The 56389-nt window shown below is 72.5% G+C and carries 50 protein-coding genes (1 of these 50 cut by a window edge); 32 read left to right on the top strand and 18 right to left on the bottom strand.

Annotated features, from left to right (window positions below; all coding sequences use genetic code 11):
- A protein-coding gene (locus ACFW5B_RS20225; protein ID WP_386441057.1) for a peptidoglycan DD-metalloendopeptidase family protein crosses the window boundary here: on the bottom strand, positions 1 to 35 show its 5' portion. 1690 nt of this gene lie to the left of the window's left edge; only the first 35 of its 1725 coding nucleotides appear in the window; its start codon is at positions 33 to 35; its stop codon lies off the left edge, out of view.
- Between the two features lie 244 nt (positions 36 to 279).
- Positions 280 to 1221, bottom strand: a complete 942-nt coding sequence (locus ACFW5B_RS20220) for an alpha/beta fold hydrolase (RefSeq protein WP_386441054.1) — start codon at positions 1219 to 1221, stop codon at positions 280 to 282.
- 378 nt (positions 1222 to 1599) lie between these two features.
- Here ACFW5B_RS20220 and ACFW5B_RS20215 point away from each other — a divergent pair, with 378 nt between their 5' ends.
- Positions 1600 to 2058 carry a cobalamin B12-binding domain-containing protein gene (locus tag ACFW5B_RS20215; protein WP_208681384.1) on the top strand — a complete coding sequence of 153 codons (459 nt, stop codon included), beginning with the start codon at positions 1600 to 1602 and terminating at the stop codon, positions 2056 to 2058.
- A 149-nt stretch (positions 2059 to 2207) separates the two neighbouring features.
- On the opposite strand, the gene ACFW5B_RS20210 is transcribed toward ACFW5B_RS20215, so the two are convergent.
- Both ACFW5B_RS20210 and ACFW5B_RS20205 read right to left on the bottom strand, forming a co-directional pair.
- Positions 2208 to 3998, bottom strand: a complete 1791-nt coding sequence (locus ACFW5B_RS20210) for a DUF5691 domain-containing protein (protein ID WP_386441050.1) — start codon at positions 3996 to 3998, stop codon at positions 2208 to 2210.
- Positions 3999 to 4065: 67 nt separating this feature from the next.
- On the bottom strand, positions 4066 to 5430 hold the full coding sequence (locus ACFW5B_RS20205; protein WP_386441047.1) for an SWIM zinc finger family protein: 1365 nt from the start codon (positions 5428 to 5430) through the stop codon (positions 4066 to 4068).
- 167 nt (positions 5431 to 5597) lie between these two features.
- On the opposite strand from ACFW5B_RS20205, the gene ACFW5B_RS20200 reads away from it, so the two are divergent.
- The 5 genes from ACFW5B_RS20200 to ACFW5B_RS20180 all read left to right on the top strand — a co-directional run bounded on the left by ACFW5B_RS20200 (position 5598) and on the right by ACFW5B_RS20180 (position 13023).
- The gene (locus ACFW5B_RS20200) at positions 5598 to 6752 is read left to right on the top strand and encodes an AAA family ATPase (RefSeq protein ID WP_386441044.1); all 1155 of its coding nucleotides are present in this window, start codon (positions 5598 to 5600) and stop codon (positions 6750 to 6752) included.
- Positions 6749 to 9250: a DUF5682 family protein gene (locus ACFW5B_RS20195; RefSeq protein WP_386441040.1), complete on the top strand. Its 2502-nt coding sequence runs from the start codon at positions 6749 to 6751 to the stop codon at positions 9248 to 9250. The genes ACFW5B_RS20200 and ACFW5B_RS20195 overlap by 4 nt, the downstream gene beginning before the upstream one ends.
- Positions 9247 to 10599, top strand: a complete 1353-nt coding sequence (locus ACFW5B_RS20190) for a VWA domain-containing protein (protein ID WP_386441037.1) — start codon at positions 9247 to 9249, stop codon at positions 10597 to 10599. Before ACFW5B_RS20195 ends, ACFW5B_RS20190 begins: the two co-directional genes overlap by 4 nt.
- 134 nt (positions 10600 to 10733) lie before the next feature.
- Positions 10734 to 11606, top strand: coding sequence for a hypothetical protein (locus ACFW5B_RS20185; protein ID WP_386441034.1), 873 nt, complete (start codon positions 10734 to 10736; stop codon positions 11604 to 11606).
- Between the two features lie 94 nt (positions 11607 to 11700).
- Positions 11701 to 13023, top strand: coding sequence for a hypothetical protein (locus ACFW5B_RS20180; protein WP_386441031.1), 1323 nt, complete (start codon positions 11701 to 11703; stop codon positions 13021 to 13023).
- Positions 13024 to 13164: 141 nt separating this feature from the next.
- Here the strand turns inward: ACFW5B_RS20180 and ACFW5B_RS20175 are convergent, their stop codons facing one another.
- Entirely contained in the window at positions 13165 to 14175 is a 1011-nt protein-coding gene (locus ACFW5B_RS20175) for a peptidoglycan-binding protein (RefSeq protein ID WP_386441028.1), read from the bottom strand.
- Between the two features lie 932 nt (positions 14176 to 15107).
- Between ACFW5B_RS20175 and sucC the strand changes: the two genes are divergently transcribed.
- Both sucC and sucD read left to right on the top strand, forming a co-directional pair.
- On the top strand, positions 15108 to 16283 hold the full coding sequence (gene sucC / locus ACFW5B_RS20170) for an ADP-forming succinate--CoA ligase subunit beta (RefSeq protein ID WP_386441025.1): 1176 nt from the start codon (positions 15108 to 15110) through the stop codon (positions 16281 to 16283).
- A gap of 20 nt (positions 16284 to 16303) precedes the next feature.
- Positions 16304 to 17188 (top strand): succinate--CoA ligase subunit alpha, encoded by an 885-nt coding sequence (gene sucD / locus ACFW5B_RS20165; protein WP_386441022.1) that lies wholly within the window; start codon positions 16304 to 16306, stop codon positions 17186 to 17188.
- A gap of 111 nt (positions 17189 to 17299) precedes the next feature.
- On the opposite strand, the gene ACFW5B_RS20160 is transcribed toward sucD, so the two are convergent.
- The gene (locus tag ACFW5B_RS20160; protein ID WP_386441019.1) at positions 17300 to 18232 is read right to left on the bottom strand and encodes a hypothetical protein; all 933 of its coding nucleotides are present in this window, start codon (positions 18230 to 18232) and stop codon (positions 17300 to 17302) included.
- Between the two features lie 99 nt (positions 18233 to 18331).
- Here ACFW5B_RS20160 and ACFW5B_RS20155 point away from each other — a divergent pair, with 99 nt between their 5' ends.
- On the top strand, positions 18332 to 19990 hold the full coding sequence (locus ACFW5B_RS20155) for a DUF6350 family protein (RefSeq protein WP_386441016.1): 1659 nt from the start codon (positions 18332 to 18334) through the stop codon (positions 19988 to 19990).
- Between the two features lie 49 nt (positions 19991 to 20039).
- Here the strand turns inward: ACFW5B_RS20155 and ACFW5B_RS20150 are convergent, their stop codons facing one another.
- Positions 20040 to 20912: a hypothetical protein gene (locus ACFW5B_RS20150; protein ID WP_386441013.1), complete on the bottom strand. Its 873-nt coding sequence runs from the start codon at positions 20910 to 20912 to the stop codon at positions 20040 to 20042.
- 245 nt (positions 20913 to 21157) lie between these two features.
- On the opposite strand from ACFW5B_RS20150, the gene purN reads away from it, so the two are divergent.
- Together purN and purH are read left to right on the top strand one after the other, a co-directional pair.
- Entirely contained in the window at positions 21158 to 21814 is a 657-nt protein-coding gene (gene purN / locus ACFW5B_RS20145) for a phosphoribosylglycinamide formyltransferase (RefSeq protein ID WP_386441010.1), read from the top strand.
- The gene (gene purH, locus ACFW5B_RS20140; RefSeq protein ID WP_386441007.1) at positions 21811 to 23370 is read left to right on the top strand and encodes a bifunctional phosphoribosylaminoimidazolecarboxamide formyltransferase/IMP cyclohydrolase; all 1560 of its coding nucleotides are present in this window, start codon (positions 21811 to 21813) and stop codon (positions 23368 to 23370) included. Before purN ends, purH begins: the two co-directional genes overlap by 4 nt.
- 82 nt (positions 23371 to 23452) lie before the next feature.
- Here the strand turns inward: purH and ACFW5B_RS20135 are convergent, their stop codons facing one another.
- Both ACFW5B_RS20135 and ACFW5B_RS20130 read right to left on the bottom strand, forming a co-directional pair.
- Positions 23453 to 24025 (bottom strand): hypothetical protein, encoded by a 573-nt coding sequence (locus ACFW5B_RS20135; RefSeq protein WP_386441004.1) that lies wholly within the window; start codon positions 24023 to 24025, stop codon positions 23453 to 23455.
- Positions 24026 to 24143: 118 nt separating this feature from the next.
- Positions 24144 to 24890 carry an RDD family protein gene (locus tag ACFW5B_RS20130; RefSeq protein WP_386441001.1) on the bottom strand — a complete coding sequence of 249 codons (747 nt, stop codon included), beginning with the start codon at positions 24888 to 24890 and terminating at the stop codon, positions 24144 to 24146.
- Between the two features lie 238 nt (positions 24891 to 25128).
- On the opposite strand from ACFW5B_RS20130, the gene ACFW5B_RS20125 reads away from it, so the two are divergent.
- The 4 genes from ACFW5B_RS20125 to ACFW5B_RS20110 all read left to right on the top strand — a co-directional run bounded on the left by ACFW5B_RS20125 (position 25129) and on the right by ACFW5B_RS20110 (position 29402).
- Complete coding sequence (locus ACFW5B_RS20125; RefSeq protein ID WP_386440998.1) at positions 25129 to 25983, top strand: bifunctional methylenetetrahydrofolate dehydrogenase/methenyltetrahydrofolate cyclohydrolase; 855 nt, start codon at positions 25129 to 25131, stop codon at positions 25981 to 25983.
- Positions 25984 to 26048: 65 nt separating this feature from the next.
- Positions 26049 to 26477, top strand: coding sequence for a DUF3017 domain-containing protein (locus ACFW5B_RS20120; protein WP_386440995.1), 429 nt, complete (start codon positions 26049 to 26051; stop codon positions 26475 to 26477).
- 309 nt (positions 26478 to 26786) lie between these two features.
- A complete protein-coding gene (locus ACFW5B_RS20115; protein WP_386440992.1) occupies positions 26787 to 27941 on the top strand; it encodes a helix-turn-helix domain-containing protein in 1155 nt (384 codons plus the stop codon).
- A gap of 468 nt (positions 27942 to 28409) precedes the next feature.
- Positions 28410 to 29402 (top strand): malate dehydrogenase, encoded by a 993-nt coding sequence (locus tag ACFW5B_RS20110; protein WP_386440989.1) that lies wholly within the window; start codon positions 28410 to 28412, stop codon positions 29400 to 29402.
- 79 nt (positions 29403 to 29481) lie between these two features.
- On the opposite strand, the gene ACFW5B_RS20105 is transcribed toward ACFW5B_RS20110, so the two are convergent.
- Positions 29482 to 29847 (bottom strand): hypothetical protein, encoded by a 366-nt coding sequence (locus ACFW5B_RS20105; RefSeq protein WP_386440986.1) that lies wholly within the window; start codon positions 29845 to 29847, stop codon positions 29482 to 29484.
- Between the two features lie 204 nt (positions 29848 to 30051).
- Here ACFW5B_RS20105 and ACFW5B_RS20100 point away from each other — a divergent pair, with 204 nt between their 5' ends.
- The 5 genes from ACFW5B_RS20100 to ACFW5B_RS20080 all read left to right on the top strand — a co-directional run bounded on the left by ACFW5B_RS20100 (position 30052) and on the right by ACFW5B_RS20080 (position 34431).
- A complete protein-coding gene (locus ACFW5B_RS20100) occupies positions 30052 to 31008 on the top strand; it encodes a Scr1 family TA system antitoxin-like transcriptional regulator (RefSeq protein ID WP_386441185.1) in 957 nt (318 codons plus the stop codon).
- Positions 30926 to 31108, top strand: coding sequence for a DUF397 domain-containing protein (locus ACFW5B_RS20095; RefSeq protein WP_386440983.1), 183 nt, complete (start codon positions 30926 to 30928; stop codon positions 31106 to 31108). Before ACFW5B_RS20100 ends, ACFW5B_RS20095 begins: the two co-directional genes overlap by 83 nt.
- A 147-nt stretch (positions 31109 to 31255) precedes the next feature.
- Positions 31256 to 33088 (top strand): hypothetical protein, encoded by a 1833-nt coding sequence (locus tag ACFW5B_RS20090; RefSeq protein ID WP_386440980.1) that lies wholly within the window; start codon positions 31256 to 31258, stop codon positions 33086 to 33088.
- Entirely contained in the window at positions 33075 to 33449 is a 375-nt protein-coding gene (locus ACFW5B_RS20085; RefSeq protein WP_386440977.1) for a hypothetical protein, read from the top strand. Before ACFW5B_RS20090 ends, ACFW5B_RS20085 begins: the two co-directional genes overlap by 14 nt.
- Before the next feature lies 1 nt (position 33450).
- Positions 33451 to 34431 (top strand): hypothetical protein, encoded by a 981-nt coding sequence (locus ACFW5B_RS20080; protein ID WP_386440969.1) that lies wholly within the window; start codon positions 33451 to 33453, stop codon positions 34429 to 34431.
- A gap of 26 nt (positions 34432 to 34457) precedes the next feature.
- On the opposite strand, the gene ACFW5B_RS20075 is transcribed toward ACFW5B_RS20080, so the two are convergent.
- The 3 genes from ACFW5B_RS20075 to ACFW5B_RS20065 all read right to left on the bottom strand — a co-directional run bounded on the left by ACFW5B_RS20075 (position 34458) and on the right by ACFW5B_RS20065 (position 36208).
- Complete coding sequence (locus tag ACFW5B_RS20075; RefSeq protein ID WP_042147532.1) at positions 34458 to 34667, bottom strand: DUF5988 family protein; 210 nt, start codon at positions 34665 to 34667, stop codon at positions 34458 to 34460.
- Between the two features lie 67 nt (positions 34668 to 34734).
- Positions 34735 to 35307 (bottom strand): Uma2 family endonuclease, encoded by a 573-nt coding sequence (locus ACFW5B_RS20070; RefSeq protein WP_386440965.1) that lies wholly within the window; start codon positions 35305 to 35307, stop codon positions 34735 to 34737.
- Between the two features lie 94 nt (positions 35308 to 35401).
- Positions 35402 to 36208 carry a hypothetical protein gene (locus tag ACFW5B_RS20065; protein WP_386440962.1) on the bottom strand — a complete coding sequence of 269 codons (807 nt, stop codon included), beginning with the start codon at positions 36206 to 36208 and terminating at the stop codon, positions 35402 to 35404.
- 215 nt (positions 36209 to 36423) lie between these two features.
- Between ACFW5B_RS20065 and ACFW5B_RS20060 the strand changes: the two genes are divergently transcribed.
- The 9 genes from ACFW5B_RS20060 to ACFW5B_RS20020 all read left to right on the top strand — a co-directional run bounded on the left by ACFW5B_RS20060 (position 36424) and on the right by ACFW5B_RS20020 (position 45806).
- Complete coding sequence (locus ACFW5B_RS20060; RefSeq protein WP_386440959.1) at positions 36424 to 37926, top strand: aldehyde dehydrogenase family protein; 1503 nt, start codon at positions 36424 to 36426, stop codon at positions 37924 to 37926.
- A 57-nt stretch (positions 37927 to 37983) separates the two neighbouring features.
- Positions 37984 to 39525, top strand: coding sequence for a GMC family oxidoreductase (locus ACFW5B_RS20055; RefSeq protein WP_386440956.1), 1542 nt, complete (start codon positions 37984 to 37986; stop codon positions 39523 to 39525).
- The gene (locus ACFW5B_RS20050; protein ID WP_386440953.1) at positions 39525 to 40658 is read left to right on the top strand and encodes a glycine betaine/L-proline ABC transporter ATP-binding protein; all 1134 of its coding nucleotides are present in this window, start codon (positions 39525 to 39527) and stop codon (positions 40656 to 40658) included. Before ACFW5B_RS20055 ends, ACFW5B_RS20050 begins: the two co-directional genes overlap by 1 nt.
- Entirely contained in the window at positions 40658 to 40828 is a 171-nt protein-coding gene (locus ACFW5B_RS20045) for a hypothetical protein (protein WP_386440950.1), read from the top strand. Before ACFW5B_RS20050 ends, ACFW5B_RS20045 begins: the two co-directional genes overlap by 1 nt.
- A complete protein-coding gene (locus ACFW5B_RS20040) occupies positions 40825 to 42819 on the top strand; it encodes an ABC transporter permease (RefSeq protein ID WP_386440947.1) in 1995 nt (664 codons plus the stop codon). Before ACFW5B_RS20045 ends, ACFW5B_RS20040 begins: the two co-directional genes overlap by 4 nt.
- A 2-nt stretch (positions 42820 to 42821) precedes the next feature.
- A complete protein-coding gene (locus ACFW5B_RS20035; protein WP_386440944.1) occupies positions 42822 to 43814 on the top strand; it encodes an ABC transporter substrate-binding protein in 993 nt (330 codons plus the stop codon).
- A 180-nt stretch (positions 43815 to 43994) separates the two neighbouring features.
- A complete protein-coding gene (locus ACFW5B_RS20030) occupies positions 43995 to 44207 on the top strand; it encodes a hypothetical protein (RefSeq protein WP_386440941.1) in 213 nt (70 codons plus the stop codon).
- A 67-nt stretch (positions 44208 to 44274) separates the two neighbouring features.
- On the top strand, positions 44275 to 44448 hold the full coding sequence (locus ACFW5B_RS20025; RefSeq protein ID WP_386440938.1) for a hypothetical protein: 174 nt from the start codon (positions 44275 to 44277) through the stop codon (positions 44446 to 44448).
- 197 nt (positions 44449 to 44645) lie between these two features.
- Complete coding sequence (locus ACFW5B_RS20020; RefSeq protein WP_386440935.1) at positions 44646 to 45806, top strand: trypsin-like serine peptidase; 1161 nt, start codon at positions 44646 to 44648, stop codon at positions 45804 to 45806.
- A 48-nt stretch (positions 45807 to 45854) separates the two neighbouring features.
- Here ACFW5B_RS20020 and ACFW5B_RS20015 read toward each other — a convergent pair whose 3' ends face one another.
- Positions 45855 to 47039, bottom strand: coding sequence for a M20 family metallopeptidase (locus ACFW5B_RS20015; protein WP_386441182.1), 1185 nt, complete (start codon positions 47037 to 47039; stop codon positions 45855 to 45857).
- A gap of 359 nt (positions 47040 to 47398) precedes the next feature.
- Positions 47399 to 48826 carry a PLP-dependent aminotransferase family protein gene (locus ACFW5B_RS20010; protein WP_386440932.1) on the bottom strand — a complete coding sequence of 476 codons (1428 nt, stop codon included), beginning with the start codon at positions 48824 to 48826 and terminating at the stop codon, positions 47399 to 47401.
- A 46-nt stretch (positions 48827 to 48872) separates the two neighbouring features.
- Between ACFW5B_RS20010 and ACFW5B_RS20005 the strand changes: the two genes are divergently transcribed.
- Complete coding sequence (locus ACFW5B_RS20005; protein ID WP_386440929.1) at positions 48873 to 49367, top strand: carboxymuconolactone decarboxylase family protein; 495 nt, start codon at positions 48873 to 48875, stop codon at positions 49365 to 49367.
- A 148-nt stretch (positions 49368 to 49515) separates the two neighbouring features.
- Here the strand turns inward: ACFW5B_RS20005 and ACFW5B_RS20000 are convergent, their stop codons facing one another.
- Complete coding sequence (locus ACFW5B_RS20000; RefSeq protein WP_386440926.1) at positions 49516 to 50259, bottom strand: isocitrate lyase/phosphoenolpyruvate mutase family protein; 744 nt, start codon at positions 50257 to 50259, stop codon at positions 49516 to 49518.
- A complete protein-coding gene (locus ACFW5B_RS19995; protein ID WP_386440922.1) occupies positions 50256 to 50780 on the bottom strand; it encodes a carboxymuconolactone decarboxylase family protein in 525 nt (174 codons plus the stop codon). Before ACFW5B_RS19995 ends, ACFW5B_RS20000 begins: the two co-directional genes overlap by 4 nt.
- A gap of 47 nt (positions 50781 to 50827) precedes the next feature.
- On the opposite strand from ACFW5B_RS19995, the gene ACFW5B_RS19990 reads away from it, so the two are divergent.
- Complete coding sequence (locus ACFW5B_RS19990; RefSeq protein WP_386440919.1) at positions 50828 to 52279, top strand: PLP-dependent aminotransferase family protein; 1452 nt, start codon at positions 50828 to 50830, stop codon at positions 52277 to 52279.
- 31 nt (positions 52280 to 52310) lie between these two features.
- Here ACFW5B_RS19990 and ACFW5B_RS19985 read toward each other — a convergent pair whose 3' ends face one another.
- A complete protein-coding gene (locus tag ACFW5B_RS19985; RefSeq protein WP_386440917.1) occupies positions 52311 to 52850 on the bottom strand; it encodes a GNAT family N-acetyltransferase in 540 nt (179 codons plus the stop codon).
- A 611-nt stretch (positions 52851 to 53461) separates the two neighbouring features.
- Between ACFW5B_RS19985 and ACFW5B_RS19980 the strand changes: the two genes are divergently transcribed.
- On the top strand, positions 53462 to 56389 hold a 2928-nt coding region (locus tag ACFW5B_RS19980), incomplete at its 3' end, for an Ig-like domain repeat protein (RefSeq protein ID WP_386440915.1).

Raw genomic sequence — 56389 nt, 5'->3', positions numbered from 1 at the left:
GGAGGGTGGGCCCCCGAGGGGTGACGGTCGTTCACCAACTTCTCTTTCGCCTCGGCAGCAGGAGAATTAGCGGCGACTGTACCCGGCGGTCCGCGACGGCGACAATCTTCAACTGGTTTTGCGCTAGGCCAGATCGGGCATTTGGCCGCCTTTCGGGAGTCCCCATGCGAGCTCTTGGCGCCCCGTTCGAAGTTTGTTCGACTTCTCGTCGAGATCAGGTCGCCGTTGCAGCGTCGTGACGGCGTCCCGCGCGCCCGCAGGGCCGGCGCGGCGGGCCGGTCAGGCGACCGAAATGGCGCCCGCCGTCCCTTCCGTGGCTTCCGCCGAGGTCAGTGCTTCCCGTATTCCGGCGGCGACGGTGCCATTGACCGGCAGGGCGAGATGTCCGACACCGGCGACATGCACGCTGTACGCGATCAAATCCGGGTGACTGATTTTCGCTGTTGTGGCCGGAACCATCACCTGGTCGTCCTCGCTCCAGAAAGCCACGAATTGCGTGCGGCAATTCGGCGCCGGCAGCGACAACTCCGCTATCACCTCGGAATCGGGGCGCATCTGGCGGACGAGGGGGTGTGCCGACATCAGCGGCGCGATGCGGGTGCCGGAGTGCGGGGTACCGAGCGTGACGACCGTACGGACGCGGGTGTCGCCGCCGAGGCGCTGTACGTAATAGCGGGCGATGAGGCCGCCGAGGCTGTGGCCCACGAGGTCCACCCGGCGGTGGCCGGTCCGGGCGCAGATCTCCTCCACATGGCGGCTGAGCAGTTCGGCGGCCTTACGGAGATCACAGGTCAGCGGGGAGTAGTTGAGCGCTTCCACATGGCGCCAGCCGTGCCGGTGCAGGGAGCGGCGCAGCAGCAGGAAGACGGAGCGGTTGTCGATGAAGCCGTGGAGCAGGAGCACCGGCGGATGGGAGCGGCCCTCGGTCGGCAGCAGTGTGGGCGGACCGGCGGAAGGCTGTGGTGACTCCGCTGTCATGGGCGCCGGGACGCTTTCCGGAGGCTCGGTAGCCGGGTGGGGTGCGGGGCGTGGCACGGGGCGTTCCTGGGAGATGCCGGTCGGATAGAGGAGGAGATGGCCGGCGAGGATCGCCAGGTCCACGACCGTGCTGCGAAGGGGCAGCGCAGCGGCGCGCACGGGCAGCAGGCGCGCGCACCGGACCGGTGTGGCGGCCAGGCGCGCGAGGAGAAGGGGTGCGGAGAGAAAGGGCAGGGCCTGCATGGCCGACCTCCCGGATGGCACGCGGAAGGCGTCTTCGTCCCCCGTTTGCCCTCGTGGGAAGCCAGCGGTGGCGTCGGCGGGCAGGCGGCGTGTGTGCGGCTCGCTGCTGCGTGCCCGGCGGCGCGGTGGCCCGGCTGCGGCTCCCCTTGCGCCCGGCCCGCGTCCGGTGCCGCCCGGCTCCGGCGGCACGACACGCGGGACGCGGCGCGTAGCGAACGTGTCCCATGTGTGATTTCCCCCTCCCCGGATGTCACGAAACGGCTGGGTACGGGATGCTGGCGATAACGTTCGTTCACGCTCGTGGCCGCCGGATCGCGGTCGCGCGATCGATTGTCGGCTCGGCGGCACCACAGTGCCGTGCATGGCTTGGAGGCAGTGATGAGTGTGGCTCGGCATGACGGAGCGCAAGCGGGGAGCCAGGGCGCGGCGGGCCGGTCGGGGCCGATCCGTGTGGTGGTGGCCAAGCCGGGTCTGGACGGGCACGACCGGGGCGCCAAGGTCATCGCGCGGGCGCTGCGCGACGCCGGTATGGAGGTGATCTACACCGGGCTGCACCAGACCCCGGAGCAGATCGTCGACACCGCGATCCAGGAGGACGCCGACGCGATCGGGCTGTCCATCCTCTCCGGCGCGCACAACACCCTCTTCGCGAAGGTCATCGCCCTGCTGGAGGAGCGGGACGCGGCGGACATCAAGGTCTTCGGCGGCGGGATCATCCCCGAGGCGGACATCGCCCCGCTCAAGGCACAGGGCGTCGCGGAGATCTTCACTCCGGGCGCCACGACCGCTTCGATCGTGGAGTGGGTCAACGAGAACGTCCGCTCGCTGGCGGTCTGAGGCGCCTGAGGCACCCGAGGCATCACGGGGGTGATGGCCCGGTCCGGCCCGGTGGCGGCCGGGCCGTGGCGGGGCCCCGGAGCGGACGGTCCGCGAGGAGCCGGCCCTGTAGGTGTGGGCCCCGGTGCGTGCGGATTCGGTGTGGTGGTTCATGGCACGCGGGGCCCGGACGGGGCTGCTTCGAGGGCGGTGTCCGAGCCTGGACCGGGCTCGGGGCCGGTGGTGTCGCCGGCCGGTGGCGGGGTGAGTTCGGCGTGCATCGTGGCGCGCAGGCGCAGGGTGCCGACCAGGCGCTGGAAGGCCTCGGACCAGTAGCCGCCGGAGCCCGGGGAGGCTCCCTCCGGCTCGTCCGTGACGGCCGTGAGCATGTCGAGCCGGTCCGCCGCGGCGGGGTCCAGACAGCGTTCGGCCAGGCCCATCACGCCGCTGAAGCTCCAGGGATAGCTGCCCGCGTCCCGGGCGATGTCCAGGGCGTCGACCACCGCGCCGCCGAGCGGCTCGGCCCACGGGACGGCACACACGCCGAGCATCCGGAAGGCCTCCGACAGGCCGTGCGCCGCGATGAACTCCGCGACCCACCGGGCCCGTTCGCCCCCGGGAAGCACGGTCAGCAGCTTCGTGAGATCCCGTGACGAGCCGGCCGGCGCGACCTCGGCGGCCTGGGACGGGGCGGCCGGCGCGCCCAGCAGCGCCCGCGCCCAGCCGGCGTTCCGCTGGCGCACGGCGGCGCGGCACCAGGCGTCGTGCAGCTCCGTCCGCCAGTCGTCGCCCACCGGCAGCGCGATGATCGCCGCCGCGTCCCGGCCGCCGAAGCGCGCGGGCCAGCCGTCCAGGGGGGTCGCCTCCACCAACTGGCTCAGCCACCAGGACCGTTCGCCCCGTCCGGAGGGCGGTGCGGGCGTCACGCCGTCCCGCTGCATCGCCTGGTCGCACTCATGGGGTGCCTCCACGGCGATCACCGGTGCGCCGGCCGTGCGGTCCAGTCCGATGCAGCTGTGGGCCCGCTGTGCCATACGGGCCGCGAGCGCGGAGCCGGGAAGCGTGGAGAGCAGCTCGGCGGCCGTGGCGCGGACATTGCGGCTGCGGTCGGACAGGGCCTGTTCGAGGAAGGGTTCATCGGCCGCCGAGAGTTCCTCGCGCAGCGAGTCGAGGAACATCAGGCGGTCCTCGGCCCGCTCCGTGGACCAGGTGGTCCGCAGCAGCGCCAGGCCCGCCGGCGGGTCCTGGCGACGCAGGGCGGTCAGCAGGGCGACCCGCTCCGCGAACAGGCCCTCCTCCCACTGTTGTTGCACGGCCCCGGGGTCGCCGTCACCGGGGAGTGCGGACGGTCCGCCGATGCCACGGAGCGCGAACTTCCACTCGTCGTTGAGCCGGGCCAGCCACAGGGCGCGCGGCCCCGCCAGGGCGAGCGCGGCGGGCCGCAGGTCCGTACGGGCGCGGGCGGTGTCGAGCAGCGCGGGCAGCAGCGCCTCCGGGGCGCGGTAGCCGTACTCGCCCGCGGCGGCGAGCCATTGGGGCAGCAGCTCGGTGAGGTCAGGGGCCGTGCCCCGGCGGCTGCCGCCTCCGCTGCCGCCGCGGTCGGCGAGCAGCAGGGACAGCCGGCGGCGGGCCGCCGGAGGCAGCAGGGGCCGTGGGTCGGCCGGGGCCGGGGCGGGCCGCTCACCGGCCGGTGCGGGGCGCAGTGCGGCGCGCCGGCGCACCGTGCTCACCGCCGCCGCGTCCAGCAGCGCGGCCGCCGCGCCCTGCCCCGGCCGGGCCGCCACCGGCGGGGTCCGCCGCCCGGTGCCGAGCAGCGCGGCGCTCACAAGGGCGGACCAGGGGGCGGGGGCGGTCGGCGTCGGTGCGACGGCTGCGGTGGATGACGCGGACGGGGTGGGTGAAGTGGCTGCGACGGGTGAAGCGGCTGCGGTGGGTGAAGTGGGTGTGGTGGTGCGGGTCATGCCTTCCTCCAGGCATCGGTGGTGGACGGCGTCCCAGGGGGCCGGGGCGTCGTGGCCGGGGCGCGGGTCACAGGGACACCGGGGTGCCGGTGGGGTCCCAGGCGGTCAGCGGCAGAAAGCCGCGATGGCCGCATTCGCCGAAGACCGTGACCGGCGCCCCGCCCGACAGGGCGGCCAGCTGCCACAGGCTCGTACGGCCCAGGCTGCGCGGGTCCAGCGGGAGCGCCGACTCCCCGTCCGCGTCGGCCAGCTGCCAGCCCTGCCCGTCGCGGCCCGGTATCGGTGTGACGTCGCTGAGCACCACCGGCCAGGAATCCAGCCACGGGTCGTCGCGCAGCGCGTCGCCGTACGCGGCCAGGGCGGCATCGATGCCACCGCCCGGGGGGACCGGCCCGGGGGCCGTCGGGGCGTGCCGCTCGCCGAGGGTGGCGCGCAGCGGACGGGCGCCCGGGTAGTAGGCGAGGTCCGCGTCGAGCACCAGACCGGGCGGCAGGGCCAGGTCCAGGGGGCGGGCGGGGGAGCCGCCGAAGGAGAGGTGCAGCGCCATCCGGCCGGTCCGCTCGCCCCGGAGATGGATCCGGCGGGTGAGCAACTTTCCGTCGTCACTGTCCTGTTGGGCGAGCACCAGCCAGCGGTCCCGGACCGTCGCCGCATCGGCGCCGGTCAGCACCTCCGCCGCGTCCGTGGTCAGCCCGACGCGCGAGCGGACCGTCGCCGCGAGCGGGCCCGGAAGCCGCTCGATACCGAGGAACGCCTGGTCGAGGAGGTGCAGCAGCGCGCACTCCGCCAGCAGCCGGGACGGCCAGTCCGGCCCGGACGCCACCACCGACGACAACTCCCGTACCCGCGCGGCGAGCCCGGGGGCCTGCGCGTCCACCATGCGGGCCGCGGTCTCGTCCCAGGAGCCCGCCCCGCTCTCCGCCGAGGCCAGCCCGGACTGCAGCAGATCCGTCAGCCGCGCTTCCAGCTCCGTGGCGCCGGCGGCGATCCGCTGCATCCGGCGCTCCGCCCGCCGCCTGGCGGCCTCCGGGTCGGCGGGCGCACGCGACGGGGCGCCCGCACCGGCGGCGCCGCCCGAATCCCGCCCGTCCCGCTTGCGGCGGCCTTCCAGCCACTCGGCCGCCCAGGCCGACGGCTCCCCGGCCGTGACCTCCCCGCCGCCCGCCCAGAGCAGCAGCAGCCCCAGGGCGTGCTTGCACGGAAACTTCCGGCTCGGGCAACTGCACTTGAAGCCGGGGCCCTTGATGTCCACGACCGTCTGATACGGCTTCTTTCCGCTGCCCGTGCACTGCCCCCACACCGCGCCCTCGTCCGCGCCCGTCTCCGACCACGGACCGGGCGCCGCGAGCTTGCCGCCCGCCCGGCGTGATGCCTCGTCAGGTGCCAGTGCGAGCACCTGATCCGTCGTCCAGCGTTCCCCCTGCGGATTCATGTCTCCGACGCTACGGCGCACCACTGACAATCGCCGTGCGTCGTGATGAACGCGCAGGCCGGAGAGGGTTTTCGGGGCATTGTCAGTGGCGTGGTGCAGGGTGGAATCCGCAAGCGGCCGCAGCGGTTTCCGGGTGCCGGCCGCACACCGCGCGACGAGGGGGAAGCATGTCCGGGAAGAGCATCACGACGGCGGATGCCGAGGGCCGGCCGGCGGCCGGGACGGCGCCGGCGGCCGCGGGCGGCGAGGTCCTGCGGCCGCACGCGGAGGACAGTTTCGCGGCGGAGCTGGCGGCCCTCGCGGCGGCCGATGACCGGCCGCGGCCGGAGCGCTGGCGGCTCTCGCCCTGGGCGGTCGCGACGTACCTCCTCGGCGGCACCCTCGCGGACGGCACGGTCATCACCCCCAAATACGTCGGTCCGCGACGGATCGTCGAGGTCGCCGTGACGACCCTCGCGACGGACCGCGCGCTGCTCCTGCTGGGCGTGCCCGGCACCGCCAAGACCTGGGTGTCCGAGCATCTGGCGGCGGCGGTCAGCGGAGATTCCACCCTCCTGGTGCAGGGCACCGCCGGCACCCCGGAAGAGGCGATCCGCTACGGCTGGAACTACGCCCAGCTGCTCGCCCACGGCCCCAGCCGTGACGCGCTGGTGCCCAGCCCGGTGATGCGCGCGATGGCGCAGGGCATGACCGCCCGGGTCGAGGAGCTGACCCGTATCCCCGCCGACGTGCAGGACACGCTCATCACCGTCCTGTCGGAAAAGACCCTGCCGATCCCGGAGTTGGGGCAGGAGGTGCAGGCGGTCCGCGGCTTCAACCTGATCGCCACCGCCAACGACCGCGACCGCGGGGTCAACGAACTCTCCAGCGCGCTCCGCCGCCGCTTCAACACCGTCGTGCTGCCGCTGCCCGCGACCCCGGACGAGGAGGTCGACATCGTCTCGCGCCGGGTCGGGCAGCTCGGCCGCTCGCTCGACCTCCCCGCCGGGCCCGAGGGCCTGGACGAGATCCGCCGGGTCGTCACGGTCTTCCGGGAGCTGCGGACCGGCCTCACCACCGACGGCCGGACCAAGCTCAAGTCGCCGTCCGGCACCCTCTCCACGGCCGAGGCCATCTCGGTGGTGACCAACGGCCTGGCACTGGCCACCCACTTCGGGGACGGCATACTGCGGGCCGGCGATGTCGCCGCGGGCATCCTGGGCGCCGTGGTCCGCGACCCCGCGGCCGACCGGGTCGTCTGGCAGGAGTATCTGGAGACCGTGGTGCGCGAGCGCGACGGCTGGAAGGACTTCTACCGCGCCTGCCGTGAGGTGAGCGCATGAGCGGGCGAACGACCGGCAGGGGCGGGCCGGTGCTGCTCGGGGTGCGCCATCACGGTCCCGGGTCGGCGCGCGCGGTGCGGGCCGCCCTGGAGCAGTGCACCCCGGCTGCGGTCCTGATCGAAGGGCCGCCGGAGGCGGACGAGCTGGTGCCGCTGGCCGCCCAGGAGGGCATGCGGCCGCCCGTCGCGCTGCTCGCCCATGCCCAGGACGACCCCGGCCGCGCCGCGTTCTGGCCGCTGGCCGAGTTCTCCCCGGAGTGGGTGGCGATGCGCTGGGCACTGGCTCACGACGTCCCCGTCCGCTTCATCGATCTGCCCGCGGCGCACTCCCTGGCGGGCGGGGACGACGGCGGACCGTCGGGCGAGGGCAGCGGACCGTCGGAGGACGACGGTGGACCGTCGGGCGAGGGCAGCGCTCCGGCGGACGAGGACAGCGGACCGGCCACCGAGGACAGCGGGCCGATCGCCGAAGAGGCCGGCGCGCGGGAGGCCGGGCCCGGCGCCGAGGTGCGGATCGATCCGATCGGGGTGCTTGCCGAAGCGGCCGGCTACGACGACCCCGAGCGCTGGTGGGAGGACGTGGTCGAGCACCGCGGGGGCGCGGGAGCCGGGGCGGACGCGCTGGCGCCGTTCGCGGCGCTGGCCGAGGCGATGGGCACCCTGCGCGACACCTACGGCGACGGGGGCCACGAACGCGACCTGGTGCGCGAGGCCCATATGCGGCTCCGGCTGCGGGCCGCGCGACGGGAGTTCGGCGACGACCTCGCCGTGGTGTGCGGGGCCTGGCACGTCCCCGCCCTGGCGCAGCGCACCACCATGACCGCCGACCGGCAACTGCTCAAGGGCCTGCCCAAGGTGAAGACCGCGGTGACCTGGGTCCCCTGGACGCACCGGCGGCTCTCCCGCCGCAGCGGCTACGGCGCGGGTGTCGCCTCCCCCGGCTGGTACGGCCATCTCTTCAGCGCCCCCGACCGCCCCGTCGAACGCTGGCTGACCAAGGTCGCCGGGCTGCTCCGCGAGGAGGACTACGCCGTCTCGTCGGCGCATGTCATCGAGGCCGTACGGCTCGCCGAGGGGCTGGCCACGGTACGCGGCCGCCCGCTGGCCGGCCTGACCGAGCTGGACGACGCGGTGCGCGCCGTCATGGGGGACGGCACCGACGCCCCGTCCTCGCTGATCCACGACCGGCTGGTGGTCGGGGAGGTGCTGGGTGAGGTCCCGGAGGGCGCCCCCGCGGTGCCGCTCGAACGTGACATCGCCCGCAGTCGGCGCACGCTGCGGCTCAAACCGGAAGCGCTGGAACGGGAGCTGGAGCTGGACCTGCGCAAGGAGACCGACGCCGGACGCAGCCGGCTGCTGCACCGGCTGCAGCTGCTCGGCATCCCCTGGGGCGAGCCCACCCGCTCCCGCGGCAGCACGGGTACCTTCCGGGAGACCTGGCTGCTGCGCTGGGAGCCGGAGCTCTCCGTACGGGTCGCCGAGGCCGGCATCTGGGGCACGACCGTGCTCTCGGCCGCCACCGCCAAGGCGGCGTCCGAGGCGGCCGGGGCGGCCGGCCTCCCCGAGGTCACCGCGCTCGCGGAGCGCTGTCTGCTCGCCGGACTCCCCGACGCCCTCCCGCTGGTGATGCAGGCGCTGTCCGACCGCGCGGCGCTGGACACGGATGTGGGCCGGCTCGCCCAGGCGCTGCCCGCCCTCGTCCGGTCCGTCCGCTACGGCGATGTGCGCGGCACGGACGCCGCGACGCTCCGTGAGGTGGCCACCGGCCTGGCCGAGCGGGTCTTCGTCGGACTGCCCCCGGCCTGCCCGGGGCTGGACGCCGACGGCGCCGCCGAGATGCGCGGTCATCTCGACGCCACCCACCAGGCCGTCGGCCTGCTCGGCCGGCCGGAGACCGGGCGGCGGCCCGGAGGGGACGGACTGCGGGCCCGCTGGACCGGAGTGCTGCGGGCGGTCAGCGAACGGGACACCGTGCCCGGCCTGATCCGTGGCCGCGCGACCCGGCTCCTGCTGGACGACGGCGAGTTGGGCGACGGGGGAGCGGAGCGGCTGATGGGCCTCGCCCTGTCGCCGGGCACACCGCCCACCGATGCCGCCGGATGGATCGAGGGCTTCGTCGGCGGCGGGGACGGCGGCATGCTGCTGGTCCATGACGAACGGCTGCTGGCGCTGGTCGACGGCTGGCTGACCGGGGTGCCGGACGCCGCGTTCACCGACGTACTCCCGCTGCTGCGCCGTACGTTCGCGGTATACGAGTCCGGCGTACGGCGCACCCTCGGCGAACTGATCCGCCGCGGCCCCGCGACGGCCTCCCGCGGCCCGGCCGGTGACGCCCCGGACGCCGTCGTACCCGGCTTCGGCCCCGGCCTGGACCGCGACCGCGCCGCCGCCGTCCTCCCCACCCTCCGCCTGCTGCTGGGCATCGGACAGCACGGCTTCGACGACGAGCACCCGGACCCCACCCGACCCGCCGACGACCTCACGGGGGCACGGACATGACCAGCACGACTCCGGACCGGACGACCCCGGCGCCGGCCCCGGCCGCGGCCGCGGCCCCGACCACGACCCCGGTCCCGACGACGGCCACCACCGCGGGAACGGCCGGGGACGACCCGGCCAACGCTTCGGCGACGGCGCCCGCCCCGGCAACGGCCCTGGCCCCGGTCACCACCCCCACCCCGGCCCCCGTCTCCGAGGACGAACGCCTGCGCCGCTGGCGGCTGGTGCTCGGGGGCGGTGGCGCGGACGGGACGGGGCGTGCGCTCAGTGGCCGGGACGCCGCGATGGACGGGGCGCTCGCCTCGCTCTACGGCCGGGACGGCCGCGGCAAGGGGGCCGACGGCGGCCGGCGTTCGGCGGGGCTCGGCGCCTCGGCGCCCGGGGTGGCGCGCTGGCTCGGCGACATCCGTACGTACTTCCCGTCGTCCGTGGTGCAGGTGATGCAGCGGGACGCCATCGACCGGCTGGGGCTGTCCGCGCTGCTGCTGGAGCCGGAGATGCTGGCGGCCGTCGAGGCGGACGTGCACCTCGTGGGCACCCTGCTCTCGCTCAACAAGGTCATGCCGGAGACCACCAAGGAGACCGCCCGTGCCGTCGTCCGCAAGGTCGTCGAGCAGCTGGAGAAGAAGCTGGCGCAGCGCACCCGCGCCACCCTCACCGGCGCGCTGGACCGCTCCGCACGGGTCAGCCGCCCGCGCCACCGCGACATCGACTGGGACCGCACGATCCGGGCGAACCTCAAGAACTACCTTCCCGAGTACCGCACCGTCGTGCCCGAGCGGCTGGTCGGCTACGGCCGCGCCGCGCAGTCGGTGAAGAAGGACGTGGTGCTCTGTATCGACCAGTCCGGTTCGATGGCCGCCTCGGTCGTCTACGCCTCGGTGTTCGGCGCGGTGCTGGCCTCCATGCGGACCCTCGACACCCGGCTGGTCGTCTTCGACACCTCGGTGATCGACCTGACGGACCAACTGGACGACCCGGTGGACGTCCTCTTCGGCACCCAGCTCGGCGGCGGCACGGACATCAACCGCGCGCTCGCCTACTGCCAGTCCCGCATCACCCGCCCCGCCGACACCGTCGTCGTCCTCATCAGCGACCTCTACGAGGGCGGCATCCGGGACGAGATGCTCAAGCGGGTCGCCGCGATGAAGGCGTCCGGGGTGCAGTTCGTGCCGCTGCTGGCCCTGTCCGACGAGGGCGCGCCCGCCTACGACCGGGAGCACGCCGCGGCCCTCGCGGCCCTGGGCGCACCGGCGTTCGCCTGCACTCCGGACCTGTTCCCGGACGTGATGGCGGCCGCGATCGAGAAACGCCCGCTGCCCATACCGGACATGGCGGAGCAACGGTGACAGGTAGCCCGGGGGGACTTGCGCGGCACCTGGTTGCCCATGCAAGTATCAGTTCATCGCTCGATCGCCCGCGACGCGCGTGACGCCAGGGACATGTCCCCAGGGCGTCCCCGTCCGTATGGGAAGGTCCCCTCTTGTCTGCTGTGCTCGTCCTGCCTGCCGCCGTGCGCCTGCCGCGCACGGTGGCCGTGCGGCGTGCGCTGCTGGCCGGGCTCTTCCTGGTGGGCTTCGTCGCCCTCGGCTTCGCCTTCGGTCCCGGCGCCCATGCCGACGACCGCACGAAGAGCGCGGACCTGACCGGGGCAGCGGCCCCGGCGGGGCCCGCCGCCGAGGCGTCCACCCCGGACCGGGCCGCCACCCGGGACGGGGCGAACCGGCTGTCCGGCTCCGGAGCCGCGCTGGAGCAGCGCGGCGAGGAGTCCGGCGCGAAGCTCGCCGAGCACACCCGCGCCGCGTCCGACGCGGTGGCCGAGGCCGTACGACCCACCGTCGAGCGGACCGCACCGGTCACCGGCCGGATCACCGAGCCGGTGAGCCGCGTCGTCCGGGAGGTCGGGGACTCGGCCGAGGCCGCGCTGCCCGTCCGCCTCCCGTCCGGTGAGCACACCGGGCGTCCCGGGGACAACGGCGCGGACCAGCACGGCCGTACGCCGGACCACGGTGCGCAGCAGGCCCCTTCGCGGGCCGGCGACCAGGCCGCCGGTGCGGCCGCCGAGGCGGCTCAGCTCTGCGGAGGCCTGCACCACCCGGTCCCCGCGGGCGCCGCGGACACCGTCCACGAGCAGCGGGACGCGGACCACAACGGCCTTCCGGGGCAGACCCCGCAGGGCCCGGCCGCGCCCGCCTCGCACTCCGCCGGGGACGGCCACGGCCCCCGCGGCGGCGACCAGTACGCGGCCGTCACGGCCGACTCCACGCGCTTCCGGCTGCTGCCCGGTGGCGTCCGCACGGCCGATGGCGCTCCGACGCGTCGGCGTGCCGAAGAAATCCTCGAATTCCCGGGCTAGGGCAGACCGCTCCGCGTCTGTAACTGGACCTGCCGCGCGGGGGCGGGACAGGTCTGCCCGTCAAACCCCTCAGAATTCGAAGGACTTCACCACCATGCGCTCCAACATCCGCCGTTCCATCGTCGTTGCCGCTGCCGCCACCGGACTGTGGGCCCTGGGCTCCGCCGCCGCCGGCGCCGCCGAGCTCCCGGTCGGCACGGACCTGCCCGCCACCGGCACGGTCACCGACACCGCCCAGCAGCTGCCCACCGGCACGGTGACCGACACCGCGACGAAGACCGTCGAGACCGCCGAGAAGACGGCCGGCGAGGTGGCGGGCAAGGCCACCGGCGCCCTCGGCGGCGTGCCGGCCCAGGAGCTGCCCACCGGCAAGCTCGGCGACGTGACCGGTGCGGTCGACGGTGTGCGGCAGCAGGCCGGCGGCGCGGACCTGCCGGACACCGGTGCGGTGCACAAGGCCGCTGGTCCGAAGCAGGCCAAGAAGGCCGTCAAGACCGTCAAGAAGGCCGCCAAGGGCGCCGGCCTGGGCCAGGCCGGCCGCCTCACGAACGGCACGCTGCCCGCCGTTCCGAAGCTGCCCGCCACCCCGGGCGTCCCGTCCCTGCCCGGCACCCCGGCGCTGCCCAAGACTCCCGCGCTGCCCAAGGCCCCCGGTTCGGCCGACAACCTGCTGGCCGGTCTCGCCGGTGCGGGCGTCCGTCCCGAGCAGCTGACCAAGCAGGCCCAGGGTGCGCTGGCCACCACGCGTCCGGTCGTCGACCAGACCGCCGCCGACGTGCTGCCGCCCGTCGCCCGCCGGGTCGTCGTCAAGGTCGTGCCGGTCGCCCAGGGCGCGGTCGGCGGTGCCGGTCAGCTCGCGGGTGACGCGGCCGGCCAGGCGACCCCGTTCGTGACCGTCGTCGGCGGCCAGGCGCAGCTGTTCGCGCAGGGTGCGGCGGCCGACGCGGTGCCGTTCGCCCAGGGCGTGGCCTCCGACGCGGCGCCGTTCGCGCAGGGTGAGGTCGCCAAGGCGGTGCCGTTCGCGCAGGGCAAGGCGACCGGCGCGGTGGCGTTCGCCCAGGGTGCGGCCTCCGACGCGGCGCCGTTCGCGCAGGGTCTGGCCACCGTCGTCGTGACCGACGCGCAGGGCACCGCCGGCCAGGCCGTCACCGGCGTGCGGGGCCTGGCGCCGGTGAAGTCGGTGCCCGCGGTTCCGTCCGTCCCGGCCGTGCCGTCGGTTCCGTCCGTCCCGTCCGTGCCCGCCAACCTGACTGACGCCGTTGCCGTTCCGTCCGTGCCCGCCGTCCCGGCCGTGCCCGCCGTCCCGGCCAACCTGACCGACGCCGTCGCCGTCCCGGCCGTGCCCGCTGACCTGGCCGACCTGACCAACGTCGCCAACATCCCGGCGCTGCCGGTCCTCCCGGTCCAGGCCGTCTGAGGCTCAGGCCGACACCACCGGCTCCGGTCGCGGCGGCGACCGATGCCGGAACACCCAAGATCAGCCGGGTGGACCTCTGTGGGGGAGGTCCGCCCGGCTTTGGTGTATCCGTGGCGCGGTGCGCCAACAAGGCGTCACCCTTTAGGAGTTGGGCACCTGGAGTCGCGCCCAGCTGACCTGCCCCGGCACCCCGTCCGCGTCGTCGCCGTCGAAGCCGAGCTTGCGCTGCCAGGCCTCGTACGACGCGCGGTCCGCCTCGGTCCACTCCGGACCGGGGCCGTATTCGTAGCGGCTGCAGCCCTCGGCGACCAGCCGTTCGCCCATCGCCGTGATCACCGGGCTGCTGGCCCCGGACCGGAAGAAGTCCTGGCCGGGGAACGGCGCGTGCGGCGGTTCCTGCGGTTCCGGCGCCGCCGTCCCCGAGCCGCCCGACTCCGGCCCCTCCGCCCCCGAGCCGCCGGACTCCGAGCTGTCCGTCTCCGAACCACCGGACTCGGAATCATCGGTCACCGAGCCATCGGTCTCCGACCCGTCCGTCTCCGGCGCGCCCTCCGCCGCCTTCGCCAGCCGCTTCTTGATCCGGCCGCGCAGGTCGTCCATCGTGAAGCCGCTCGGATCGACCTTCCCCGGCTGCCACTCCCGGTGACCGATCACCGAGTGCTCGTTCCAGCCGTGCGCCCGGCAGATCGCGGCCGCCGCCTTCTCGATGGCGAGCAGCTGCTCATCCGGCCACGGGTCCTTGCCGTCGCCGAGGTTGATGCATTCGAAGCCGTAGAAGTAGCGGTTGCCGTCGGTGTCCGCGTCGTCGTCCGCCGGCAGCTCCGCGTCCTCGTTGATCACCGCCCGCAGGACGTCACCGTCACCGAGCCCGGCGTGGTTGGCCCGGCCGTTGCCGACGAGATGGACCGCGCCCTTCTTGTCGATCACGCCGTGGCACAGCGGCCCCGGCAGATCGGAGCGCCCGTCGTAGCAGAGGTCCACCGAGCTGTCGGTGCCCTCGGTGGCGGTGTGGTGGATCATCACGCCGTGCATCGGGCCCCAGGGGCCCTTCGAGTTCCGGTTGTGCGTACGCCAGCTGCGGACCTCGTGGACCACCAGGCCCTCGTTGCGCAGCGCCTTGAGCAGCCGGCTCGCGGTCAGCGGGGTGGCCATCAGGCGGTTCCTTCCTCGTCGACCGCGGCATCGGCCACGGCGGTGGTCTGCGATCTGCTCGGTGAGGGAGTCGCGGATGCTGCCGGGGTTCTTCGGGATAAACGCCGGGACGGGCCATATGTGTCGGCATTCCCGCGCCAATCCCTTCGGGCACCGGGAAATCGGGAATGGGTGAGGGCAAGCGGGGACGGGAGCGCGCACGCCCGCAGTGACCGGCGGCCCCGGATCCCCGCACTGCTCATCGCGTTCCCCCGTCCGCACCCGGTACAGAGCGGTCCGCCGGCCGATCCGCCGACCGAACCGCACGGGATCAGGCACCGGGTCCGAAGGCCGTGACGCCTGGCGTGACTCCTGGTGCGTGAGTATGCGTAAGTGCTCAACACAGTTTTCGCAGGCGGGAGTTGAAGGGTCAAGAGGTCATTCCGGACACCGCCCGTGGGGTTCTGCACCGCCCATGGAGTTCTTGTGCGCGACCGTCGCCGTTTCTTCCCCACGGATTCCCGGTGGCCCGGAGCCGGAATCGCGGGCGGCGGGGCGCACCGGGGCGCGGCGGGAGGAGTTCGCGAACCTTGTGCGACGCGGAAGCGCACGGCGAGTGGCAACGGTGCGGGCGGCCGGACGGGGCCGGGTGGGCGTCTTCGCCGCATAAGTCCTCACTCCGGTGAAAAACCGCCCGACAACATGCGGAAATCCCACGGAGGCGTAACTTGGCCAAAAGATCTGTGATGGTAATCACCGCTGGAGTGTGATCTGCGATTTAGGGCCTCAGGTCCAGCGGCGATAACCTGCCGGACGGACATGCCGCGTATTCGGTCACCGTGTACGCCTCCCTCAGTGACAGCGCCGTCACGTTGCCCTTCGCGGCACGCCCATCGCAGTCGAACGAACCGCGATCACTACGGCGATTCTGAGAAGACAAGGGACGGACGCGCGTGGACCTGTTCGAGTACCAGGCGAGGGACCTCTTCGCCAAGCACGGTGTACCGGTGCTGGCCGGTGAAGTCATCGACACGCCTGAGGCGGCGCGCGAGGTGACCGAGCGGCTCGGCGGCCGGTCGGTCGTCAAGGCGCAGGTCAAGGTGGGTGGCCGAGGGAAGGCCGGCGGCGTCAAGCTGGCCTCCGACCCGCAGGACGCGGTCGAGAAGGCCGGCCAGATCCTCGGTATGGACATCAAGGGCCACACGGTCCACAAGGTGATGCTGGCGGAGACCGCGCCGGAGATCGCCGAGGAGTACTACGTCTCGTACCTCCTCGACCGCACCAACCGCACCTTCCTGGCCATGGCCTCCGTCGAGGGCGGCATGGACATCGAAGAGGTCGCGGCCACCAAGCCCGAGGCTCTCGCCAAGATCCCGGTGGACGCCAACGAGGGCGTCACCCTGGAGAAGGCCCAGGAGATCGTCGCCGCGGCGAAGTTCCCGGCCGAGGTCGCCGACAAGGTCGCCGACGTTCTCGTCACCCTGTGGAAGACCTTCATCGCCGAGGACGCGCTCCTCGTCGAGGTCAACCCCCTGGCCAAGGTCGCCAGCGGCGAGGTCATCGCCCTCGACGGCAAGGTCTCCCTGGACGCCAACGCCGAGTTCCGTCAGCCGGAGCACGAGGCGCTGGAGGACAAGGACGCGGCCAACCCGCTCGAGGCCGCGGCCAAGGCCAAGGGCCTGAACTACGTCAAGCTCGACGGCCAGGTCGGCATCATCGGCAACGGTGCGGGTCTCGTCATGAGCACCCTGGACGTCGTCGCCTACGCCGGCGAGAAGCACAACAACGTCAAGCCCGCCAACTTCCTCGACATCGGTGGCGGCGCCTCCGCCGAGGTCATGGCGAACGGCCTGGAGATCATCCTCGGCGACCCGGACGTCAAGTCCGTCTTCGTCAACGTCTTCGGTGGCATCACCGCCTGTGACGAGGTCGCCAACGGCATCGTCCAGGCCCTGGAGCTGCTCAAGTCCAAGGGCGAGGACGTCAACAAGCCCCTGGTCGTGCGGCTCGACGGCAACAACGCGGAGCTCGGCCGCGAGATCCTGTCGAAGGCCAACCACCCGCTGGTGCAGCGCGTGGACACCATGGACGGCGCGGCCGACAAGGCCGCCGAGCTGGCTGCTAAGTAAAGGACGAGGACACAACAACCATGGCTATCTTCCTGACCAAGGAAAGCAAGGTCATCGTCCAGGGCATGACCGGTGCCACTGGCATGAAGCACACCAAGCTGATGCTCGGTGACGGCACCAACATCGTCGGCGGTGTGAACCCCCGCAAGGCCGGTACCAGCGTCGACTTCGACGGCACCGAGGTACCCGTCTTCGGCTCGGTCGCCGAGGCGATGGAGAAGACCGGCGCCGACGTGTCCGTCCTCTTCGTGCCGCCGGCCTTCGCCAAGGCCGCCGTCGTCGAGGCGATCGACGCCGAGATCCCGCTGGCCGTCGTGATCACCGAGGGCATCGCGGTCCACGACTCCGCCGCCTTCTGGGCGTACGCGAAGTCCAAGGGCAACAAGACCCGGATCATCGGCCCGAACTGCCCCGGCCTGATCACCCCCGGCCAGTCCAACGCCGGCATCATCCCGGGCGACATCACCAAGCCCGGCCGCATCGGTCTGGTGTCGAAGTCCGGCACGCTGACCTACCAGATGATGTACGAGCTCCGTGACATCGGCTTCTCCTCGGCCGTCGGCATCGGTGGCGACCCGGTCATCGGCACCACGCACATCGACGCCCTCCAGGCGTTCGAGGCGGACCCCGACACCGACCTGATCGTCATGATCGGCGAGATCGGCGGCGACGCCGAGGAGCGTGCGGCCGACTTCATCAAGGCCAATGTCTCCAAGCCGGTCGTCGGCTACGTCGCGGGCTTCACCGCGCCCGAGGGCAAGACCATGGGCCACGCCGGCGCCATCGTCTCCGGCTCCTCCGGCACCGCCCAGGCGAAGAAGGAGGCCCTGGAGGCCGCCGGCGTCAAGGTCGGCAAGACCCCGTCCGAGACCGCGCGGCTCGCCCGCGAGATCCTCGGCGGCTGATTCCCGGCTCCGTGCCGCCGGACGCGTCCGGCGGCGCAGCGCACCGTGCGCGGGCCCGTACCCTTCGGGGTGCGGGCCCGCGCCCGTTCCGCGCGGGCTGTGCCGTACGGATCAGCGGAGGTCCGGGGCCAGACGGGCCTGCCGGAGCCGCTTCCGTACGGCCGCGTTGCCCTCCTCCCGCGCGGAGTCTCTCCGCTCCCGCGCCGCGTCCCGCTGCTCCCGGGCCGCTTCTCTGCGTTCCCGGGCTGCCTCCCGCTGGGCATCCTCGTCGTCCGCGTCCTGGTGCCGGGGCGGGGCCACTTCGGTGCGCGGGACGGTGGCCGACGGCCGCTGCGCCCGCGGGGTGTAGTGGTCCGGCGTGAAGGCCATCGTCACCAGGGTCACCAGCGCGAACAGCCCGGCCGCCCCGAAGGCCGCCCGGGTGGTCCGCCGGACGCTGCGCTCGCTGCCGCTGCGTACGTGCGCTGCGGTGGGCGGCTCCTCTTCCGGGGGGCCCGGCAGCACGGCGAGCCGGGCCCGCAGGATCTCGCCCTGCCGCTCCGGCGACTGCCCGGCGAGCCCCAGCTCCGGCAGCAGCGCTGCGATCCGCTCGCGTGCGTGCCGCAGCCGCGCCGCCGTGGCCGGGGCGCTCGCCTCGATCTCGGCCGCGGTCCCGGCCGGCCCCAGCCCGACTTCGTCGTGCAGCAGCAGCGCACGCCGGTGGGGGGCGGGCAGGCTCAGCAGGGCTGCCGACAGTGCGCCGTCCTCCGACGGCCGGGTGGTCCCTGACGGCTCGTCCGGTACGCGGGCGGGCCGCAGCGCGGGACACAGCCGGTGCCACGGCGTCAACGCGTACTCGTACACCGCCGCCCGCACCCACCCCACCGGATCGGGGTCCACCGCGACCTCCGGCCAGCGCTGCCAGGCCAGCCGGAACCCCCGCTCCACCGCCCGCCGGGCCAGCCGCGGGCGCCCGGTGAGCAGGTACGCCTGCCGCGTCAGCGCCGCCGCGTGCCGGGCGTGGAGATCGTCGAAGGCGGTGGTGGCCTGCTCGCGCTGCGTCATACAGAGCAGTGTGGAAAACCCGCATCACCGACGCAGCGCGACACGTCGGGCATTTCGCCAGTACATGGCGGAAAGCGGTCTTGTTGGCAGCATGGCGGCGTGAGCCAGTTCACCGATCGTGGCCCTACGTTGTCGTCGCACGGGCGGACCGCCGCACAGCGCTCCTCCGCGATCGGCGCCGCCTTCCTCGGCGGTGTGACGGCCGCCGGCCTCGGCCTCGGCGCGCTGACGGTCGCCGTGCTGCTGCTCTGGGTCGCCTCGCCGGACCCCGACAGCGACCCCTCCGGGGCGCTGCATTTCGCCGCCGACCTGTGGCTGCTGGCGCACGGCGGCGACCTCCTACGCACCGCCGCCCACGCCGATGTCCCGGTCGCCGTGACCCCGCTGCTGCTTGCCGTCCTCCCGGTCTGCCTGCTCCACCGGGCCGCCCGGCACGCCCTGGCCACCGCGCCCGACGGCCCGCCCACCTCGACCGCGTCCCCCGCCGCGACGGTCGCCCCGCGCACCCTGCTCGGTGCGCTGCTCAGCGGCTATCTGCTGATCGTGGTCGCTGCGCTGCTGTACGCGTCGGGCGGGCGGCTGCGCGCCGAGCCGCTCAGCGTGCTGCTGTGCGTACCGGTGACCACGGCGGCCATCCTCGGCGGCACGGCCTGGCGCCTGCTCCGCCACCCCGGCACCGAGCTGCTGCCCGCCCGGGTCCTGCAAGCCAGGTCGAGGGCACCGCACCGGCTGCGGGTCTTCCTGGGCGGCTCCCGGGGCGCCACCGCCCGACGGGGCGCCGTGTGCCGGGCGGCCGGCGCCGCCCTCGGTGCGCTGCTCGCCGCCGGCGGCCTGCTCACCCTGCTCTCGCTGGGCCTGCACGCCGGCCGGGTACGCGACGACCTCCTCCAGCTGGCCCCCGACTGGGCGGGCCGGGCCACGGTGCTGCTGCTGTGTCTGGCCCTGCTCCCGAACGCGGCCGTCTGGGGCGCCGCCTACGCCCTGGGCCCGGGGTTCACGGTCGGCGCGGACAGCACGGTCGCCCCGCTGGCCACCTCGGCACATCCCGTACTGCCGCAGCTCCCGCTGCTCGGCGGGCTGCCGGACGCCGGCCCGGGAAACCCGCTGACCTGGGCGGTGGCGGTGGTGCCCGTGGTGGCGGGGGTGCTGCTCGCCCGCCAGGTGGCCCGTTCCGCGACCACGCCGAGCACACCGGGCGCGCCCTGGTCCTGGTGGGCGACGACTTGTGTGGCGGCCTTGGGGGCCGTTGTCTGCGGGGTGCTGATGGCGGTGCTCGCGGGCCTGGCCGGCGGTGCACTGGGCACCGGCGCGCTCGCCGCCTTCGGCCCGAGCTGGTGGGCCACCGGCCTGGCGGCAGCCGTCTGGACCGCCCTGACCGGCATCCCCGCCGCCCTCGCGCTCCGCGTCTGGTGGAAGCGCGCCCGGCGACGGGAGGCCGAGGCGGGCGGGCAGGACCGGCAGGAGGGGGCCCGGCCGGAGGTGGGCCGGCCGGCGGCGGGCCCGCGCGAGCCGGCGGGCACGAAGGCCGGGGACGCTGCGACGGAGGGCGCCACGCGGGACGACGCCACACAGGACGCCGACGGCATCACCGTCGACAGCGACGACAGCGACGAAGGCGACAGCACCGACAGCACCGACAGCACCGAAGACCGCGACCGCGTGAACCCGCCCGACGGCCGCACCGCTGTCCGCTGTGGTGCGGCCGCCCCCGGAGGGGGCACGGCGGACCGTACGCCCGGCCAGGACGCGGACACCTGACGGGCCGCTCCCGCCACGCCCCTGAAGCGCTCCTCGGTACCGCCCTCCACTACTCCCGCGTGCTCAGCAGCGGCCGCAGCTCCTTGGGGAGCAGGTTCTCGCAGGACTTGCCGGCCGACTGCGTCAGGGCGTCGTTCACGCAGGTGAAGTAGTCGCGGTAGACGAGCTGGACGGTGAAGGTCGCGGCGACCATCATCAGCGCCAGCGACGCGGTTACCAGCCCCGCGATCGCCGAGGTGACCTGCGGCCGGGTGGAGCCCGGCGCGCTCGGGGTGCCGGGGCGGTCGGCCTGGCCGGACCGGTCGTCGGGCGCGGGGCGGCCCTCCATGGCGGCGGTGGTCGCCGCGGCGGAGGCCTTCGCGGGTGCCGCCTTGGCCCGCAGCGCGCTGATGCCCCAGTAGATCGCCAGCGCACTCAGCAGCAGCGCGACCTCGGGCAGGCTGAAGAGCACGAAGAAGAACGACCACATACCGGCCAGCAGCGCATAGCGCGCCCGGCGCTGGGCCGGGTCGGTGGGGTCCCAGCGCAGGCCGCCGGGGCCGCCGGGACCACCGGGGCCGCCCTGCTGGCCGTTGCGGCCGCCGGGGCGGTTGCCGAAACCGCCGCTCTGCCGGCCCGGCTGCCGCGGGCTCCACTGGCTGCCCCAGCTCGGCTCGTCCGACGGCTGCTGCTCGTCGCCGTCGGAGGAGCCGTCGCCGTCCCCGGCGGACCGGTGCGGTACCGGGTGGCGCGGGCGCCAGGCCTGGTCGGGGGTGCCGGCCGGCGGCGGCGCGAAGGGGTTGTCCGACTCGGAGCCGTGCGACTCCGGGCCGGTGGGCTCCGATGACGAGGACGACATGCGCTCACGCGGCAGCAGCACCGCCCCGGGGGCGGTGGCGGGCAGCAAAAGCAGGAGGGCCGCGCGGCGGCGTCGGTCCGTCATCTGGAGTGTGTCTTCCCCTTGTCTCGTCCGCGCGGGTGCCTGGGCGGCCGCGCGCGGGTTATCACGAACTGCATGCAGTCTTACGCCTGACGCTACCTCCCGTGCCCGCCCCCGTCCCGTGGGGGCCGCGCGGTGTGCCGGTATCGTTGCTGACGGTCGGCGCCTTCGTAGGGTTCCCCGGATCTGCGGTATCCGCAGTCTTGTACGACCACACAAAGCACGCGAGATCGGAAAAGAGCCCCGCCGTGGCTTCCTCCCCACCCCCCGTCCAGCCCGCCCCGCCCGGCCGCCCGGCCCGGATCGTCGCCCTCGTCTCCGGTTCCGGGACGAACCTCCAGGCGCTGCTGGACGCCATCGCCGCGCAGGGCCCGCAGGTGTACGGGGCCGAGGTCGTGGCCGTCGGCGCCGACCGGGGCGCCATCGCGGGCCTGGAGCGCGCCGCGGCCGCCGGGCTCCCGACGTTCGTCTGCCGGGTCAAGGACCACGACAGCCGCGCGGCCTGGGACGCGGCGCTCACCGAGGCGACCGCGGCATACGAGCCCGATCTGGTGGTCTCGGCCGGCTTCATGAAGATCCTGGGCAAGGAGTTCCTCGCCCGCTTCGGCGGCCGCACGGTCAACACCCACCCGGCGCTGCTGCCGAGCTTTCCCGGTGCCCATGGCGTACGCGACGCGCTCGCGTACGGCGCGAAGGTCACCGGCTGCACCGTCCACTTCGTCGACGACGGTGTCGACACCGGCCCGATCATCGCCCAGGGCGTGGTCGAGGTCCGGGACGAGGACGACGAATCCGCGCTGCATGAGCGCATCAAGGAAGTCGAGCGATCGCTGCTCGTCGAGGTCGTGGGGCACCTGGCCCGGCACGGCTACCGCATTGAGGGACGAAAGGTACGTATCCCGTGACCGCCACCGAAGGTACGAAGCGGCCCATCCGCCGCGCGCTGGTCAGCGTCTATGACAAGTCCGGGCTGGAGGAGCTGGCGCAGGGCCTGCACGCGGCGGGCGTCCAGCTCGTCTCCACCGGATCGACGGCCGCGAAGATCGCTGCGGCCGGGGTGCCGGTCACCAAGGTCGAGGAGCTGACGGGCTTCCCCGAGTGCCTCGACGGCCGGGTCAAGACCCTGCACCCGAAGGTGCACGCCGGCATCCTGGCCGACCTCCGCCTGGAGGACCACCGCCAGCAGCTGGCCGGGCTCGGCGTCGAGCCGTTCGACCTGGTGATCGTCAACCTCTACCCGTTCCGGGAGACCGTCGCCTCCGGCGCCACCCCCGACGAGTGCGTGGAGCAGATCGACATCGGCGGACCGTCGATGGTCCGCGCCGCCGCCAAGAACCATCCGTCGGTGGCCGTCGTCGTCAACCCCGCCCACTACGGCGAGGTCCTCAAGGCCGTCGCCGACGGCGGCTTCGAGCTGGCCGGGCGCAAGAAGCTGGCGGCGGAGGCCTTCCAGCACACCGCGGCGTACGACGTGGCCGTCGCCTCCTGGTTCGTCGACGGCTACGCCGATGACGCGACCTTCCCCGAGTTCCTCGGCGCGACCTACTCCCGCAAGAACGTCCTGCGCTACGGCGAGAACCCGCACCAGGGTGCCGCGCTGTACGTGGACGGCAGCGGCGGGCTCGCGGAGGCCGAGCAGCTGCACGGCAAGGAGATGTCGTACAACAACTACACGGACACCGACGCCGCGCGCCGGGCCGCGTACGACCACACCGACCCCTGCGTCGCGATCATCAAGCACGCCAATCCCTGCGGTATCGCGGTCGGCGCGGATGTCGCCGAGGCGCACCGCAAGGCGCACGCCTGTGACCCGCTCTCCGCCTTCGGCGGCGTCATCGCCGTCAACCGCCCGGTCTCCGTGGCGATGGCCGAGCAGGTCGCCGACATCTTCACCGAGGTCATCGTGGCCCCCGGCTACGAGGACGGCGCGGTCGAGATCCTCGCCCGCAAGAAGAACATCCGTGTGCTGCGCTGCCCCGAGGCGCCGTCGAACCCCGTCGAGGTCAAGCCCGTTGACGGCGGCGCGCTGCTGCAGGTCACCGACCGGCTCCAGGCCGAGGGCGACGCCCCGGCCAACTGGACGCTGGCCACCGGTGAGGCGCTGTCCGCCGCCGAACTCGCGGAGCTGGCGTTCGCCTGGAGGGCCTGCCGCGCGGTCAAGTCCAACGCGATCCTGCTCGCCAAGGACGGCGCCTCGGTCGGCGTCGGCATGGGCCAGGTCAACCGCGTCGACTCGGCGAAGCTCGCGGTCGAGCGGGCCGGCGAGGAGCGCGCACAGGGCTCGTACGCCGCCTCGGACGCGTTCTTCCCGTTCCCGGACGGCCTGGAGATCCTGACCGCCGCGGGCGTCAAGGCCGTGGTCCAGCCCGGTGGTTCGGTCCGCGACGAGCTGGTGGTCGAGGCCGCCGAGAAGGCCGGCGTGACGATGTACTTCACCGGCACCCGGCACTTCTTCCACTGAGCCGGAAACGCCCCGAGGGCCGCACTTCCCGCGCGGGGAGTGCGGCCCTCGGCCGCTTGTGTCCGGTCGGTGTCCGGAGCGGTCAGTAACGCGGCCGGTTGAACCAGGCGTTGCCCTCGTCCTTGGCGACGAAGACCAGTACCAGGACGCCGAGGATCGTGTGCACCAGGCCGATCGGGAACGTGAACAGGCTCAGCATGATGTTGGCGACACCGAAGACGATGGTGCCGACCCGGACCCCGCCGCCGCCGTTGGCGAACTGCAGGGCCAGCGTGATCGCGGTGGCGGTGAAGATCACGATGACCACGATCACCGCGATCAGCAGGCCCTTGCCGAGATTCAACGCGTCGAGGTTGGTTTCACCGTCATACGACGACGCCTCGTGCGAGGCCTTGCTGACGCCGCCCAGACCTGCCACGGCGAGGACCAGGCCGATGAGGTTGAGGCCGGACAGCACGAACAGCAGCACACGGGCGGCCTTGACCCCGCCCGGCATCACCATCGGGTACTGCGGCTGCATGCCGGGCATCCCGCCCCCGCCCGGGTACGGGCCGTACGGTGACGGCGGCTGCGGCTGCTGGGGGTAGCCGTACTGGGGCTGCTGGGGCTGCTGGCCCTGCGGGGGGCCGTAGGGGTTCTGGTTCGGGTAACTCACAAGCGGTGTCCTTCAAGCGAGTTGAGAGGGTATCGGCGGGAGCCGCGAAGGCCCCCGGTCGCTGCTGCGAGGGGGCCTTCCAGGGCTGCTGAGGGCGTCCGTGCGGCCCGGAGCGGGGTTACTTGACGCTCACGACCACGGTGCCGGCGAGCTTGTCCGCCCAGGTCTGGCTCTTGTCGTCCCACAGCGGCCACAGCCAGCCGAGGCCGCACAGCAGGCCGTTCAGGTAGCGGCAGAGGTAGCGCACGAAGGTCATGCCGAAGCCGAGGGGCTGGCCGGTGGTCTCCTTGATGACCTTGACACCCATCACCTTCTTGCCCGGGGTCTGGCCGGAGGCGCCTTCCTTGGCGATGAGGAAGAAAGTCCCGCCGATCATGAGCAGCCACGCGAGGACCGACAGGATGATGGCGCCGACCGGAGTGTTGCTCGCCGTGGCCTCGTTGGCCGCGTTCTGCATGCAGGTGTAGTCACCCGTCGAGCAGCTGGAGTAGTCCGGGGTGACCGTGGCGGAGCCGGCCGCGATGACGATGCCGATGATGTACAGGATGATCGGCACCGCGGCGATGATCAGGCCGTCGAGGAGGAACGCGCCCAGCCGGGCACCCCAGCTCGCGTAGCCGGTGGGCATGCCCATTCCCTGCGGGCCGGGCTGGCCGTAAGGGGCGCCCTGCTGCGGGTAGCCGTAGGCCTGCTGCGGCGGGACGGCCTGCTGCTGGGGGTAGCCGTAGGGCTGCTGCTGCGGTGCCTGCTGGGGATAGCCGTAGCCCGGCTGACCCTGCTGCGGAACCGGGGGCTGCTGGCCGTACGGGCCCTGCGGCGCCTGCGGCTGCTGACCGTAAGGGTTGTTCGGGTCACCAAAGCTCACTGCTGTTTTCCTCCGTTGTGTTCTTACCGGGCGCGGCACGACTCGGAGGAAAAACAGGTTTCACTGGCCACCCCCCGACGCAGCCTGCGGCACTGCGCGTCAATCCTTCTAGTTGCGCATTCACTCTGTCCAGTCAAGGCCCTCCAACGTTGTCCAAGTGCAATGATCAATTCCGGCCACCGAGACCCTTGGGCGCCCTGATTGGAAGGTGGCCCCCCTCATCCGGGAGGATGGGGGTATGACTGCCCAGATTCTGGATGGCAAGGCCACCGCAGCCGCCATCAAGTCCGAGCTCGCCACCCGTGTCGAGGCCCTGAAGGCCAAGGGCGTGCAGCCCGGCCTGGGCACCCTCCTGGTCGGCGACGACCCGGGAAGCCGCTGGTACGTCAACGGCAAGCACCGCGACTGCGCCCAGGTCGGCATCGCCTCGATCCAGCGCGAGCTGCCGGAGACCGCCACCCAGGAGGAGATCGAGGCGGTCGTCCGCGAGCTGAACGAGGACCCGGCCTGCACCGGCTACATCGTCCAACTTCCGCTCCCCAAGGGCATCGACGCCAACCGTGTCCTGGAACTGATGGATCCGGCCAAGGACGCCGACGGGCTGCACCCGATGAGCCTGGGCCGGCTGGTGCTCGGCATCGAGGGCCCGCTGCCCTGCACCCCGTACGGCATCGTGCAGCTGCTCCGGCGGCACGAGGTCGAGATCAAGGGCGCGCACGTGGTCGTCGTCGGCCGCGGCATCACCATCGGCCGCCCGATGCCGCTGGTGCTCACCCGCAAGTCCGAGAACGCCACGGTCACCCAGTGCCACACCGGCACCCGTGACCTGTCCGCGCACCTCAAGCAGGCCGACATCATCGTCGCCGCCGCCGGTGTGCCGCACATCATCAAGCCCGAGGACGTCAAGCCGGGCGCGGCCGTCCTGGACGTCGGCGTCAGCCGGGACGAGGCCGGCAAGATCGTCGGCGATGTGCACCCGGGCGTCGCCGAGGTGGCCGGCTGGGTCGCCCCGAACCCGGGCGGTGTCGGCCCGATGACCCGCGCCCAGCTGCTGGTCAATGTGGTCGAGGCCGCCGAGCGCCAGGCCGGCTGACCGGGCGGGAGCTGCGACCCTTGTCTGTGACAGACGTATCCGGAGACCGGAAGGGACTGCCCGCCATGGGTTCCGAAGCGCATTCGGATGGAGCCTCCGAGCCGCAGCGCTCCTCGCGCCGCTTCCCGACGCTGACCCGCGACACCTCCCGGCCGGAAGGCGGCGGCCGGGCGGCCGCGGGCGGCTACCCCGCGCCCGCCCGGCAGTGGCCGCTGCTCAGCGTCATGGGCGGGGTCGCGTTCGGGCTGCTGCTGGTGGCGCTCGACGCGTTCCGGATCGGGACGATCATGATCGGGCTCTCCCTGCTGGCCGGGGCCGTGCTGCGGTGGGCGCTGCCGTCGGTGGGGATGCTGGCCGTCCGCTCCCGCTTCACGGACATGCTGACGTACGGGGTGCTGGGCTTCGTGATCGTGATGCTGTCGCTGATGGTCCAGCCGAAGCCGTGGATTCACATCCCGTTCCTGGACGACATCGTCCACTTCACCGTCCGCTAGGGGGTGCCGGAGCGGGCCCCGGTCCGGAGCCGGGCCGGGGAGAGCGCTCGGCATGATGCCTCAACGCGGCCGATTTTGACCCCATCCTGGCCGGTTCTTGTCAGGATTCGTACGGAAGTCGTCCAGACTCCGACGGAAATGCCACACTGCTGGGGTCACGGGGCGTGCGGAGGGTGACCTATGCCCGCATGCTCCCGTGTGCCCGTGAAAGGGGAGCGCCGTCCTGACCGGGAGCCTCCCCGCGGGGAGCAAGGAGGGCGGACCGGGGGGCCGCGCTCGGGCACGTGAGCGGGGGGATAGGGGGAGGCAATGCCTCGCTGGAAGGAGCTTCCGGAGGAACTGGACCCGCAGCTGCGGGAGTTCGCCGGACAGCTGCGCACGCTCGTGGACCGCAAAGGACTGAGCGTGGCCGCGCTCGCGGACGCCACGGGCTACAGCAAAACGTCCTGGGAGCGCTATCTCAACGGGCGGCTGCTGCCACCGCTGCGCGCGGTGGTCGCGCTCGCCGAGGCGACCGGTGCGCCCTCCGCCCACCTCACCACCCTGTGGGAGCTGGCCGAACGCGCCTGGAGCCGTGCGGAGATGCGGCACGACGTCACGATGGAGGCGATCAGCGTCGCCCAGGCCCGCGCCGCGCTGGGCTGGGACACCGACCCGCCCGCCGCCGAACGCCCGGCCAAGAGCGACAGATCCGCCGGGGGCACGAAGGCAGGCAAGGCCGGGAAGGCCGCGCAGACGGACGCGCCCCGGACCGCACAGCTGCCCCAACAGCGCCGCACGGACGCCCCGTCGGCCGCGGACTTCCCCGAATGGGCGGCGGTCGCCGGGAGTTCCCCGGCCGCAGCGGCGTCCCCGGAGCCCGGCCCGGAGCGGCGCACCCGCCGCGGCCGGACGATCATGTACGCCGTCGGCGCGGCCGGTGCGGCCCTGGTGACCGGCGCCGCCGTACTGCTGCTCAACCCGGGCGCCGCCCCGCCCAAGAAGACGGCGGCCCGGGCCGCCGCCGCGCCGAGCCCCAGGCAGGTGATGCCGGCCGGGGTGCGCTGCACCGGCGCCGGCTGCGTGGGCAAGGACCCGGAGGAGATGGGCTGCGGCGGCACGCACGCCATCACCCCGTCCCGCGGACGGGCGGGCCGCGCGGTGATAGAGGTCCGCTACAGCAAGATCTGCCACACCGCGTGGGCCCGGATAAGCCGGGCGGCGCCGGGCGACCAGGCCACCCTCAGCGCAGGCGGCCACAGCGCCACCGCGCGGGCCGAGCGGAACGGCGCCGCCTACACCGCGATGGTCGAGGTGACCGGGGACCCGGCGAAGGTCTCGGCCTGCGGGACGACGATGACCGGGGTGAAGGGCTGCTCCCGTCCGGTTCCGGCCACGCCCGCCGGCGCCCCGGACCCGTCGGCCGGCTCCCCGAGCCCGTCCGTCGGCGCCCCGGGCCCGTCGGTCGGCGCGGCGGTCCGCTAGCCGCTGTCCCTGGACACGGGCGGTCCTCACCCTGAACGGGGGCCGCCCGTTCAGGGCGAGGACCGTCCGCGGACCCGGAATCACACCCCCCGCGGAGGATGTCCGAAAGACAGGGGGCATGCCCTCCGGCATCCCGGGCATGCGACGAGTACCCCCCCCACGGGTGTGGCACAACTAGGCGGCCGCCTGCTTCCCCCCTCCTTGAGCGGGCGGCCGCCAGCCCCGGGGCCGTTCCGGGAGCGCACGCCGGAGACCTCGCAAGCCCGGTTCAGGACCGCCGTACGGACGTCCCGAGGCACCCGGTGAGGTGTTCCACACCGGCCCGGCACCTGCCCCCGGCAGGGGTCCGATAGCCTGACGGCCGGGTCTCTCGATACCAAGAGACCTCGCTAGCAGGGCAGGGACACCCACCGCCAACCATGGTGGTCCAGGGGCTTGCCCCCGGAACACACCGCGCAGGAGATCGCCATGACCCGCACTCCCGTCAATGTCACCGTCACCGGCGCCGCCGGCCAGATCGGCTACGCACTGCTCTTCCGCATCGCTTCCGGTCATCTGCTCGGCGCGGACGTGCCGGTGAAGCTGCGCCTTCTGGAGATCCCCCAGGGCCTGAAGGCGGCCGAGGGCACCGCGATGGAGCTCGACGACTGCGCCTTCCCGCTGCTGCAGGGCATCGACATCTCCGACGACCCGAACGTGGCCTTCGACGGCGCCAACGTCGCGCTGCTCGTCGGCGCCCGCCCCCGTACCAAGGGCATGGAGCGCGGCGACCTCCTGGAGGCCAACGGCGGCATCTTCAAGCCGCAGGGCAAGGCCATCAACGACCACGCCGCGGACGACATCAAGGTCCTGGTCGTCGGCAACCCCGCCAACACCAACGCGCTGATCGCCCAGGCCGCCGCGCCGGACGTCCCCCGCGAGCGCTTCACCGCGATGACCCGCCTGGACCACAACCGTGCGCTCTCGCAGCTCGCCAAGAAGACCGGCACCCCGGTCTCCGAGCTCCGCAAGCTGACGATCTGGGGCAACCACTCCGCCACCCAGTACCCGGACATCTTCCACGCCGAGGTCGCCGGCAAGAACGCCGCCGAGGTCGTGGGCGACCAGAAGTGGCTGGCCGAGGACTTCATCCCGACCGTCGCCAAGCGCGGTGCGGCGATCATCGAGGCCCGTGGCGCGTCCTCCGCCGCCTCCGCCGCCAACGCCGCCATCGACCACGTCCACACCTGGGTCAACGGCACCGCCGCCGGCGACTGGACCTCGATGGGTATCCCCTCGGACGGCTCCTACGGCGTCCCGGAGGGCCTGATCTCCTCCTTCCCCGTCACCACCAAGGACGGCAAGTACGAGATCGTCCAGGGCCTGGAGATCAACGATTTCTCCCGCGAGCGCATCGACGCGTCCGTGAAGGAGCTGGAGGAGGAGCGCGAGGCCGTCCGCGGTCTCGGCCTCCTCGGCTGACCCCACGCCGCGGCCGCCCCGTCCGGGCGGCACCGCAGCAACGACGAGCCCGCACGGTCCAACGGCCGTGCGGGCTCGGTCATGTGGGCTCGGTCCGCAGCTCCCTTTCGTCTTCGTCGGCCTCGTGGCCGCTCTCCGCCGCCACGGGCAGGCGCGCGCCCCGGCTGTCGGCGACGCGCAGCACGTTGCCGAAGGCCTGTGTGGTCGCCCGGAGTGCCCGCCGCACCGCATGTTCCCCGGCCTTGCCGTCGTCCAGTACGGCCACCGCGCCCTTGAGGACATCGGCACCGTCACACAACTGCTCCGCCTCGACCTCATCGGCCAGCCGCGACAGCGCACCCCCGGCCCCGTCCGCCGACAAGAAGCACGGCTTCCCGCTCTCGCTCTCCCACGGCAGCAGGCGCAGCCCCGGCAACGGCGGGACGGCATCCCGGTCGTAACTCATGCTCATTGACTCCCAGAGGTTGGTTGCGTGAGAACGCGGCGCAGTTGTCAGACCCACCTATTACGTTGGGTGTGTTCAGCGTTGCGCTCCGTAGTGCGGGTCGCAACGTCAGACGCGTGACACTCACCTTCTGGCACCAAGGGGGATGCGGTGAGCCGACGACGACGCAATGCAGAGAGTGGAGCGGCAGCCACCAATGCCGCCGTGTTCGGGGAGGTGCTGAAGCACTTCCGGGAGGCGGCGGGCTTCACACAGGAGAGACTGTCGAGGAAGATCCCGTGCGACCGCTCGCACGTGGCCCGCGTGGAGGCGGGCACGCGCGTACCGCAGGAATCCTTCGCCAGGCAGTGCGACGAACTGCTGCAGACAGGCGGAGTGCTGCTGCGGTTATGGGGCCGGATCGACTGGTACCCGGAGGTGCAGCATCCGGACTGGTTCGAGCGGCGGGCGGAGATGGACGCAGTCGCGGTGGCTGTGCGTCAGTATCAAGCGCAAGTGATGCCAGGGCTGTTGCAGTCGGAGGAGTACGCCTGGGGGCTGTTCTCCGACCTTGAGAGCAGCGGGAGGGCGGAAGAACGCGTCAGGGCCAGGCTCAGCCGACAGGGACGCTTCCTCGCCGATGACGGCCCTCTGTATGTCGCGGTCCTGGATGAGAGTTGCCTACGCAACGTGGTGGGGAGCGCGGGTGTCATGCGCCGCCAGTGCGCACACCTGCTGGCCGTGGGCCGGCGTTCCAACATCCGAATCCAGGTCGCCCCTGCCCATCGTCCCGAACTCATCCGACCCAAAACCTCGATGACGCTGATCAGCCTGCCGAAGGGGGAGCAGTGGGTCTACTCCGAGTCGCTGGACCGTGGCCATTTCAGCGACGATCCGGCGGTCTTCGCCCGCCACTCCCAGACCTATGATGTGCTCAGGGCGGATGCTCTGTCAGCCCCCGAATCCGCGGCGCTGATCGGCGACTTCATGGAAGGGTACGGGGACCATGAACAAGCACCAGCTGACCACAGCGATATGGGTCAAGAGCAGCTACAGCGACAACAATGGCGGCGACTGCATCGAAGTGGCGCTCACCTGGATGAAGAGCAGCTACAGCGACCGCGACGGCGGCGACTGCATCGAAGTAGCCCCCGGTATCCCCGACGCCGTCCCCGTCCGTGACAGCAAGGACCCCGACGGACCCGTGCTGGTCTTCCCGACGGGCGGCTGGTCGTCGTTCGTCGGCTCGCTCAAGCGTGGGGAGTTCCCCGTGGGCGTCTGACTCGCGGCAACCTTGGGTTATCGCGCTGACACGGAACGCTCCGCTCCTTTATGCTGCGGGTTCTGCGCCGCCGCGGCCGAAAATGGCAGCTCGCCTGCTCAACAGGCCCTCGGCGATGACTCGTTGGTGTCGTAATGGGGGAAGCCGATGACTCGGACGGATGTGCCTGCGCAGCCTGGAGAGCCAGGCGATCCACAGCGGTTGCGGAAGGCGGCCGGAGGCACTTCGCCTCCGGCGCAGCTCCCGCCGATCCCGCCGGGCGCCAGTGAGGCCACCCGGCTGCTGTGCGCCGGCGCCTACATGGACGACACCTTCCGTGACGCGGTCATCGAGGAGCTGTACGTCCACGAGGAGCGGTTCGCCGCGCCGTCGCTGGGCATCGACGCCGCCCGGGTGCTGGCCCATGCGCTGCGTGCCCGGCGGCTGCAGCTCGGTTGGGCGGCGGGCATCCTGCTGCTGTGGATCGTGGCCCTCCCGCTGTCCTCCGGACTCGTGGGGCTCTACGTGTTCCCCGTCGTCCTCATGGCGGTGGCCCGTATCGTCCGCCGGTCACGGGTCCTGCCGGGTCCGGCCCGCTTCCTCTCCTTCGTGCTGCGCTGGTACGGCCGGCTGACGCTGGCCTTCTTCTACGCGTCGCTGCTGGTGGCGGCGTTCGTCGGCGGGGTCGGCCTGCTGGGCACGCGATCCCCCTTCGTCACGCTGCTGCCGGAGGTGCTGAGCTCCCTGACGGGTGACTCGTCGGGCGGCTACGGCTACGGCAGCGGGTTCGGCACCTCCTATGGGGGCGGCGGTGCGGCGCTGGGCCTGCTGTTCGGGGTGTGGGTGGCGCTGCTGCTGCCGCCGACGCTGGCCGTACTGACCGCTCTGCAACGCGGGCAGTTCGCCAGGGTGCTGGCGGGAGAACTGTCCCGGGAACGCTTCCCCGACGTCATGTCCGACCCCGCCGAGCGCGACGGTGGCCTCCGCTTCCAGCGGCTGCGGGACCGGGTGCGGACCGAGCAGCACGGGCCGCTGGTGATGTACCGGGCCGCCAACCCGTTCTGCGGGGCCGGCGAGCCGTACAAGACCTGGTCGCTGTCGGTGGAGCTGAACCCGCGCGCCGGCCGTACCCCCGAACCGCTCGACAACGGCGCCATCCTGGCCCGGATCGTGCCGCTGGTCGCGGCGCTGCGGGTGCCGTCGCCGCACGGTTCGCCGGAGTCGGCGGCCGCGGTCCGCGACCGGCTGCGCGCCCTGGAGATCGACGAGTGCGTCTTCCTGCCGGCCGAGGGGCTGCCGACCCGGGCGGCGGCGCCGTACGCCCCCGAGGCGTTCGAGGAACACCGGGCGGCCGCGGTGGAGGAGGGCGGCGAGACCCGGCGGCACTTCCTGCGCATCCGGGTCGGCGGCTGGAACGAGGGCGTGGTCACCACGCTCTTCGTACGGGTGCACACCCAGGGCGGGATGCTGATGCTGGAGGTCGCGCCGCATGTGCTGTGGCCGCTGCGGCAGCTCTTCCAGGACGCCGACCGGATCGCCCACCAGTACCGTCACCACCACCACTTCGGCAAGGCGGTCTGGGCACTGGGAAGTACACCCCGCTCCGCCGGGCACGCCCTCGGCACACTGGCCCGCGGCCTGTTGTCGGCCTGGCGGCTGGCCACCGCGGGACACGGCGCGGCGCTGCCCGAGGGCCCCGGCGCCTCTGTCCGTGAGCTGGGCTCGTTCGGGGAGGCCTCGCTCTTCCAGGACATGGATGTCGCCCGCTACCTGAAGACCATTCAGCAGCGGGTGGCGGCCGGTGTGACCACGGCGCTGCACGAAGCCGGCTATCAGACCGACGAGTTCGAGCAGCGGGTCGTGCATGTCGCCGAGGGCGGCGTCTACGTCGAGTCCGCACAGGGCGCCGTCGGCATCGGCGACCACAACACCATCACCAACAACTCCACCACCCGGCGCGGTGCCGAATCGAAGGGAAGTGCCCAGCGTGGCAAGGGCTGACGAGCGCGGTAGCGGCATCCACATCGGCAGCGTCCGGGGTGCCTTCGCCATCGGCGACCACAACACCGTGACCCACAACGAAGGCCCGGCCGCGCCCTCGGCGGACCCGGCCCAGGAGGAACTGCTGCGCGCCGTCCGGGCGTTGCGCGACGATCTGTCCCGGGCGGTGGAGAGCCCGCAGATCACGGCCCTGAGCGACGAACTCGCCGAGACCGAGGCGGAGATCGCGGACAGTGGCGCGGCGGGCCCCGGCCGGCTGGCCCGGCTCCGTACGGCGCTCACCGACGCCGGCGCGGTGGTGGGCCTGCTGGCCTCCGGCACCGCGGTGACGCAGGCGGTCGCGGCCCTGGCGGGAGGCTGACATGCCGCACGGCGGCCAGGCCCGCTGGAACAACGAGACCCAGCGCTGGGAGGACGGCACTCCACCCCCTGCCCCCTATACGGGGCCGATGCCGCCCCGGCCGACCTTCACGCCGTCGGGGGGCGGGCCCGAGGACGGCGGGCCCGACGCGCCTCCACCCGCTGCGCCGCCGGCCGGCCCGCGCCCGGCGGCCGCCGCGCCGCGCAGCACCTACCCCTACCCGCATCCCAGCTCGTACACCGCCGGCTTAGCGGACCCCGCGGCCGGCCCGTACACCACCGACCCGTATCTGAGCCCGGAATCCGGCACCGGCTACGCCCCCGCCGCCCGGCGTCGTACCGGACTGGTCGCCGGTGTGGCGGTGGCCGTGATCGCGGCGGCCGTCGGCGGTGGCTATCTGTTCTGGGGGCACGGCGACGACCGGGCCGACGCCCGCCCACCGGCCCGCAGCACGTCGTCCGCCTCGTCCGGTAGCGGCGCTTCGCAGTCCACCGGCGCCCCGGACAGCGCCACCCCCGCCCCCACCCTCACCGAGCTGCCGGACGGCTACCGCCTGGCCCACGACAAGAAGGGCTTCACCCTCGCGGTGCCCGGCACCTGGACGCGCAGCGAGCGCAAGACCGGGGTGTTCTACACCGCCCCGGACGACCGCGGACTGGTGCAGATCTTCGAGATCACCGATCCCGAGATGACCCCGCGCGAGGCGCTCCAGCAGGCTTCGGAGGGCCTGTCCGGCAACCCCGGCTACCAGGAGATCAGCCTGGAACCGCTGGGCTTCCCCGGCCCGGGCATAGACGCCAACCAACTGGTCTACGCCTATGACAGCAAGCGTCTCGGAACGCGCGTGAAGGTCGTCGACTGTGCCTTCACCGCCGCCGACGGCCGCCAGTTCGCGGTCCTCGTCCTGGGGCCCGAGGACGACTGGCCGCAGCAGGAGCAGGCCCAGGAGGTCGCGCTGCGGACCTTCGTGCCCCACACCTGAGCGGTGCGCACGGCCGGGCGGCGCCGCTATCCGGGCAGTTCGGTGCGCTCCCACCACTCGTAGACCGGCAGCGTCCCCTCGGAGGTCTTCTGCTGCCGACTGGTGGCCCGGAAGTGTTCATAGCCGTTACGGAACGGGATCTTCAGCTCGGTCCCGGGCGGATCGATCGGCACGATCCGCCCGGGGAACTCCTCGGGACCGCCTTCGAGCACTGCTTTCGCCGCGGTGTCAGCCATGCCTGCATTGTCGTCCGGGCGGCCGGCCGCGGCCCCTCCGGTTCGGCAGCCCGGGTGACGGGCGGGGTCAGTCGCGGGGGAAGTCGTCGGTGGAGAAGGTCAGGCCGACGACGGTGTCGGTGAGGTCGATCGGCTCGCCGTACGCGAGCGTGAGGTCGGCCTTGTAGTCGCCGTCCTGTGGGTGAGTGAAGATGCGGCAACGGCCGAGGTAAGGGTCGGCGATCAGGTAGACCGGGACCTCGGCGAGGGCGTAAGCCGTCTTCTTGGGGCCGTAGTCGTTCTTGCCGGTGCTCTCGGAAATCACCTCGGCGACGAACTCGATGTCCTGATAGCGCGGGCGGCCTTTGTCGTTCTTGGTGGCGCTCTCGGCCAGCGCCACCACGTCGGAGGCGAACCCGTTCAGATGGCCGGGGAAGTCGATGCGCACGTCGGACAGCACGCGCTTCTTCGGATACCGCCTCCGCAGATGTTCGACGATGTCCAGGATCGTCTCCCAGCGCGTGCCCCGCTGCGGCGCCATGTAGATGGTCCCCTCGACGATCTCAGCCTTGTAGCCCTCGGGGATGTGCATCTGCTCGAACATGTCGTCCAGCTCGCTACCACTGGCCATCTCGGTCCTGTCGGTCAGTTCGATGGTCACCGTGCCGCTCCTCCCCGCCGCCCGCGCGCCGTGGGTAGCCGCATGGTTCAACGATACGTATGTGCGAATGGTTACGTACCGCGACCAACAGGGTTCAGGCGCTCTGGGACCCCTGGAGCCGGTCCTCCAGTGCCGAGATGTCGACCGTGTCGCCGGGGGCGGGCGTCTTGGTGGAGACGGGGGTGTCGTAGTTGCTCAGCAGGATGGTGCCGGTCTGGTGGTCGACCTCGGCGGTGAGCTTGAGGGGGTAGTGCTTGCCGTCGATGGCCACGTAGAGGGTCTGGACGGCGCCCTGGGCCTTCTTGATGACGGGGAGGACGCGGGTGCCCTCGTGGGTGGTCGGGCGGCCCTTGGTGAGGGTGGGGGTGGCCGAGGGGGAGGGGGCGCCGGAGGGCGGTTTCGCCGGGGGGACCGCGGATTTCTGGAACGCGGTGAGGTCGCAGGCCGCGGAGAGGCTGCCGAGGAAGGCGTCCTTGGTGGTGCCGTGGAGGAAGGTGTCCTTGTATTTCTCGGCGGCGTCGCGGCCCTCGTTCCCGGGCAGCTGGCTCTTCCAGAAGGCGGCGTCCGGCTTCATCCAGACCTGGTTTCCGCGTTTGACGAGCTCGATGCGGCCGAGTGAGCCCTTGCTGATGGCGCCGGTGCAGTTGCCGGCGCGGTCCAGGGTGAGGTCGAGTTTGGTCGGATCGGCAGAGGTCTGGGTACGCAACCGCAGGGATTTCGCGGCGACGAGCTGGTGCAGGGAATCGTCGGAGATCTGCTGGGCCGATTTGTTCGCGAGGTCGCCCTCGCCGCCGTCCGGGTCCTCGGCCGCCGCGGCGCCGGTGCAGGCGGGCCCGGTGATCAGGGCCACTCCGCAGGTCAGGGCCGCGGTGGCGGTGGCGGCACGCCGTCTGCTGGTCATCTGGGTACCTCCGGTCCCGAGGGGAAAAGCAGCCTGGGACATACGGCTATTCAGGGTACGTACCGGGACATTGCGCCGCACGTTCAGTGAGTCGAGTCACTTTCCATGAACGTTTGGGCATAGGTCTGCGGCTTGGGGGGAGGGGTCCACGTTGCTGGTGACGCCAGTGGTTGCACCAGTGGGAACGAGATCGGTAAGCGGGAAGGCAGAACGACGTGTCGGCAATCGAGACCATTCACGTAGACGGGGTGTGGCGGGCCGCCGCATCCGGCGACACGCGGGAGGTCCTCGACCCCGCCGACGCGACGACGCTGGAGCTGGTGTCCGAGGGTGGTGCCGAGGACGCCGACGCGGCGGTCGCGGCCGCCCGCAAGGCCTTCGACGAGGGCGACTGGCCCCGTACGGCCGTCGCCGAGCGCTCCGCGCTGCTCCGCCGGGTCGCCGACCTGCTCCAGCGCGACCGCGAGGTGATCGCCCTCATCGAGAGCCGGGACACCGGCAAGACGCTGGAGGAGGGCCGGGTCGACGTCGATGACGTCACCAATGCCTTCCGGTACTTCGCCGACGTGGTGATGAACGAGAGCGGCGGCCGGGTGGTCGACGCCGGATCGCCGGATGTGCACAGCGTGGTCGTGCACGAGCCGGTCGGTGTCTGCTCGCTCATCACGCCCTGGAACTACCCGCTGCTCCAGGCCAGCTGGAAGATCGCGCCGGCCCTCGCGGCCGGCAACACTTTTGTGATCAAGCCCAGCGAGGTCACCCCGCTGTCGACCGTGCACCTGGTCAAGCTGCTGGTCGAGGCCGGGCTGCCGGCCGGGGTCGCCAACATCGTCACCGGCGCGGGACTCCCGGTGGGCCAGCGGCTCGCCGAGCACCCCGACGTCGACCTGTTCTCCTTCACCGGCGGTCTGGTCAGCGGTACGAAGGCGGGCGCGGCGGCGGTCTCCGGCGCCAAGAAGATCGCGCTGGAGCTGGGCGGCAAGAACCCCAATGTGGTCTTCGCCGACGCCTGCGCCACCGAGGAAGGCTTTGACACCGCCGTTGACCAGGCGCTGAACGCGGCCTTCATCCACAGCGGCCAGGTCTGCTCGGCCGGTGCCCGGCTGATCATCGAGGAGTCGGTGCGCGACCGCTTCGTCTCCGAGCTGGCCCGCCGCGCGGAGAAGATCAAGCTGGGCCGGGGCACCGAGGACGGTGTCGAGTGCGGTCCGCTGGTCTCCCAGCAGCAGCTCGACAAGGTCGAGGCGTATGTTGCCTCCGCCCTGGCCGAGGGTGCGCAGCTGCGCTGCGGCGGTGCCCGGCCCGAGCCGTCCGCCGTCCGCCCGGCCACCGGCTACTTCTACGCGCCGACCGTGCTCGACGGCTGCCACCGCGAGATGAAGGTGGTCCGCGAGGAGACCTTCGGCCCGATCCTGACGGTGGAGACCTTCACCACCGAGGACGAGGCCGTGGCGCTCGCCAACGACACCGAGTACGGCCTGGCCGGCGCGGTCTTCTCCGGCGACACCGCGCGCGCCCGCCGGGTCGCCGCCCGGCTGCGGCACGGCACGGTCTGGATCAACGACTACCACCCCTACCTCCCGCAGGCGGAGTGGGGCGGCTTCGGCAAGTCCGGGATCGGCCGGGAATTGGGTCCCACGGGTCTGGACGAGTACCGCGAGAGCAAGCACATTTACGAAAACCTCCGGCCGGAGCCGGTGCGCTGGTTCGCGGGCTGACCCCCGCCCTCCCTGGCACCACCCGCACCACGCACGTTGTAAGAAGGAGCACCCCCGATGCCTGTGTATGACTATGTCGTTGTCGGTGGCGGCACCGCCGGTTCCGTCATCGCCTCCCGCCTCACCGAGGACCCGGACGTCACCGTCGCCGTGATCGAGGGCGGCCCGTCCGACATCGACCGCGAGGACGTGCTGACGCTGCGCAAGTGGCTCGGCCTGCTCGGCGGCGACCTGGACTACGAGTACACGACCACCGAGCAGCCGCGCGGCAACTCGCACATCCTGCACAGCCGCGCCAAGGTGCTCGGCGGGTGCTCCTCGCACAACACCCTGATCTCCTTCAAGCCGCTGCCGTCCGACTGGGACGAGTGGGAGGCGGCGGGCGCGGCCGGCTGGGGTGCCAAGGAGATGGACCCCTACTTCGGCAAGCTGCGCAACAACATCGTGCGAGTGGCGAAGAAGGACCAGAACCAGATCGCCACCGACTGGATCGAGGCCACCAAGAGCGCCCTCGGCGTCCCCGAGGTCGTCGGCTTCAACGACAAGCCCTTCGACGAGGGCGTCGGCTTCTTCGACCTCTCGTACCACCCGGAGAACAACAAGCGCTCGTCCGCCTCCGTCGCCTACCTCCACCCGCACATGGAGGCCGGCGACCGCCCCAACCTCACGCTGATGCTGGAGACCTGGGCGCACAAGCTGGAGCTGGATGGCACCACCGCCAAGGGCGTCCACGTCCGTACGAAGGACGGCGAAGAGGTCTACGTCGAGGCCGCCCACGAGGTGCTGGTCTGCGCCGGCGCCGTCGACACCCCGCGGCTGCTGATGCACTCCGGCATCGGGCCGAAGAAGGACCTGGAAGCGCTCGGTCTGCCCTGTGTGCTCGACCTGCCGGGCGTCGGGGAGAACCTGATCGACCACCCGGAGTCGGTGATCGTCTGGGAGACCAACGGTCCGATCCCGGGCAACTCCGCGATGGACTCCGACGCGGGCCTCTTCGTCAAGCGGGACCCGGAGCACAAGGGCCCCGACCTGATGTTCCACTTCTACCAGATCCCGTTCACCGACAACCCCGAGCGGCTGGGCTACGAGCGCCCCGAGCACGGGGTGTCGATGACCCCGAACATCCCCAAGTCCCGCTCCCGCGGCCGCCTCTACCTCACCTCCGCGGACCCCGAGGTCAAGCCGGCCCTCGACTTCAAGTACTTCGAGGACGAGGACGACTACGACGGCCGGACCCTGGTCGACGGCATCAAGCTGGCCCGCAAGGTCGCCCAGGCCGAGCCGTTCGCCAAGTGGCTCAAGCGGGAGGTCTTCCCCGGCCCCGAGGTCACCGACGACGCGGAGATCAGCGAGCTGGTCCGCAAGGCGGCGCACACCGTCTACCACCCGGCCGGCACCTGCAAGATGGGCGCCGCCGACGATCAACTCGCCGTCGTCGACCCCGAGTTGAAGATCCGCGGACTGTCCGGCATCCGTATCGCCGACGCCTCTGTCTTCCCGACGATGCCCGCCGTCAACCCGATGCTGGGCGTGCTCATGGTGGGGGAGAAGTGCGCTGAACTGCTCCACAAGGCTCCGACCCAAGGAGGTGATGCGTGATGGCTACCACCTCCGCCGGCGCATCCGAGATACCCAACGCCCGTACGTCCAAGGACGCTTCCGCCACCGAGGCGTCCGACGGCCGTGACGTCGTCTTCTCCGTCCGGAACCTCTGGAAGGTCTTCGGCCCCAAAGCCGACCGCATCCCCGACGACTCCTCCGTCACCGAGCTGAGCGCCCAGGAACTGCGCGAGAAGACCGGCTGTGTGGCCGCCGTCCGCGATGTCTCCTTCGACGTCCACAAGGGCGAGGTCTTCGTCGTCATGGGCCTGTCCGGCTCCGGCAAGTCCACCCTCGTCCGCTGTCTGACCCGGCTGATCGAGCCGACCAGCGGCGCGCTGGAGATGGACGGCGAGGACGTCCGCGCCATGGACCGCACCACGCTGCGCGAACTGCGCCGCCGCCGCGCCGCCATGGTCTTCCAGCACTTCGGCCTGCTGCCGCACCGCACCGTCGTCGACAACGTCGCCTACGGCCTGGAGATCCAGGGCATGGGCAAGGCGGAGCGCCGCGAGAAGGCCAACGAGATGGTCGACAAGGTCGGCCTGGCCGGGATGGAGAAGCGCCGCCCCGGGCAGCTCTCCGGCGGTCAGCAGCAGCGCGTCGGCCTGGCCCGCGCGCTCGCCGTGGACCCCGAAGTCCTGCTCTTCGACGAGCCGTTCAGCGCCCTGGACCCCCTCATCCGCCGCGACATGCAGGAAGAGGTCGTCCGCCTGCACCGTGAAGAGGGCCGCACCATGGTCTTCATCACCCACGACCTCGCCGAGGCACTGCGGATCGGCGACCGGATCGCCCTGATGCGCGACGGGAAGATCGTCCAGCTCGGCACCCCCGAGGAGATCGTCGGCTCCCCGGCCGACGACTACGTCCGCGACTTCGTCCGCGACGTGCCCCGCGAGCAGGTGCTGACCGTGCGCCGCGCGATGCGCCCGGCCGAGGACGGCGAGGCCGACCAGGGCCCCGCGCTGAGCCCCGACACCCTGATCTCCGACGCCATCGAGGCGGTCGCCCGCTCCGGCGGCGCGGCCCGGGTCGTCGACGACGGCCGCTGCCTGGGCATCGTCGACCACGCCTGTCTGCTGAACGTGGTCGCCCGGGTCGACAGCCCGCAGCACGGCGAGGTGGCTGCCTGATGTACACCGCGACCACCCGCGGCGGCGCCCTCCGCGCCGTCGGCTCCAGAGCTCCCGCCGCCACGCCCCGCGCCCGGCTGCGCGCCGCCTGGCTGCGCCACTGGCGCGAGGCCCAGCGCTGCGCCGCACTGAACGTGCCCACCGGCACCGTGAAGAGGGGGCGCGCATGAGCACCGCAACCCCGGTTTCCGCGCGCGGCACCCTCGGCGTCGACACCCCCAAGGGCCCGGCCCGGGTCCTGATGGACCACCGCGGTCTCGCCAAGCTCCTGCTGCTCGCCGTCGCCGCGGCCGTCCTCGTCCCGCTGCTGGCCGCCAAGTACGGCGCCGCCTGGCCGTCCTCGCTGACCGTCGACGTCTCCGGCCCGCTCGGCAAGACCAGCGACTGGATCATCGACAACCGCGACAGCCACTGGCTGTTCGTCTACTTCCTCGGCCACCTCTCCAACGCCGTGGTCATCTCCGTACGCGCCGTCTATCTGCTGCTGCTCGCGCTCGGCTGGACGGGTGTGACGGCCGGTGTCACGCTGATCGCCTGGCGGGTGGCCGGTGTCCGCATCGCCGCGACCGCACTGATCTCCTTCCTGGTCAGCGGTCTGCTGGGGATGTGGGTCCCGACCATGCAGACGCTCGCGCTGATGGTCGTGGCGGTCGCCGCCTCGGTCGTCGTCGGCGCGCTGCTCGGTCTGGCCGCGGGCCTGTCGGACCGGCTGTTCCGGCTGCTGCGCCCGGTGCTGGACACCATGCAGGTGCTGCCGGCCTTCGCCTATCTCCTGCCCGTCGTGCTGGTCTTCGGCATCGGCGTCCCCGCCGCGCTGCTGGCCACCGTCATCTACGCGGCGCCGCCGATGGCGCGGCTGACCGCGCTCGGTCTGCGCAGTGCCGACCCGGGCGTCCTGGAGGCCGTCTCCTCGCTCGGTGCCACCGGCCGGCAGCGGCTGCTGACCGCCCGCCTCCCGCTGGCCCGCAAGGAACTCCTGCTCGGCGTCAACCAGTCGATCATGATGGCGCTGTCCATGGTCGTGATCGCCTCGATGATCGGCGCCGCCGGTCTCGGTGACCGCGTCTACCAGGCGCTCGCCTCGGTCGACGTCGGTGCCGCGCTCGCCGCCGCCATCCCGATCGTGCTGCTGGCCATCGTCATGGACCGCACCACGGCCGCGGCCGGTGCGCGTCTCGGCGCGGACACCTCCGCCACCGGCCCGGCGTGGCTGCGCGGCTGGCAGGCCTGGACCGGTATCGCCGTGGTCACCGCCGCGCTCGCGCTGGCCGGCCGGCTGACCGGCTCCCTGGTCTGGCCGGGTGCCTGGGCCGTGGACCTGGCCCGGCCCGTCAACGACTTCAAGGAGTGGATGGTCGACCACCTCTACTCCGGCGTCCCCGTCATCGGCGGCACCGCCGACTGGGCCGCGCACTTCACCAACTGGGTGCTCAACCCGCTGCGGGACGGCCTGACCGCGCTGCCGTGGTACGGCACGCTGCTCATCGTCGCCGCGCTGGCCTGGCTCATCGGCACCTGGCGCACCGCGCTGACCGCCGTCCTCGCGATGGCCGCCATCGGCGTGCTGGGCGTGTGGAAGCCGTCGATGAACACCCTGTCCCAGGTGCTCGCCGCACTGGTGGTGACCCTGGTTCTGGGCTTCGGCATCGGCGTCCTCGCCGCGGGCAGCAAGCGCCTGGAGGCGATCCTGCGCCCGGTCCTGGACGTCATGCAGACCATGCCGCAGTTCGTCTACCTCATCCCGGTGGTCGCGCTGTTCGCCGTGGGCCGTGCCCCGGCCGCCGCCGCTGCCGTCGTCTACGCGCTGCCCGCCGTCATCCGCATCACCACCCAGGGCCTGCGCCAGGTCGACCCCGGCGCCATGGAGGCCGCCCGCTCGCTGGGCGCCACCCGCTGGCAGATCCTGCGCCAGGTCCAGCTCCCGCTGGCCCGGCCGGCCCTGCTGCTCGCCGTCAACCAGGGCGTGGTCCTGGTCCTCGCCGTCGTCATCATCGGCGGTCTGGTCGGCGGCGGTGCCCTCGGCTACGACGTCGTCACCGGCCTCGCCACCGGAGACCTGGGCCTCGGCCTGGTCGCGGGCGTGGCCATCGTGTGCCTGGGCCTGATGCTCGACCGGGTCACCCAGCCCACGGAACGCCGTACGACGGGGAAGGGAGCCTGACCATGTCCCGTAAGCGCACCATGACCATCGGGACGGCCGCGCTGGCCGGCGCGGCGGCCCTCGCCCTCTCCCTGTCCTCCTGCGGCAAGGCCGACATGACCAAGCAGGCCTCGCCGTTCGCGGCGGCCAAGGGGTCCAAGTCGGTCACGCTGTCGGTGCAGACCTGGGTCGGCGCCCAGTCCAATGTGGCGGTCGCCAAGTACCTGCTCGAACACCGGATGGGCTACCACGTCGACACCGTCCAGGTGGACGAGATCCCCGCCTGGGACGCCCTGAGCCAGGGCCGGGTCGACGCGATCCTGGAGGACTGGGGCCACCCGGACCAGGAGAAGCGGTACGTCAAGGACAAGAAGACGATCACGGCGGGCGGCGGCAACGGCGTCACCGGCCACATCGGCTGGTATGTCCCCAAGTACTGGGCGGACAAGCACCCCGAGGTCACCAACTGGAAGAACCTCAATAAGTTCGCCGACCAGCTCCGTACGTCGGAGAGCGGCAGCAAGGGCCAGCTGATGGACGGTTCGCCGTCCTACGTCACCAACGACAAGGCGCTGGTGAAGAACCTCAAGCTCAACTACGAGGTCGTCTTCGCGGGCTCCGAGGCGGCGCAGATCACCCAGATCCAGCAGTCGGCCAAGCAGAAGAAGCCCTTCCTGACGTACTGGTACGAGCCGCAGTGGCTCTTCAACCAGGTGCCGATGGTGGAGGTCAAGCTCCCCAAGTACACCGACGCGTGTGCGGAGAAGGGCACGAAGGACCCCGAGTCCATCGACTGTGCCTATCCGACCACACCGCTCCAGAAGTACTTCAACACGGAGTTCGCCAAGAAGGGCGGCAGTGCCGCGGCGTTCCTGAAGAACTTCAAGTGGACCAAGGACGACCAGAACGAGGTCTCCGAATCCATCGCCTCGGGCGGCCTGTCCGCCGACGAGGCGGCGAAGCGCTGGGTGGAGAAGCACCCGGACGTCTGGAAGAAGTGGCTGCCCAAGAAGTAGCCGCCATACGGAGCACGCGTCATTCCGCGGGCAGTCGCACACACTGTGCGGCTGCCCGCGGGCGCGTTTCCGGGCCGCCGCGCGCCGGGCCTACCCGTTCGGGTGGCGGCGGGCGAACCGCCGCGCGGTGCGGCGCCCGGCACAGCAGGCTGGGCAGCCGTCACCGACGAAGGGCCCGCCATGCCGCTGCCGCCGAAATGCCCCACCCCCGACTGCGACGACTGGCTGTGGAAGGACACCGCGCACACCAACACCGACTGGGACAACTGGCGCTGGTGGTGCTGCCGTTGCCGCCAGCAGTGGTACCCCACGGCGGAGCAGCTCCAGGAGTTCCGCCAGGGCGCGAGCCGGCCCGCGCCCGCCCGCCGGGATCCGCGGTCGGCGCTGCGGTAGGCGGGGCGGGCGGCGGGGACGACGGGCCGCTGGTCGGTGCGGGCTACCTGCCGAGGAGCGCGCCCCGTTGTGCCCGCAGGCCTGGGCGATGCTGGACCCCGGCTGGTGGGCCCAGCTCAAGCCGCACTTCAGCGAGGGGTTCAGGGACCAGGGCGCCAAGGCGCAGCAGCAGGCGCACGACCAGCTGATCGCGGAGGCCAAGGCCCTCGCGCGGAAGCTGGACGAGATCCGCAGCGGGTAGTGAGCCGGCGGAGCCACCGGCCCGCCTTCCGGGGCGCGCCCCGGAAGGGAGGGAGTGCCGTGCGGCCGGGACCTGGTTGCCCGGCGGTCGTGGTGTGACGGCATAGTAGGGCGGAGCCCGATGAGGGACATGACAATTCACGGCGGCGACGGCGCTGTCCGCCCGGCGCCGCCCGTACCAGGGGGGACGCCCGCTCCATGCCATCCATCCGCCGCTCCACCGCCGCGGCCGCGGCACTCGTCGCACTGCTCGCGGGGACCACCACCGCCTGTGGCCCCGACGGCGACCGGGCCGCCGGCGGTGCGGCCGCCGACCACAAGGACCAGGCCGACGGGGGCTTCAAGCTCCCCAAGGACGCGCCGACCAGCCTGGACGACCTGAAGAAGTGGAAGGACGGCGGCTGGCAGGACTGGGACAAGTGGGCCCGGGACGCGGCGGATTTCGCCAACCCGGTCATCAAGGACCACTGGAAGTCGGACCGGCTGGCGAAGGCGAAGACCTCGCCGGAGATCGGCGTCAAGGCCACCGGCGCGGGCAGTGAGTTCGACGGCACCGACGCCGAACCGCAGCCGGTCACCGCCGAACAGGTCGCCCGGCCGTACCACCAGCACATGGCCCCGGTCGGCAAGATCTTCTTCGACAGCCCGAAGGGCCCGATGGTCTGCTCCGGCACGATCGTCGAGGACCCCGCGCACCCGGGCAAGTCCAACCTGGTGTGGACCGCGGGCCACTGTGTGCACTCCGGCAAGAAGGGCGGCTGGATGCGCAACATCGTCTTCGTGCCGTCCTACAACGACAACGGCGTGCCGATGAACCAGGTCAACAGCACGCCCTCGCAGCAGATCACCCCCTACGGCCGGTTCTGGGCCGACTGGATCACCACCTCCGGTGAGTGGATCAACATGGGCAGCGAGGAGAGCGGAAACGGCGGCTCCGCCTACGACTTCGCCGTGCTGCACGTCAAGCCGGAGAACGGCGGCGGCAAGTCGCTCCAGGAGACCGTCGGCAACGCCGCCCGGGTCTGGTTCAACGCCCCCGCCGCGAACCGGCTCAGCTCCCTGGACGCCTTCGGCTACCCGGCGGCTCCCCCCTACGACGGCGCACGCATGATGAACTGCCCCGCCCGCCCCGGCCGCCTCGTCATGCAGCAGGGCACCCCCGCCATGAACCGCATCGGCTGCACCATGACCGGCGGCACCTCCGGCGGCGGCTGGTTCGTCAACCGCGGCGGCAAGCTGACCCTGGTCTCCAACACTTCGATCAGCTCCAACGCCCACACCTGGCTGGCCGGCCCGCACCTGGGCCCGGAGGCCCAGCGCATCTTCGCCAACATCAGCCAGAAGTTCGCGAACCAGTAGGAGCCGCGGAGTCAGCGGCAGTCGCGGAGGCGGGCGCGGGCGTGCACCCTAGCGGCCGGACCCGGCGGGGAGGCCCCCCGGCCGGTGCGTCCGCTCCGCGATCCAGCCCGCCATCGCCCGTACGCCGACGCCGATGGCCCGCTCGTCCGGGGCGAAGTCCGGGTAGTGCGGATAGCCGGATGTGAGGGGTGCGCCGGGGGCACGTACACCGAGGAAGGTGTACGTGCCGGGGACGCGCTCCAGGTAGAGGGCGAAGTCCTCGCCGCTGAAGGGTGGGAAGGCGGCATGGAGCTCGGTCACGGCGCCCCGGCCCATGACGCGGCGCAGATGATGGGCGAGTGCGCGGGCGTCGCGTTCCGGGCAGACCATGGCGGGGAACGGCTCGGCCGGGAAGCTCACCCCGGCCCCCGCGCGGGAGCCGGCCAGCCGGCGGATGTCCTCGCGGACCTCCCGGTACCGTTCCTGCGGCCAGCAGCGGTAAGACACGCTCACCGCGGCATCCTGAGCGCCGGCGCGGACCGCCACGAAGCGAGCCAGCGGGCCGTCGGGCGTCTGGGCGTCGGTGAGCAGCCGTGCGATGTCGGCGGGTGTCTGCGGCGGGGTCACCGTGGCGAGTGCGCCGATCTCGGCGGCCAGCTGCCGTGCGGCAGCGGGCGCGTCCGGCCCCCGGAGAGTGATCTGCGCCTTGTCCTGGCCGGGCAGCCCGTAGCCCGGCGTCACCGCGAACTGGCCTACGGGGAACGGCCCGCAGTGCAGCGCGTGGATCTCCGCGACGCCGGTGCGCTCCAGTACGCCCGCGTCGATCAGCGCGCGGGCCCCGGACAGCGTCTCCTCGGCGGGCTGGAAGAGGAACACCACCGTTCCGCTCAGTTGGTGCCGCAGCCGCGCCAGGACCCGTGCGACGCCGAGGGCCACCGTGGTGTGGAGATCGTGTCCGCAGAGGTGGGCCGTCGCCGCGCCGCCCCCCACGATGCCCTTGGGCGGCACCGCGTCCATGTCCGCCCGGTACGCCACGGTCCGGCCCCGGTACGCACCGCGCAGGACGCCGACGACGCCGTGGCCGCCCACTCCGGCGGTGACGGTCAGCCCGGCCGCTCGTAGTTCGCGGGTCACCACGGCGGCGGTGCGCTGCTCCTGCCCTGGCATCTCGGGGTGCCGGTGCAGGTCCCGTCGCAGCTCGATCAGCCTCCGCCGGAGCCGCGTGACCTCTGCGTCCACCGCTTCCTGCCCCACGGCTCCGTGCGCGCCCGGCCGTTGCCTCCCGTCGGCCACGGCCCTCCCCGCGTTCCCCCACACCATGCCCGCACCGGCTGCCACCGCGCCGCCCAGCAGCGCGCGGCGCGCGAGAGCAGGCTCCCTGAGACGCTTCACCGTTCCCCCTTCATGATCCGTCAGGCGGTCTTCCAGGGCCTCCAACCGGGAAGTCGGTGCTCGGTGCCGCACGTTGTGCCGCCACCACCGGAAAACCTGTGTCTACACGATCGCCGCCCGCGGATGCCGTTGCCCATCCGGCGAGCCACCATGTGACGGTGGGGGAAACCCCCCATTCGTCGGGGGCTGCCACGAGCGCCGGGGCCAAGGCGAGACAGCCCTCACCCCAAATGCGCCAACGCCCGGCACAGCGCCTCCAAAGCGCCGGGGAAGGCGCTGTCGCTGGGCGTCGCATAGCCGACGACCAGGCCGTGGCGGGGGGCCGTGGTGGCCTGGGGGTGGCGGTAGCCGGACAGGGCGTCGAGGGCCAGACCGTGCCGGTGTGCCGCACGCAGGGCCGTGCGCTCGACCGATTCGTCTGCCCCGTCCGGGAGTTGGAGGACGGCGTGCAGGCCGGCGGCGATGCCGGTGACGGTCAGGTGCGGGGCGTGCGCGGCCACCGCGTCGATCAGCTGGTCGCGGCGCCGGCGGTAGCGCTGGCGCATCCGGCGGATGTGCCGGTCGTAGGAGCCGTGGGTGAGGAACTCGGCGAGGGTGAGCTGATCGGTGACGCCCGCCCACGCCTCGCGCTCGCCCTTGGCCTCCAGTACGGCGTCCACGAGGCGGTCGGGGAGCGCCATCCAGCCCAGGCGCAGCGCGGGGGAGAGGCTCTTGCTGACCGAGCCGATGTGGAGGACGTGCTCCGGATCGAGGCCCTGGAGGGCGCCGATGGGCTTGCGGTCGTAGCGGAACTCGCCGTCGTAGTCATCCTCGATGACGTAACCGCCGCTCTCCCGTGCCCAGTTGATGACCGCGGCGCGACGGTCGGGGTGCAGCGGCACGCCCAGCGGGAACTGGTGGGCGGGGGTGAGGAGTACCGCCTTGGTGTCGTCGTGGGACGTCAACTCCTCGCACTGGGCGCCGTGTTCATCGACACCCAGGGGGTGGGTGCGGAGGCCTGCCGTGGCCAGGAGGTGGCGGTGGAAGGCGAGGCCGTACGACTCGACGGCGAGGGGGCCGGGGAGCACGGCGGGCAGTAGCAGCCGCAGTGCGTGGGCGAAGCCGGAGCAGATCACCAGGCGTTCGGGGTCGGTACGTACGCCACGGGTGCGGGCCAGGTAGTCGGCGAGGGCGCGGCGCAGCTCGGGACGGCCCCGGGGGTCGCCGGGGCCGAACGCGTCGTGCGGGGCGGCGGTCAGCGCGCGGCGCGCGGCGGCGAGCCAGGCGGTACGCGGGAAGGACGCGGCGTCCGGCTGCCCCTGGAGGAGGTTGTGCGGGGGGCGGTTCGCCGAGGCGTGGGGGGCCGGGGCCCGGGTGGGCGCCGGCGGCTGTGCGCGGTGGGCCACCCGGGTGCCGGAGCCCTGCCGGGCGCTGAGCCAGCCCTCGGCGACCAGTTCGGCGTAGGCGTCGGCGACGGAGTTCCGGGCGAGGCCGAGGTCGGCGGCGAGGGAGCGGTAGGGCGGCAGTCGCGTACCGGGGGCGAGACGGCCCGACCGTATCGAGTCCCGCAGCGCCCGGATCAGGGCGGCGCGGCGGCTGCCGGGCCCGGTCAGCTCCAGATGCAGGTCGGCGCCCAGGCTCTCGGCGGGATTGACCCATGATTCCGGCATGGAAATGCACCCTACAGCCGGTCACCTGCTCTTCTAGATTCAAGGCATGACGAATGACGTGATGAGTGACGCGACGAATGTAGGGGCGGGGCGCCGTGCCCGGGTGAACTTCGCCAAGGCCGCGCCGAAGGCGTTCAAGGCGCTGATCGGGTTCGACGCCGCGGCCCGGGAGGGGCTCGACCCGGCCCTGGTGGAACTGGTCCAGATCCGTTCCTCGCAGCTCAACAAGTGTGCGTACTGCCTGCACATGCACACCACCGACGCCCGCAAGGCCGGTGAGAGCGAGGAGCGGCTGCACATGGTCGCCGTCTGGGAGGAGGCCGCGCACTTCTTCACCCCGAAGGAGCGGGCGGCCCTCGCCCTCACGGAGGCCGTGACGCTGGTGGCGCAGGGCGGCGTCCCGGACGAGGTCTACGACCGGGCCGCCGCCCACTTCGACGAGCCGGAGTTGGCCCGCCTGCTGGCCCTGATCTTCACCATCAACACCTGGAACCGGCTGGCCCTCAGCACGGGCAAGGTGGCGGGGACGGACGAGCGGTAGGGGACGCCCGACCCGGTCGGCCTCAGGCCTCCGCCGCGCGCTCCCCGTCGAGCTGCCCGCTTTGCCTGCCCAACTCCTCGCCGAGCTGTCCGCGTTCGCTGCCCTACTCCCCGCCCGACTCCCCGTCGAGCTGTCCGCGTTCGCTGCCCTACTCCCCGCCCGACTCCCCGGCCAGTTCCTCCCGCAGGCGCTCCGCGATCCCTGTCACTGCCGCCATCGCCCGTTGCTGGAGTCCCGGGCCGAAGGTGATCCGGGAGGCGCCCAGGGCGCCGAGCGCGCGTGGGGACGGGCCGTCCGGTGTCACCACGGCGTTGACCGGGAGACCGATGGCGGCGGCGAGGCCGGCCAGGTGGGGCGGCGGGGCGAGGATCGGGTAGACGCAGTCGGCGCCGGCAGCCGCGTAGAGGCGGCCGCGGCGGATGGCCTCCTCCTGGTCGCGGACGCCGCGCAGGTAGGAGTCGATCCGGGCGTTGATCACCAGGGCGTCACCCGCCTCGGCGCGTACCGCCGCCAGCCGGTCGGCCTGCTGGTGCGCGTCCCGCAGGGTGCCGGTGGTGTGGTCGGTGTCCTCCAGATTGCAGCCCACGGCGCCGGCGTCCAGGAGCCGTGCCACCAACTCCTCGGCGGACAGCCCGTATCCGGCCTCCACGTCCGCCGAGACCGGGATGTCGACGGCCCGGACGATGCGGGTGACGGCGGCGAACATCTCGTCGGCCGGGGTCGCGCCGTCCTCGTAACCGAGGGACGCCGCGATGCCCGCGCTGGGTGTGGCGAGCGCGCTGAACCCGGCGTCGGCGAAGACCCTGGCCGAGGCGGCGTCCCAGGGGCCGGGCAGGACCAGTGGCAGATCCGGGCCGTGGTGGAGCGCGCGCAGCGCCGCGGCCGTGGTCATGCGCGGCCCGGTGTCATACGGGTGGAGACGCCGAAGCGGTTCCAGGCGTTGATGGTGGTGATCAGGGCGATGAGGCGGGCGAGCGTGGCGTCGTCGAAGTGGGCGGCGGCGCGGTCGTACACCGCGTCCGGGACGAAGCCCTCGGTGAGCAGGGTGATCGCCTCGGTGAGGGCGAGGGCGGCCCGTTCCTGGTCGGTGTAGTGGGCGGCGGCCTCCTCCCAGGCGTCGAGGAGGTAGATGCGCTGCTCGGTCTCGCCGGCCTTGCGGGCGTCCTTGGTGTGCTTGTCGATGCAGAACGCGCAGTGGTTGAGCTGCGACGCCCGGATCTTGACCAGTTCGACCAGCGTCGGGTCGAGGTCCTGCCTGGCCGCCGTGTCCAGCGCGAGCATGGCCTGGTAGACCTCCGGCGCGAGCTGCGCCCAACGCACCCGGGGGCCGTGCCGGTGCGTCGCCCCCGCGGCCGGTGCCTGCTCCGCTGCCTGAGCCGTCGGTGTCGTCGATTTCGTCGGTGCCGTCGTCATGCTGTCGACGCTACGGCGGCAATGGCACAGCGGTATGGTCCACTTCCATGGGGAATTCCTGGGCCACTTTCGGTCGCGATCTGCATCTCGACCTCACCGGCCCCGGCGGGCTGCGGGCCGCGCTGCTGCGCGCCCTGCGGGACGCCGTACGGTCCGGCCGGCTGGCCCCCGGCACCCGGCTGCCGTCCTCCCGCTCGCTCGCTGCGGACCTCGGCATCGCCCGCAACACCGTCGCCGACGCCTACACCGAACTGGTCGCCGAGGGCTGGCTCAGCGCCCGCCAGGGCTCCGGCACCCGCGTCGCCTGGGAGCACCTCCCGGGCGGCGTCCGCGGCCGGGTCCTGCCGAGCGGTACGCCCACCGCGCCGCGGCGCACCCGGGGCCCGGCCACCCGCGCCGACCGGCCGCGCTTCGACCTCACCCCCGGCACCCCCGATGTCTCCGCCTTCCCCCGCACCGCCTGGCTCGCCGCCGCCCGCCGCGCGCTGACCGCTGCCCCCAGCGAGGCCTTCGGCTACGGCACCCCGAGCGGCCGCCCCGAACTCCGCACCGTCCTCGCCGACTACCTCGCCCGCGCCCGCGGGGTCCGCGCCGACCCCGACCGCATCGTCCTCTGCGCCGGCTTCATGCAGGGGCTGGCGCTGCTCGGCCGGGCGCTGGCCCCCGGGCGGCTGGCCGTCGAGTCGTACGGTCTGGACTTCCACCGCGACGTCCTCGCCCGCGCCGGCCTGGGCACCGTCCCGCTCACCGTGGACGAACGCGGCGCCCGTACGGAGGAGCTGGCCGGGCTCGCTGACGTACGGGCGGCACTGCTCACCCCCGCCCATCAGTTCCCCACCGGCGTACCGCTGCACCCCGACCGCCGTGCCGCCGCCGTCAACTGGGCGCGGGCCACCGGGGGTTTCGTCCTGGAGGACGACTACGACGGCGAGTTCCGCTACGACCGCCAGCCGGTCGGCGCCCTCCAGGGACTGGACCCCGACCATGTCGTCTACCTGGGCACCGCGAGCAAGAGCCTCGCCCCCGCGCTGCGGCTGTCCTGGATGGTGCTGCCGGACCGCCTGGTCGACCCGGTGCTCGCGCTCAAGGGCACCGGCGAATGGCAGTCCGGGACGCTGGACCAGCTCACCCTCGCCGAGTTCCTGTCCTCGGGCGCCTACGACCGCCATCTCCGCGGGATGCGGATGCGCTACCGGCGCCGCCGCGACCAGCTGGTGGCCGCGCTGGCCGACCGTGCGCCTCACGTCCGGGTGTCGGGCATCGCCGCCGGGCTGCACGCCGTGCTGGAACTCCCGCCCGGCACCGAGCAGTCCATCGTCCGGGCCGCCCGCCGGCAGGGCCTCGCCCTGAGGGGCCTGAGCAGCTTCCACGACCCCACCGCCCCGCAGCCCGCCCGTGACGGCCTGGTCGTGGCCTACGGCACCCCGCCCGACCACTCCTTCGCCAACACCCTGGACGCCCTGCTCAGGGCGCTGCCACCGGGGGAGGAGGGGCAGTAGGGGGAGCGAGGAACGCGAGGGAGGCGGCTCCTCACAACTGCCGTACGAAGCACACCCGGTCGAGCCCCGGCCCGTCGTAGTCGCCGTGCACCGGGACGCCGTCGTCGTCGATCCGGTCACCCGGCTCCAGCTCGAAGCCCATCCGGGAGTGGTAGGCGATGGAGTTGCGGTTGTTGGGGCTGGTGATGCAGCGGACCTGGTTACGGCCGGCCGCGCGGGCCGTGGCGAAGAAGCGGTCGTAGAGGATGCTGCCGATTCCCTCCCGCCGTCCGTCCGGGCACACGCCGACGAAGTGGATGTACGCGGCCCTGGGGTCCGTCTGGGAGAGGAAGCCGATCAGAAAGGCGTGCAGGGTCCGGTCGGGCCGCTCGACCAGGAAGCTGGTGTCGGCGAAGTGCTGGAGGAAGAGCCGCGGTACGAGCAACTGGCGTTGCAGCGCGCCGGCTTCACCGCCGAGGCCGTCCCACCAGTCGGCCAGGGCCTGCTGCAGCTGTGCGTGGTCCGCGGGGACCGGGCGGCGCAGTGTCAGATCTCCGGGCAGCCGTTCCGGTACCCGGGGGTGCTCTGTCATGGTCTGGCTCCTCCTCCGCCTGGCGGAAAATCGTCCGTCGCCTCGCCAACTACCTTGCCAGAAAGGCACATTGCGGCGACAAAGAGGGGGAGGCGCGGCCCCGCTCACCGGGCCCCGATGTGCATTGCCCGAGCAAATCAAGTGAGGGGTTGAGGGCGCCCCGAGGCTCCCCGGGCTCTCCGTGGCTTCCGGTGCCGCTTTCCTGCCCCGCGTGCGTCCCGGCGCCAACTGCGCCGTGGTGCAACGGCGTTGGGCGTGGTGACCGGACCGTTTTCGATCCCGTCCCGTACTGGCCTGTGTCACCCGTGCTGACACAGGTCACATCCGTGCCCTGCGGCGCGCGCCCCGTTGCCGTCCGGGCGCCACTTCGCGCTGCGCCGTTCGGGGGAAATGGGTGTGACGGCTATGGCGTGGCGGCGCGGTGGGCGCGCCTACTGATGCTAACGACCGGCGGGTTGCCTACCTGGCGGGGGCCTTGGTGTGCAGATGCGAATCCCGTCGGCTGTCATGCCCGAGCCCGCGCGTCAGGTTGATGCCCACTTCCCGCAGAAACACGAGCTCCGCGGGGAGCTGAACGGCCCGCCATCATCCAGCAACCGGAGGGCCAGAGCATGGCACCCACCTTTACTTTGACGTCCGCATCGCCAAATCCAGCGGCTTTCGGGCAGCCGGTGACCTTGACCGCCACCGTCATCCCGCTGGGCCTGGGAACACCCACCGGCACCGTGACCTTCGTCGTGTCCGGCGGGCCCACCGTGACCGCCCCGCTGATCGGTGGCACCGCGACCGTCACCACGAGCGGCATCCCCGTCGGTTTTCATACCTACACCGCGCACTACAACGGCAGCCTCTTCTTCTCATCGTCCACCGGCACCGGGTCGGTGACGGTGGTCAAGGCATCGACCACCACCGTGGTGACCTCGTCGCCCGACCCGTCGAACTCCGGGCAGACGGTCGCCATCACCGCCACGGTCTCGCCGGTCGCACCCGGCGCGGGCACCCCGACCGGCACGGTCACCTTCGTCATCGCCGGTGGCGGGGGCGGCACGCTGACCGCTCCGCTCTCCGGCGGTTCGGCGACCGTCACCACCAGCAGTCTCACTCCCGGCACCCATCTCATCACCGCCACCTACAACGGCAATGCGCAATTCAATTCCTCGTCCGGCACCGACACGCAGACGGTGCAGCAGGTCCTGGCACCGACGACCACCACGGTCACCTCGTCGCCCGACCCGTCGGTCTTCGGACAGCCGGTGACCTTCACGGCCACCGTCGTTCCCGTCCCGCCCGGTTCGGGCACCCCGACCGGCACGGTGACCTTCGCCATCTCCGGCGGCCCGACGCTGCTCGCGACGCTGTCGGGCGGCACGGCGAGCATCACCACCAGCAGTCTCGGCGTGGGCCCCCACACGGTGACCGCGACCTACAACGGCAGCGGCAGCTTCGCGTCGTCGAGCGGTACGGACACCCAGACGGTCATCAAGGCCTCGACGACCACCACCGTCACCTCGGCGCCGGACCCGTCGGCGGTCGGCCAGCCGGTGACGTTCACCGCCACGGTCGCCCCGCTGCCGCCGGGCGCGGGCACCCCGACCGGCACCGTCACCTTTGTCATCTCCGGCGGTCCGACGCTGACCGCGACGCTCTCCGGCGGCACGGCGAGCGTCAGCACCAGCGCCCTTTCCCCCGGTACCCATGCCGTCACCGCGACGTACAGCGGCGACGGCAACTTCAACTCCTCGGTCGGCACGGACAGTCAGACGGTGGGCCAGGCGTCGACCACCACCACGGTCACCTCGGCGCCCGATCCGTCGGTGGTCGGTCAGCCGGTGACGTTCACGGCGACGGTTGCTCCGGTGGCGCCGGGTTCGGGGACGCCGACCGGGACGGTCACCTTTGTCATCAGCGGCGGCCCGACCTTGACCGGGACGCTGTCGGGCGGGACGGCGAGCGTCAGCACCAGCGCGCTGAGCGCGGGTACGCACACGGTCACCGCGACCTACAGCGGCGACGCCGGCTTCGCCTCGTCGGTCGGCACGGACACCCAGACCGTGGGTACGGCCGCCACGACCACGACGGTCACCTCGTCGCCGGACCCGTCGGTGGTCGGCCAGTCGGTGACGTTCACGGCGACGGTTGCTCCGGTGGCGCCGGGTTCGGGGACGCCGACCGGGACGGTCACTTTTGTCATCAGCGGCGGCCCGACCTTGACCGGGACGCTGTCGGGCGGGACGGCGAGCGTCAGCACCAGCGCGCTGGGCGTCGGTACGCACACGGTCACCGCGACCTACAGCGGCGACGCCAACTTCACCGGTTCCAGCGGGACCGACACCCAGACCGTGGGCCAGGCGTCGAGCACCACCACGGTCACCTCGTTCCCCGACCCCTCCGTGGTGGGCCAGACGGTCACCTTCACCGCCTTTGTGGGGCCGGTGTTCCCGGCCGGCGGAGTCCCGACCGGAACCGTCAGCTTCGTCATCACCGACGGGGTCACCACGGTGAGCCTCACCGGCACCCTCGACAGCGCCGGAGTGGCGACCGTCAGCACCAACGGGCTGGTCACGGCGGGCACGTACACCGTCACCGCCACCTACGGCGGCGACGCCAACTTCGCCGGCTCCAGTGACACCGACACCCAGACCGTCATCCCGGCGCTGACCACCACCACGGTCACCTCGTCGCCGGACCCGTCGGTGGTCGGTCAGCCGGTGACGTTCACGGCGACGGTCGCCCCGGTGGCGCCGGGCACGGGGACCCCGACCGGCACGGTCACCTTCGTGATCGCCGGTGGTCCCACGCTCACCGGGACGCTCTCGGGCGGCACCGCGAGCGTCACCACCAGTGCGCTGAGCGCCGGCACCTTCCCGGTCACGGCGACGTACGGCGGCGACGCCAATTTCACCGGCTCGGTCGGGACCGACACGCAGACCGTGACCCAGGCAGCGACGACCACGAACGTCTCGTCGGCGCCGGACCCGTCGGTGTTCGGTGAACCGGTGACGTTCACGGCCACCGTCGCCCCGGTGTCGCCGGGTTCGGGCACCCCGACCGGCACGGTCACCTTCGCCGTCACCGGCGGCCCGACGCTGACCGGCACGCTGTCCGGCGGCACCGCGACCGTCACGACCAGCGCACTGGGCGTCGGTACGCACACGGTCACCGCGACCTACAGCGGCGACGCGAACTTCTCGTCCTCGGTCGGCACGGACACCCAGACCGTGGGCCAGGCGTCCACGACCACCACGGTGTCGTCGTCGCCGGACCCCTCGGTGTCCGGGGAGCCGGTGACCTTCACGGCCACCGTCGCGCCGGTCGCACCCGGCGCGGGGACACCCACCGGCACCGTCACCTTCGTCGCCACCGACGGCGTGACCTCGGTGACCCTGACCGGCACCCTCAGCGGCGGTACGACCAGCGTGACCACCAGCGGGCTGGTGACCACGGGCACCTACACCGTGACCGCGACCTACAGCGGTGACGCCAACTTCTCGTCCTCGGTCGGCACGGACACCCAGACCGTGGGCCAGGCGTCCACGACC

Origin of the sequence: Streptomyces sp. NPDC058773 (assembly GCF_042746015.1) — a bacterium.
In the GTDB taxonomy this organism is placed as follows: domain Bacteria; phylum Actinomycetota; class Actinomycetes; order Streptomycetales; family Streptomycetaceae; genus Streptomyces.
The sequence above is the reverse complement of the archived record's forward strand: the minus strand, read 5'-3'. Positions and strand labels throughout refer to the sequence as shown.

What these genes read in the sequence shown, in the direction of transcription:
- ACFW5B_RS20195 (WP_386441040.1), top strand. Translation starts at nt 6,749, where the DNA reads ATGAGCGGGCGAACGACCGGCAGGGGCGGGCCGGTGCTGCTCGGGGTG.
- ACFW5B_RS19990 (WP_386440919.1), top strand. Translation starts at nt 50,828, where the DNA reads ATGGGGAATTCCTGGGCCACTTTCGGTCGCGATCTGCATCTCGACCTC.
- ACFW5B_RS20045 (WP_386440950.1), top strand. Translation starts at nt 40,658, where the DNA reads ATGTACACCGCGACCACCCGCGGCGGCGCCCTCCGCGCCGTCGGCTCC.
- ACFW5B_RS20000 (WP_386440926.1), bottom strand. Translation starts at nt 50,259, where the DNA reads ATGACCACGGCCGCGGCGCTGCGCGCGCTCCACCACGGCCCGGATCTG.
- ACFW5B_RS20035 (WP_386440944.1), top strand. Translation starts at nt 42,822, where the DNA reads ATGTCCCGTAAGCGCACCATGACCATCGGGACGGCCGCGCTGGCCGGC.
- ACFW5B_RS20065 (WP_386440962.1), bottom strand. Translation starts at nt 36,208, where the DNA reads ATGACCAGCAGACGGCGTGCCGCCACCGCCACCGCGGCCCTGACCTGC.
- ACFW5B_RS20020 (WP_386440935.1), top strand. Translation starts at nt 44,646, where the DNA reads ATGCCATCCATCCGCCGCTCCACCGCCGCGGCCGCGGCACTCGTCGCA.
- ACFW5B_RS19985 (WP_386440917.1), bottom strand. Translation starts at nt 52,850, where the DNA reads ATGACAGAGCACCCCCGGGTACCGGAACGGCTGCCCGGAGATCTGACA.
- ACFW5B_RS19995 (WP_386440922.1), bottom strand. Translation starts at nt 50,780, where the DNA reads ATGACGACGGCACCGACGAAATCGACGACACCGACGGCTCAGGCAGCG.
- ACFW5B_RS20180 (WP_386441031.1), top strand. Translation starts at nt 11,701, where the DNA reads ATGCGCTCCAACATCCGCCGTTCCATCGTCGTTGCCGCTGCCGCCACC.
- ACFW5B_RS20200 (WP_386441044.1), top strand. Translation starts at nt 5,598, where the DNA reads ATGTCCGGGAAGAGCATCACGACGGCGGATGCCGAGGGCCGGCCGGCG.
- ACFW5B_RS20030 (WP_386440941.1), top strand. Translation starts at nt 43,995, where the DNA reads ATGCCGCTGCCGCCGAAATGCCCCACCCCCGACTGCGACGACTGGCTG.
- ACFW5B_RS20190 (WP_386441037.1), top strand. Translation starts at nt 9,247, where the DNA reads ATGACCAGCACGACTCCGGACCGGACGACCCCGGCGCCGGCCCCGGCC.
- ACFW5B_RS20125 (WP_386440998.1), top strand. Translation starts at nt 25,129, where the DNA reads ATGACTGCCCAGATTCTGGATGGCAAGGCCACCGCAGCCGCCATCAAG.
- ACFW5B_RS20090 (WP_386440980.1), top strand. Translation starts at nt 31,256, where the DNA reads ATGACTCGGACGGATGTGCCTGCGCAGCCTGGAGAGCCAGGCGATCCA.
- ACFW5B_RS20115 (WP_386440992.1), top strand. Translation starts at nt 26,787, where the DNA reads ATGCCTCGCTGGAAGGAGCTTCCGGAGGAACTGGACCCGCAGCTGCGG.
- ACFW5B_RS20220 (WP_386441054.1), bottom strand. Translation starts at nt 1,221, where the DNA reads ATGCAGGCCCTGCCCTTTCTCTCCGCACCCCTTCTCCTCGCGCGCCTG.
- ACFW5B_RS20040 (WP_386440947.1), top strand. Translation starts at nt 40,825, where the DNA reads ATGAGCACCGCAACCCCGGTTTCCGCGCGCGGCACCCTCGGCGTCGAC.
- ACFW5B_RS20080 (WP_386440969.1), top strand. Translation starts at nt 33,451, where the DNA reads ATGCCGCACGGCGGCCAGGCCCGCTGGAACAACGAGACCCAGCGCTGG.
- ACFW5B_RS20175 (WP_386441028.1), bottom strand. Translation starts at nt 14,175, where the DNA reads ATGGCCACCCCGCTGACCGCGAGCCGGCTGCTCAAGGCGCTGCGCAAC.
- ACFW5B_RS20150 (WP_386441013.1), bottom strand. Translation starts at nt 20,912, where the DNA reads ATGACGGACCGACGCCGCCGCGCGGCCCTCCTGCTTTTGCTGCCCGCC.
- ACFW5B_RS20205 (WP_386441047.1), bottom strand. Translation starts at nt 5,430, where the DNA reads ATGAATCCGCAGGGGGAACGCTGGACGACGGATCAGGTGCTCGCACTG.
- ACFW5B_RS20075 (WP_042147532.1), bottom strand. Translation starts at nt 34,667, where the DNA reads ATGGCTGACACCGCGGCGAAAGCAGTGCTCGAAGGCGGTCCCGAGGAG.
- ACFW5B_RS20095 (WP_386440983.1), top strand. Translation starts at nt 30,926, where the DNA reads ATGAAGAGCAGCTACAGCGACCGCGACGGCGGCGACTGCATCGAAGTA.
- ACFW5B_RS20110 (WP_386440989.1), top strand. Translation starts at nt 28,410, where the DNA reads ATGACCCGCACTCCCGTCAATGTCACCGTCACCGGCGCCGCCGGCCAG.
- ACFW5B_RS20215 (WP_208681384.1), top strand. Translation starts at nt 1,600, where the DNA reads ATGAGTGTGGCTCGGCATGACGGAGCGCAAGCGGGGAGCCAGGGCGCG.
- ACFW5B_RS20105 (WP_386440986.1), bottom strand. Translation starts at nt 29,847, where the DNA reads ATGAGTTACGACCGGGATGCCGTCCCGCCGTTGCCGGGGCTGCGCCTG.
- ACFW5B_RS20050 (WP_386440953.1), top strand. Translation starts at nt 39,525, where the DNA reads ATGGCTACCACCTCCGCCGGCGCATCCGAGATACCCAACGCCCGTACG.
- ACFW5B_RS20005 (WP_386440929.1), top strand. Translation starts at nt 48,873, where the DNA reads ATGACGAATGACGTGATGAGTGACGCGACGAATGTAGGGGCGGGGCGC.
- ACFW5B_RS20210 (WP_386441050.1), bottom strand. Translation starts at nt 3,998, where the DNA reads ATGACCCGCACCACCACACCCACTTCACCCACCGCAGCCGCTTCACCC.
- ACFW5B_RS20120 (WP_386440995.1), top strand. Translation starts at nt 26,049, where the DNA reads ATGGGTTCCGAAGCGCATTCGGATGGAGCCTCCGAGCCGCAGCGCTCC.
- ACFW5B_RS20010 (WP_386440932.1), bottom strand. Translation starts at nt 48,826, where the DNA reads ATGCCGGAATCATGGGTCAATCCCGCCGAGAGCCTGGGCGCCGACCTG.
- sucD (WP_386441022.1), top strand. Translation starts at nt 16,304, where the DNA reads ATGGCTATCTTCCTGACCAAGGAAAGCAAGGTCATCGTCCAGGGCATG.
- ACFW5B_RS20160 (WP_386441019.1), bottom strand. Translation starts at nt 18,232, where the DNA reads ATGACGCAGCGCGAGCAGGCCACCACCGCCTTCGACGATCTCCACGCC.
- ACFW5B_RS20055 (WP_386440956.1), top strand. Translation starts at nt 37,984, where the DNA reads ATGCCTGTGTATGACTATGTCGTTGTCGGTGGCGGCACCGCCGGTTCC.